This window comes from Fictibacillus sp. NPDC058756, assembly GCF_042746035.1.
In the GTDB taxonomy this organism is placed as follows: domain Bacteria; phylum Bacillota; class Bacilli; order Bacillales; family Fictibacillaceae; genus Fictibacillus.
The window spans coordinates 980,416-1,036,733 of the sequence record NZ_JBHYPU010000001.1 but is presented as its reverse complement, the minus strand read 5'-3'; the positions used below and the strand labels follow the sequence as shown (position 1 = coordinate 1,036,733).

Below are 56,318 nucleotides of genomic sequence, written 5' to 3'. Positions count from 1 at the left end.
TTCACGTACAACTTTTGGGATATCTACATAAGTAGAAGTTGTGATCTCACCAGCAACAAGTACAAGACCTGTTGTAACAGATGTTTCACATGCTACACGTGCATTAGCATCATTAGCTAAGATTTCATCTAGAATTGCATCTGAAATCTGGTCACAAATCTTATCCGGATGACCTTCTGTTACAGACTCAGATGTAAATAAACGACGACTAACTTTTTTGGACAAATTAATATCCTCCCTTAATTGCTTTCAGTATGATACGGTACTTTATTCTTATCTATTTTGCATTGTTTATGTTCTTACCTTGAAAAAGGCATAAAAAAAGCCCTTCCCTGTTTCACATATCATTCACGAGGGAAAAGGTTTAAAATAAAAATGCCTTCATCCTCTTATTGTCCAAGGTTATTTTCACCTTGCAGGTTAGCACCTTTTCATTTTAAGCAGATCCATTAATCTCCGCTTTCATGTCGGTTGCTGGGTTTCATAGGGCCTGTCCCTCCACCTACTCAGAATAAGAGTAGCCGTTCTCGAAATATAATAGCGCAATGACCTCATGATGTCAATAGAAATCCCTTTAATATCAATAGGAAGAAGCTGAATTTTGTATTTTTTTGATATCGCTTTCAATATGATGGAGATTCCTGGTGTATTTAAGCCTTTTTTTTTGGATTAAGAACTTTTCTGATGCGCTTTCATAAAATAGTATACATTATTTAAATTAATGTGTTATACTAATTTTCGAATATATCACTCTAGGATAAAGGATGGTACTGTCTGATATGAATACTTTGGAATTTACGACAACCTTAAATGAACTTGTGACCCGTGAAACAACTCACCAGAACTTGCCTGTTCCGGTTTTAGTAGAGAAATCATTAACAAGAAAAGAAGGCATTCTTACTTCTACAGGTGCACTTCGAGCAACCACGGGGAAATACACAGGTCGGTCCCCTGAGGATAAATTTATCGTTGAAGATGCATCAGTAAAAAAATCCATTGACTGGGGCAAAGTAAACAAACCATTTTCACCTGAAAACTTTGATAAATTATATAAAAAAGTACTTCAATACTTAGGCACTAAAGAAGAGTTATTCTTATTTAAGGGGTTCGCTGGGGCAGATCAAGAGTACCGTCTTCCTATTCAAGTTATTAACGAATATGCATGGCACAATTTATTTGCACATCAAATGTTTGTGCGTCCTAATGAAACTGAACTTGCTTCACATGAATCTCAATTCACAGTAGTTTCAGCTCCTGGCTTCCAAGCAAATCCTGCTGAGGATGGAACAAACTCTGAAACGTTTATTATTATTTCTTTTGAGAAACGAATCGTGTTAATCGGTGGTACTGAATACGCTGGGGAGATTAAAAAATCAGTATTCTCTGTTATGAATTACTTGCTTCCTGAAAAAGGAATCCTTTCTATGCACTGTTCAGCTAACGTTGGAAACGAAGCTGATGTAGCTCTTTTCTTCGGCTTATCCGGAACTGGGAAAACAACACTTTCCGCTGATCCTAACCGACGCTTAATCGGTGACGATGAGCACGGATGGGCTAATACTGGTGTATTTAACGTCGAAGGCGGTTGCTATGCAAAGACAATCGATCTTTCCAAAGAAAAAGAGCCGCAGATTTGGAATGCCATCCGTTTTGGAAGTGTATTAGAGAATGTAATGATCGATGATGATTCCCGTATTGCTGACTATAAGGATTCCACATTAACTGAAAATACAAGAGCGGCATATCCTGTTGATGCGATTCCAAACATCATTCAGCCAAGTGTGGCAGGTCACCCAAATACAATTATCTTTTTAACAGCTGATGCCTTCGGAGTATTGCCTCCAATCAGTAAATTAACAAAAGAACAAGCGATGTACCATTTCCTATCTGGATACACAAGCAAGCTTGCTGGAACTGAAAGAGGAGTTACTTCACCGCAAGCAACTTTCTCAACATGCTTTGGTGCTCCATTTCTTCCGTTGCCTGCAACTGTTTATGCAGAAATGCTTGGCAAGAAAATCGATCAGCATAATGTTCAAGTATTCCTTGTTAACACAGGCTGGTCCGGTGGAGAATACGGTGTCGGAAGTCGTATGAATTTATCTTACACTCGTGCTATGGTTCAAGCGGCACTTGAAGGTGAGCTGACATCTGTTGAAACTGTTTTAGATCCTGTATTCGGACTTCACATTCCAACACATTGCCCTGGTGTTCCTGATCAAGTTCTTCAGCCAAAGAAAACATGGGATAATCCGGAACAGTATGATATAAAAGCAAAAGAACTTGCTGCTAAATTTAAGGCTAACTTTGAAAAATTCAAATCCGTTTCTTCTGAAATCACGCAAGCAGGACCACTCGCGTAATCATCTTAAATCAACCCTACCGTTATCCAGCGGGAGGGTTTTTTGTTATTTATTAGAAAAAAAGAGTTGTAAAGTGACATCAGTGTCATTTATAATAACGACATGGATGTCACTTTAAAAACCGGGAGCTGATTACATGGAACAATCGGAAAAATTATTAAAAAACAAACCTTATCAATTTTTGATTTCTGCTCAACTGATTTCCAATCTTGGGGACTGGCTGTCAATTCTTGCTGTGTTCACACTGGTGGGGCTTAAATGGGAAGCAACACCACTACAAGTTTCGTTAATTATCTTGTCTCTTGCCCTCCCAATGACTTTACTGGGACCTGTAGCAGGTGTCTTGGCTGATCGTTGGGAACGCAAATACATTATGATTATTTCTGATACGGCAAGAGGTTTCATTATTTTTGGTCTCGTTTTTGCTAATGAACTTTGGCATGTGTATACTTTATTATTTGGTTTAGGTATTTTTTCGGCTCTCTTTACACCGGCCAAAAACGGAAAGCTAAAAGAAATTGTGCCTGATCACCACATGCAGCAAGCTGCCTCAATCAGTTCCATAATTGAGAGCGGCACGAAAATAATCGGACCTGCAGTAAGCGGTCTTCTTCTTGCACTATGGAGTTTCAAGATCATCTTTATTCTTGATGCAATAACCTTTTTGCTATCCGTTCTTCTCCTGCTTAAGATTCCAGCAAACCCCTCACAAATTCTAAATGAAGAACACGAAGAGAATAAGCTAAAGAAGAACTTTATCAAAGAAATGCTTGATGGCTTCTCATTTATTAAGGGTATTCCTGCTATTATGTACGGAACGCTTTTAATGGCTGTTACCATGTTCGTTATTCAGATGTCCGATTCACAGTTCGTTACTCTCTTTAGAGAATTAAAAGAAGTATCACCACGATTAATTGGTACTGTTATGACCGCTTCTGGAGCAGGATTTTTAGTTACTGGAATCATCTTGAGTAAGTTTGAAATTAAAAATGCGATTAACGCTATGGCAGGAGGAATATTCACACTCGGTTTAGGATTTGGAAGTCTAGCTATCCTTACTGATTATAGTCTTTCCAATCCTATGTTTTGGGCACCTTCTATAACATTTTTAGCTTGTGTTGGAGCTGGTTATGTTTTTATTCCCTTTCAGTCCAATGTATTAAAGCTAACTCCCGAACACATGACCAGCCGTACATTCGGTACAATTGGAAGCATCATGACGTTTTCCTCTTTAGTCGGTCCTATTGCTGGTGGATTCTTAGCAAATTTATTCGGAGTAATCCCTATCTTTATAGTTACATCTAGTGGATTGTGCTTTATAAGTATGATAGTTTTTATTTTAAGAGTACAGTCTAAAGGGAAAAAAGGAGAACCATATGTCACCGAAAGTAACGGAGAGCCACAAAGAAGAGCGGAAGCGTAGCATACTAGAGGCTGCAAAAAAGATATTTATTAAAAAAGGTTATGAAGCCTTTGTCATGCAGGATGTAATTGATGCTGTCGATTTAAGCAGGGGCGGTGTTTATTCATACTTTTCCAGTAAGGAAGACTTGTTTTTATCTATATTAGAAGATTCAAATCGTACTTACAGTAAAGAAATTAAAGATATAGCTAAACATCCATCAATCTGGAATTCATTGGTAAATGATTTTGAAGATTATAAATCTGCTGATGATACAGAAGATTTGTTTGGAGCTGTACAAATCGAATACTTCTTAATCAATAGACTGCTGCCTGAGAAAAAAATCTACATGAAAGAACGATATGAATTTGCCATTGAACATCTTATGAACTTATTTGATGAAGGCGTAAAAAAAGGTGAATTCAACCCCAAATACCCTTTAGATACAATTGCAAGGTATTTTATAACTTTTAACGATGGGATAAATATAGCCACAATCTTCCTTAATAAAAAAGATTTAAATTTTAACGCTCAAATTGATATCTTCTTGTCTCATTTAGCCAGTATGTTAGGTGTAAACCAACAAAAATAAAAGGAGCTGTTTTCATTCAGCTCCTTTTTCCCTGCTCCTTCATCCACTCACATAGCGCATATGTTATTTTTCTGTTTTCTTTTGGCGGGAAGTAATGTGTATATTCGGGATATATCCAAGTTTCACAAGTTTTTCCGAGTTCTTCTAACCTTTTTTCAATCTTAAGTGTGTGCTGTACACTCACATTTTCATCTCTCATTCCGTGAATACATAATAAAGGCGCTTGTAATTCACTACAGTAATACAAGGGTGACCGCCATTCGTATTCTTCAGGATACTTTTCTGGGGTGCCGCCGATTACCCTTTTCATCATCCGGCGCAAGTCTTCTCTTTCCTCATAAGTGACAGCCATATCTGTTACACCGCCCCAAGTAACTACAGATTTAATTTCAGGGTACTTCATAGCAGTAAACAGTGCCATCGGACCGCCTCTAGAAAAACCAAACACATGGATTTCATTGTCATCAACTTTTGGAAACTGTTTCAGTACTTCAAATGCAGCAAAGGCATCTGTCCGGTCCTTACCAGCAAAGTCTTCGTTTCCCTCTCCACCTTGGTTTCCTCTGTAATATGGAGCCATTACTGCGAATCCTTGTGATGCGAATTGAATAATCCTCGCGATACGAACCATGCCAACTGACTTAATACCGCCTCTTAAATAGAGAAATCCCGGAAAAAGGCCTTTCCCCTCAGGCAGAGCAGCCAGACCTTTTATTCTCAAACCGTCATTTAAATACGTTACAACATACAGCTTTATGGTTGGATGTGGGGAAGGAAATCGCTGCCATTCTATGATTTTTGCTCGTTTCATTCCGACACTCCTTGTTTATTTAGTGGGCAAACACACATTTTCAGTAATCACATACATTATTACATAAAAGTCATGACTTCATCCCTATTTGTTCAGGAGGATTGTAATGAAACATTTAAAAAGGAAATTCACTTTACTGTTTACTTCCCTGCTTGCCTTTTCCTTGCTTCTGGCTGGCTGTAACACTTCCAGTTCTAAACAGGAAAAAGTCCGTATAGCAGAGGTTACCCGCTCTATCTTTTACGCCCCTCAATATGTAGCCATTGAAAAGGGTTTTTTTGAAGATGAAGGAATTAACGTTGAGTTAACAACAACTTGGGGCGGAGATAAAACGATGACTGCTTTACTGTCAGACGGTGCTGATGTTGCACTTGTAGGTTCAGAAACAACGATTTATGTTCACGCTCAAGAATCTACAGACCCTGTAATCAACTTCGCACAGCTTACGCAAACGGACGGAACTTTTTTAGTGGCACGCAAAAAGCCCGATTTTTTCTCATGGGAACAGTTAAAAGGCAGTACATTCTTAGGTCAGCGTAAAGGCGGTATGCCTCAAATGGCTGGTGAATTTGGCCTAAAGAAACACGGGATCGATCCTAAAAACGATCTGACAATGATACAAAACATTGATTTTGCCAATATCGCCAATGCATTTGCTGCTGGTACAGGTGATTATGTTCAATTGTTTGAACCTCAAGCTAGTCTTTTTGAACAAGAAGGTATAGGTCACATCGTTGCTTCCTTTGGAGCAGAATCGGGGAAAATCCCTTACACGACTTTCATGGCAAAAGAAAGTTACATGAAAGAAAACAAAGAAACTCTTGAGAAATTCACAAAAGGCTTATACAAAGCTCAGTTATGGGTAGAAAACCATTCCGCTGCCGAAATTGCTGAAGTCATCGCACCATATTTTGAAGATACCCCTGTCGAATTAATTGAAACAGTAGTCGATCGTTATAAGAGCCAGCATAGCTTTGCATTAAATCCGATATTGGATGAAGAAGAGTGGAACAACCTGCAAACCATAATGGAAGAGGCTGGAGAACTTCCTAAAAAGATCGAGTATGATGTTCTCGTTGATACAACGTTAGCGAAGAAAGCTATTAAATAAAGTACAGGAGGGATCGTCGTGGCTTTTTTGCAGCTTAAATCAGTTGGTCAAACTTACTTTTCAAAAACATCCGCCACAACGGCCTTAGAAGATATTTCACTTTCAATAAATGAAGGAGAGTTCACTTCCATTCTCGGTCCAAGCGGATGCGGAAAATCCACCTTGCTATCTATTATCGCAGGTCTATTAATCCCTACCGCTGGATCTGTTATGGTTAACAATCAGCCAGTCAATCAGCCACATCCAAAGATTGGCTATATGCTTCAGCAAGATTATCTTTTTCCATGGAAGACGATCGAAGATAATATTACGCTTGGACTAAAGCTCAGAAATCAAAATACAGCCGAAAACATTATAGCTGCCTTCCGTTTATTAAAAGAAATCGGACTTGAACATACAAAAAGTAAATACCCTTCAGAACTATCAGGTGGAATGAGGCAAAGGGTGGCACTTGTTCGAACATTAGCAACCCAGCCAAAGATGCTTTTACTTGATGAGCCATTCTCAGCTTTAGATTACCAAACAAAACTGAAGCTGGAAGACTTAGTATCTTCTACTCTAAAAGAACACGGTAAAACGGCTATTCTTGTTACCCATGATATTGGTGAAGCAATTGCGATGAGTGATAATGTCATATTATTATCGAGTAATCCCGGCCGTATTTTCCGCACGTTTAAAATTTCAGAAACTCTAAAAAGCCTCCTGCCATTCGAAGCGAGACAGCACCCTGATTTTTCAGCAACATTTCAGCAAATATGGGAGGAGTTGGAACACATTGAGCAAAACGATCACGAACAAGAAACATCTTGAGTTTCTTTTATCCATAAAAAAAGAAAAACGAAACATCCGGATTGTCCAGCTGCTCATTTTTCTAAGTTTTTTTTCAATGTGGGAAATCTCTTCAAAACAAGGCTGGATCAATCCATTGCTTTTTAGTTCTCCATCTAAAATCTGGTCTCTGTTTCTCGAAAAGGCAAGTGACGGATCTCTTTATATCCATGTTGCATTTACTCTTGGCGAGACCGTTCTTGGATTTATACTTGGAACCCTTATCGGTACCTTATTAGCAGCATTGCTATGGTGGTCACCTTTTTTATCAAGAGTATTAGATCCATATCTGGTTGTTCTTAATGCTATGCCGAAAGTTGCCTTAGGTCCTATTCTGATAGTTGCGATCGGACCTAATTTTGGATCGATTATAGCAATGGGAGTTCTCATCTCGGTTATTATTACAACACTAGTCGTGTATACGGCTTTTCAAAACGTTGATGAAAACTATGTTAAAGTTGTCCGTTCATTCGGCGGGGATAAAAAACAATGTTTTAAAGAGGTCATCCTTCCAGCATGTTTCCCAAGTATTATTTCGTCTCTGAAAGTAAACGTCGGTTTATCATGGGTGGGAGTTATTGTCGGCGAGTTTCTTGTTTCAAAACAAGGGTTAGGCTACATGATCATTTACGGCTTCCAAGTGTTCAATTTCACACTTGTATTAATGAGCCTTTTAATCATTGCTGTAATGGCTACGGTAATGTATCAAGGAGTCGAGTACCTAGAGAGTAAACTTATAAAGCACCATTCATAAATTCTGATCAGACCAGGGAATGTTCGAGAGCGTACCTCATGCTTTCTGATAATACCTGGTCTTTCATCATAAAACTAAAGGCTTTGCTGGTTGCTACATCTTCAGGAAGCTGACTCATCAGGACTGGACCATTCGTTTCAAAATAACGATGTTTCAATAAAATTTTATCTACGTTGGCCACATAGATATTTTTTATGATCTTTCCGCCTTTTCCGTCTACGTAATACTGGCCAATGTATTTTAATTCAGAAACTCGTCCTCCTGTTTCTTCATAGACCTCTCGGACTGCGGCCTCATCTGCCGTTTCGCCTGGCTCTACTTTGCCGCCGGGAAATTCAATACCTCGCCTTGGATGTTCGGTTAATAACCACTGATCTTTGAATTTACAAATACACCACACATGCATTGGAGTATCAGAAAATGGGTGGTCAGAAAACGACAATTGTACGGTGTTGTTATAGAAATCTTTAAATGTAATAATATCCATCGCACTGCTCCATCTCGACTATTTCCTCTATTGTAAAGTTCACAACATTTAAAGTCCATTTGTTTTAATCGTTCATTCAGATGTTTGTTCTAATCGTGAAAAAACATGGGTAGCCCCATGCTTAATCCACTGAAGCAAATGTAATGATCCATTTGCCGTCAATATATTCATATCCAAGAGTAATTTCATAGATACCGTAAAGATCAGAACTGTTCTTTTGATAAACGCGATAAGATGTATCAGAAAGCTGCTTGATATTTACCGGTTCCTCTTCTTCTAACCAAGGAGGCAATTCAGTCGGAATGATATACAAAGAACTTTCTTTTTCTTCAAACAAACCATCTGTATAGTATGCAGCAATTTCTTCAGAAACAAAGTTAGTTAAATAAGTTATAAGTTCATCTTTTGTAGAATAATTTATTACTTTATAATTATCATCTGTTTCCTGTTTTAGAGCTTCCATGAAAAGGCTTGCATTTTTCTTTGCAAGATCCTCGTTGAATTCAGGAATTTTTTTCTCTCCAGTCTTTTTCTCTTCAGCATTTACTGGCTGTGAGATTGCTTTATCCTTCGTACTGGAATTCTCTTGAACTCGATCTGGGATGTTAGGGACAAATAGAAAGGACAACATAACAGCAAAACATAGTGCTATAAAAGCCTTCACGAAATCCACCACCCGTCATTATTTTATTACTATAATCTATTCACTGTCTTACAAATTCTAAACATTTAGTATAAATACTTGTATTTCTTAGCATGTTCTTTTTGATTTTTTACTTTTCTTCCCTATTTCATACAATCCAGTTGCTGCCAAGCCAGCTATTCCTCCAGACCATAGCCTTAGCTCTACATCCATTTCGGTAAAAGGGGAAGCAAGAATTCCAACTATTAAACCAACAAAAAAGCTGCTAATAGGGATATATTTCTTAGGAATCGGGAAAGTACGTTTTAACAGCTCCATAAGTGCAGTAACTAATGGGGCTAGAAGCGATGAAAACATGAGTACCTGCTCCAACCGGACCACCTCCTCTTTTTCACAGCACGTTCTTCCATCCTTTATGTATTTTAAAGATTCAAGCTGCATAACTTAAATCCTGCCTAACTAAAAAATTACTTTTTGTCCTAATCATAATGCACCTTTTTGCATAAACTGAAGTGCCATGATTTTTTTCGGTTATTTTTATTAAATCTGTCCATACTATGGGTAATGAAAGGCAAGACAGGAGTGAGTTTTATGGTAAAAGGTGACGATCTTTTTCTTATACGTCTAGAAGCAAATGAAATCTCTTGGTGGGAATATGCGAGGAATGTGTCTCCTGTTTCAAGACCGCCACAGTATTTAACATATTGGTCTTTCTTGAAAAATAGAGGAAAACTGCCTAGAAGATTAGTAAAAGAAGCTGAATGGCGGATGGAAGCTAGAAGGAAAGGGTTACTAGATACTTAATTTAGAATTATGGACGATATCTAAAAGGTTTAAATAATAGGCTAATTTCTAAAAGATTGTTGCATTTGGACTTTTTTGTTGAGTACGCTTCTTTGAATCAACATCTTCAAATAGCAACAATGTTTACGAAAACAGCCAAAAAAAAGAGGTTTGACTTCAAAAGTTTTTATTTTGAGTCAACCTCTTTATTTTTTTAGCTATGTAATTTTTTTAATAATACGTTCAATTTTCTCATTTTAGATTCATAACCCGGTTTCAGCTCATATTCAAGATCTTTTAACTCAGAATCTACAACCTCATATGCATAACCCTGGCTAAGTAACGCTTCGACTAGTAATTCCTTATCTTCTTCAGAGAGATTAAGTCTATCTTTATATTTCAATGTTAAAGCCCCCCTTCCATGTATGCATTCATTATAACGCGGGGGTTTAGAGTATATCCTTACTAAAAATTTGGAAATTTCCAATCTCATGCTAACTCGTGATAACCACCCATGCAATCGCACCTATAATTATCAATACATTAGTAAAATAATCAATAATCCGAGTATCTTTTTTTACCATTGTCGCTGTAAAATACAGAAGCAATCCAAAACAAAAGAATATGGCTAAATAATAACCGATCACAGACCAGGATAAGAACAAAATTTGATTTTCCATATACATATCCTCCCTCTTTTACTTCATAAATCGAGGATAATGATTCGTAAGGTAGCTGGCTGGCATATTGTAAGAAATGAAGCCCCTTTAGCTTTGCGTCCCCACTTTTCAGTGAATTTGCCTTTATCAAACGATTTATGGTATTTCTTCTGTTATTTTGTCGTAAAAATAAACCCTTTTCCCTACCCATAGGGATATTATACCAAAAAGAAAGTTAAAAAGTATTTATTTTTTAAATATTTAAAAAATATTTAACTGATATGATCCTCTCTTCCTATAAGCTGAGCATTTTTCCACTCAGATTCTAATTCTGTTAATGTGAATTCTGTTAAGTGTCTATGGTCTTCATAGCCATATAGCCCTTTATGAATAAGATGCTGAATCAAACGCTGTTTTCTTCCTTCTACAGCTCTTCTCAATTGACCCTTTTTATGATTCATTCCTCAATCTCCTTTTTTTTAACCATTTTAACCACCTTAAAGAAGATTCAAGCATTCAAGGAAAATAAAAAAGTCCCTTCCATCAGAAAGGAACTTCAAAAGTACTTCGTTTAATGTAAGACAGATTTACTCCATTGTTCATAAACAGAGTTAGGCGCATTCCAGCAAAGCCATGAAACCATAGTTTTTACTCCTTGCTGGCTCACTTCCCAGTATTCCCAGCGTCTTTTGGAGAGATTCTGATAAATTCCTGTTTCATTAACCCAACCATCCACATTAAACGCCTCCTATTTATTTGCTTTATAAAAACTTCTTTCTAAACTTATGATTTCCTTTTTTTTACGTTTGTAAAACTCCGACAAAAGGTAACATAATAATACAAATTCTATAGGTTATTTTACTAATATCATGCTCATGTCATACATAATAGGAGAAAAATATGGATTTATGGAATCTGCCAACATTAGACCTGGCAAAAAGACTTCTTGGGATGGAACTTATTCATAAAAATCGAGATGGTTTAACTTCTGGCATAATTGTCGAAACGGAAGCTTATTTAGGGCCTGAAGACCGGGCCGCCCATTCTTTTGGAAACCGGAGAACCCCAAGAACTGAAGTCATGTTCCATGAAGCAGGAACAATTTATACCTATTTCATATATGGCATGCATGTTTGCTTCAATATTGTGACCGGTCCGCTAGACAAACCCGAAGCAATCTTAATTAGAGCTATTCAGCCTGTCAAAGGAATAGAAATCATGAAGGAAAGAAGAGACGGAGTGAAAAAAGAGGTTCAGCTCACAAATGGTCCTGGCAAGCTTTCAAAAAGTATGGGGTTTTCGCTGGAGCATTCCGGTCAAAAAATTGATACGTGCGGAATAAGAATTAAAGAAAAAATTGAGATCCAGCCACATGAAATAGAGTCCGGACCAAGGATAGGCATTCAATATGCGGAAGAGGCTGTATATTTCCCCTATCGTTTTTGGATAAAAAACAACCCTTACGTATCGCGTTAATACGTAGGGTTGCTTTCATTGATAGATACAGCTGCATCATCCTGAATTAAGTCAACAGCTGCAGTCCTGTTCGTCTCTTGAATCCATGCAAGATGGTAATAGGTCTGCTTTTTCATGGAAACATATTTTGATTGCATGATAAAAAGCCACGCAAGTAAGAATAAGACAGTTTTTAAAACACTTTCTCCCGTAAAACTTACAGAATTGATAGGGAGTACATTTGCTGCAACACTCGAAAGAAATCCTGTAAAAAGAGCTGCCAATAAAAATAAAGGCTGATTATTTCTTAGGAATCTCATTCGCTGCTGCAAGTTAGTCTGAATAAAAAGTCGCTCTTGTAAATTAAACTGTAAATATCGGCTTTTAGCCGCTTTCGCATTTGCTACTAACCCTTTAGATCGGTCTGTTTGCCAAAGAGTCTTTATAAAGAGACTAAATTCGATATCACGGGCAGGTTCCCTGACCATCTTACGGTGAATGAAATTATGAGCCTGATAAAAAGTAATAGCTTTATATAATATCTCCAAGATTATGTAACCTGTTATTACAGTTAAAGCAAACACGAACCAAAAAGAATTCATACTGCTTTCCACTAACTCAACAATGGGATTAATGAAGGTTTGCAGCTGCACCAAAATAACTTTTCCAGCAAGTACTATTAATTCAAGCCATTTTTCCAAAAATATCACTCCGAAACATCATTATGTATTATTCTATTTTAACATGAAGTTCTGTTTATGCTTACATTTATTTACTCATTTTTACTAAACTAGGGATTTTGGCATAAATAAAAAGCCGCAGGAAATTCCTCCGGCTCGTAAATATTTTTATTAAGCAGTTGCTTCTTCTTTTCTTTCCCCAACATGCTTATCTTCACCTTTGTCAACGATAACTGCACAAGCAGCATCTCCAGTGATATTAACTGCTGTTCTAAGCATATCCAATAGACGTTCTACTCCTAAAATCAATGCGATACCTTCTACTGAGTGGGGTACACTGCAACACATAGACTTAGCCCATGTATATAAGCTCTCTCTCCAAAAACGCTTACGAGGTTTGCTGTCGATTAGGGAATTGAGAGTTATCCCTTCTGCTTTTAACAAATTCATCCCAAGGCTTTAGTGCCAAAGTGTGGTTCCCCCGCTTCTTTTAAATTCAGAATAGAACAAAAGAATTCAGCAAATCATATTAACATGCTTTAATCTTTTCAACATACATAAAAATTTGTCAGGATTTCTGAACATGCATATTTATTCCATTTAAATGTTTCATCATGAAGGTTTTTCCAAAACTTCTTTTCTACCCCATAAGCATGAACAAATAAGCGAATTATGTAAAAGGTTCTATTTTTCAGGGAGGTATTGTAAATGAAGATCGTATTTTATGAAAAAGGTGATTTAAGCATTATCGTTGGTGCTTCAAAATTAAAAGGTGAATTAACAATTGAGCAGATAAAAAATGAAAGTGAAAAAAAGGCTAAAGAACTTGGTGAGTTATTAGGCCGAGAAATTGGATTCCTAATTGACATGAACGGCAAATTGGATGCTCAATTTAAAAAATAGCATGAAGAAAGCTGACCAAATTGGTCAGCTTTTTATTATGGCTTCCACTGATTATAAACCCAGTTCCCCATTTTATAATAACCTCTTCGATTCGGATGCAAAGTATCTGCAAAATACATGTCTTTCTCGATATTTTCATAAAGTTCATACGTAGAGATGTATTTCGTTAATGTGCTTTCTTTGCTCGCTTCAATAATTGCTTCATTCCACGAACGTATACTTTCAGGAGCTTTTGTATCATACTCTTCGCCAAAATATGGATTATATAAACCCAAAACATATACTTGTGCAAAAGAGTTGTTTTCCCTAATGACAGCAAGTGTTTTACTTAAATTGTTGCGCAGCTTTTCCTTTCCAAGCAGAAGCGGCTGCTGCGGAAGCTGGCGGAAGTTCCAGCCAGCGGCATGTCTAAAATCATTTGTACCTATAAATACAAACACATATTCAGCCTGTTTAAGGGCTTTTATTACGACACCATTGTCCAATTGACGTAAAAGCTGGTCTGATCTTTGTCCGCTGATCCCAAAATTATTAACAATTACATTTCTCCCAGTTTGCTTTTGGATATTTTGACGTACAACGCCAATATATCCTGTCTTTGAAGGATCCCCTACCCCATACGTTAATGAATCACCCAGAGCGACTATTTTTATTGTCTTTGTCTTATTAGCACCTTCTGTTTTTCCTACTTGAAATATGGCAAATAGAAGGATGGCAAGAATCGCCCCTCCAATTAACCACTTTTTTGACACTTTCCTCACATTACGTCCTCAATTCTAGTTATGGTTTTATTACTTTTTACCATATTGAAGGAAAATATCAAGTAATGAATGTGCTATTTAATACGATAATCTTCTGAAGTTTGCGGTGCATCTTCCCAAAGATGATCTTTATCATAATGATAGGTGTCCTTTTTCACGAATGAATGTATGAGCAAAGCCACTCCTCCGCATAATAGTCCTGCCGGTAATAAGGCAATCAGAAAGCCTGTCATCTTAATCCCCTCCTGTACAAAACTATATGTGAAGCATCAAATTTTTATGAAAGGGCAAAAAAAAGGGATATCAAATAATTATATATAGATTTTTAGGGTATATAGCTATAGAAAGTATAAGTCGGAGGTGCCTTCGTGGGTTTTGTGTTTACTTTACTTTATTTTGCAATTATTGCAGTCGTAATTGAAATTAATGTACTTTTATTTACACTTACAGGATTAAAAAAAGAAATAGCCCGTTTCCAGGTAATCTCTATGTTCACTGCAACAGGGTTCACTACAGGAGAATCAGAACTAATATTAGAACATCCAATCAGAAGAAGACTGAGCACTTTTCTTATTCTTTTCGGTGTTTTCTCTCTTGCTGTAATCATTTCTGCGATTAGCAATATATTATCTGATGAGTTTCGCTCTATTGAACTTGGGATGATTACATTGGTTCTTATAGGACTCTACCTCATTCTGAGTATTCCGAAGTTTAAACGTTATTTGGTGAAATCGTTTGAAGGACATCTTGAAAAACAATACAATCTAGCTGATCTGCCTCTGCGTGATGTGATGTATTTTGATGAAGATGACGTCGTGATTGAACTGCCAATCCATAAAAACTCATCAGTCATCGGCAAGAAATTAAAAGACGTTATTGAAATGGAAGATGACATGCTGGTGTTATTTATTAAACGCGGTGATGTTACATTAAGAAAAGATAGCTATACAACTGAAATCCAAGAAGGAGATATGATTTTCCTGTACGGAAATCAAAACTCCCTTACAAAAAGGTTTAAAAAAGAAATGGAAGAACTAAAAGAAAAAACAGAAAAAGAAAAGAAAAGGTAAAAAAGGAGCTATAAAGCCCCTTTTTTCATTTAAACTGTAATAGGTTTGTTTGCTTTTACCTCAGTCATATGATTGATAATCAACAACTCAATTTTTTTAGCTTCCATCGGCCGGCAAGTATAAAATCCTTGTATTTCATTGCAGTTCTTCTCTTTTAAATAATTATATTGTTCTTCCGTTTCAACGCCTTCTGCTACAACGTTCATTTTTAATGAGTGAGCTAAAGTGATGATGGCAGTAGCAATGGCAGAATCATCTGTTTCCGTGCCAATACCTCTAATAAATGATTGATCGATCTTTAATGTATCAATATGAAATTTCTTTAAATACCCCATTGAGGAATAGCCCGTCCCGAAATCATCCAGCGCAAAATGCACACCCATTTTTTTTAATTGCTCGATGGAGTAAAGTATAGTTTCTTCATACTTCATTAATGTACTTTCAGTAATCTCAAGCTCTACAAATTCCGGAGGCAAACCCGTTTCCTTCAGAACCGATTGAATAGATGAAACAAGATCTCTTTGCAAAAATTGCCTAGCAGACAGATTTATCGCGATTCTAACTGGAGGATATCCACTATCCATCCACTCTTTTGTTTGTCTGCATGCTGTGCGAATAACCCATGCTCCTATTTTAGTAATCAGCCCTGTTTCTTCGGCTAAAGGAATAAATTCCCCTGGAGAGATCATCCCCCAGCGCGGATGATTCCATCGTATTAAGGCTTCCAAAGCAATGATAGATGTTCGATCAATTGAAAACCTTGGCTGATAATGAAGCAGCAGTTCATCATTATCAATGGCTCCGTGCAGTTCATTCTCCATAAGCAGTCTTTCATAACTGTTGCTGTCAAGTGTACTTTTATAATATTGATACGTATTTTTACCATCTTCCTTAGCACGGTACATGGCTAGATCTGCATTCTTCAATAATGCTTTCGGATCGTGACCATCAAGGGGAAATATAGAAACTCCTATACTCGCTGTAATATGTATCATTTCGTCCTTAATAAAAATAGGTTCCGAAAATATTTCTAGAAGGTTAGTCATTTTCTGCTTAAGCTTCTCTTCGTTTATATCTTCAAGAATGATTGTAAATTCATCTCCGCTCATACGGTACACTCTGCCAAAACCTCTAGTAAACATTTTTAATCTTAAAGAAACTTCTTTTAAGACGAGGTCGCCAAAAGAGTGCCCGAGTGAATCATTAATAAATTTAAAACGATCCAAGTCTAAAAACAGGACTCCCAGCTGCTGGCTCTTATTTTCCGCGTTTCGTATATGACCTTCAAATTCTTCTGTAAATGACCTTCGATTTGACAAGCCTGTAAGCTGGTCCTGATAAGCCATCTTTTTAATAAGTTCTTCGTGTTTATTTCTTTCAGTAATATCTCTTGCCACAACAACAATGTTCTCAATATCACCTGATTCTTTCAAGACTGGCATGGCCCTGGCTTCAATCGTTATGTAATGCCCATTTGCGTGAAGATAACGGAACTGAACTTCTGACGGCTTTTTAACTTTTAAAAGAACTCTAAATTTATCAGATACCGCGGGAATATCTTCCGGATGTGTATAGGTCAGAAAAGAGTTTCCCAAATTGGCTTCTTCTCCAAAAATAAGCTTGTAAGAAGGTGACGTATACTTAACCTTTCCGCTCGTATCAAGTGTGACGATTAGGTCTGTTACATTTTCAGTCATCGCTCTGAATTTAGCTTCACTTTTTCGAAGCGCCTCTTCTTTTTGCTTTTGTTCAATCGCTAAACCTGCGAGATGCGTAAACGCTTCCATTGTTCCCCATTCTTTTTCGTCAGGAGAAGTAGGTGCTTTAAAGTAAACGGCTAAGATTCCAAGCAGCTGATTTGAAGAAGAAAGAATCGGATTGCTCCAGCAGGCTCTTACTCCATGCTGCAAAGCCATTCGTTTCTTTTTATCATTTTTCAATTCCTTCTCTATGTCAATTAAAATAACTGGCTGGTATGTAAACGCCGCTCTGCCGCAGCTCTCTTCAGCAGAGCTTATTTCAATCTGATGTATATCTTGAATGAATGATTCAGACAGATTTGCAGAATAGACGTACTCAAGTCTTTTATCCCGCTCATTAGCCAAATGGATACAAACTTCTGATTGTGGCATCGCTGCTTCGAAATTTAAAGAAATGGCTTTAAACACATCCTGCAAGCTGCTTCCTTTCGCAATCATTTCTAATATTAATTTTTGGCCGATAAGCAAAGATTCAGCATTTTTTTGTTCTGCATATAGGATACGATATTGTTCTTCAGATCTTTCTAGTTTTTCTGCGATGTTTTTGGTTTCAGTAACGTCTTTAACAGATGCTAATAAATGTGTGCACTCGCCATGTTGATTATGTATAGGGGTTAAGCATGTCACGGCTGTTTGCCGCATACCCTTATGGAACGTTTCTGTCTCAAACTGAATCGATTCTTCGGAGAATACAGTTTGTTCATAGACCGCTTGCAGTTCTTCAGCTAGTTTCCTATCAAGTACCTCGTCCATAAACTTGCCAATAACATCTCTCTTGATCCCAGCATATTTAAGAGCTGAATCATTTGCTGCTGCATATTGAAATCTCTTTCCTTCATCCAATACTTTCATTAAAAACATCATATCGAGAAATCCATTAAATAATGTGTTGATCTCTGTTTGATCTTCTATCCGAAACATACTTTAGTCTCCCCGATAATTAAGTTGACAACTTTCAAAAAATTCTAATTTCTACTATAAGTATATAAAATTGTTAATTTTTTTACCATAAAAATTAAAACAACCCCCAAAGCCAATAGAAGATCTTCGAAAAAGTAGAAAGTAAATAAAAAAAGAACCTCTTCGGGGAGGTCCTTTTGGTGTTGCCGTCTTAAATTTTCATCCTACTTCTTTAACAGTCATTGGAACAAATGATAATAACAAAGAAATGATGTTATTAATTTGTTCTGGAGTAATATGTATTCCATCGTTAGCTAATAATTCTTCTTTAAGACGTATGATCCTATCCACTTCTTCTAGCCGCGCATCACTCAAGCAATAATCAATTGTATTTAATAACTCCAGCAACTGATTATTTTTATTGGTAATGTAATATGTAGTGTTCACCAATAAACACCCCCCACTATCATTATTATCGAAACTAAGGTCATTTTCCTACAAAAACAATTCGTCAAATGACGACATATCTTACTTTATATGGATTTTAACCCATTATACCTAATGCTTTTTGTCGAAACGAGTCGTATTTTCAGGAACAAAGTCCTATTATCAAATCTTTTGTTAACTTACATTTTTTAGAAGTTTACACATCTTCGTGTAATTACTTTAGTTAAATAACTTTGATAATGAAGCAAATGGAGAAATTTCCTCTTCAGCTTTTGTTTTATATACTAGTTTTTCAGGTTCAAAGAGTTTAGATTCCATGTAGGAAGCCGGATTCATTGTAAACTCTACATTATTGAAAATCTTTTGAAGGATTTTAGCTGTATTAATTGCGTCATCTAACGCCCGATGCTTAGATCCCACATATGATAGTTCCAATGCTTGAAGTGCACGTGATAATCCGTAGCGAAAACCTTTTCCACTATCATGCAGCATACTGAAATGGAATTGCAGATCATTGTGATTTATAATCCATTCAATATCTGTCTGATGAAAAGTAGAATCTGTTATGAGAGCCCATTTATCCTCAGGTCCCCAGGAGCATAAATAATAGTCTTCTAAGCCTATCCATGCTCGAAAGCTTTCAATGGCTTCAGTGTAAGAAGGAGCAGAAATTAAATCTTTTTTTGTTATACCTGTAAGGTTTGTGATGCGTGTATTTAATTTATCCATTTTCGGCTGAACAAAGGATTGAAACGTATCAAGATGCATAAGTTCTCCATTTACTACCTTCATACGTATTGCACCAATCTCAATAATTTCAGACAAACGGTTAGTCATTTCTAAATCATAGACAATATATTGCATCCTCCACCACACCTGCCTTTCATCATATCGCCCTTTTGGTGAATGTCTACTATTATTGTAGATGATTTGTTAACAAAATGAAATATTTCCATGGTTTTTATTAATTGCAAGCTGATATAATTGCTATGTCTTCTTATTTAGCTTCTTCGTTAACATTATTTTATGATTATGATCAGCTTACATGTCACCTATTCTCCATTCGTAAATGTTTATTAATCTGCCAAACTTTTCATTTTCAATTTACTTTTTCTTTTGTTAACATTATTGTTGTCTATTTTATGAAAAGGCCGTTTTCTTGAACTTTGTTGCTCTTGGAAGTGTTGATTTCCGTTCCAGGTGCTCGCTTTCCGGGGGGTGTGCGGTGAGCCTCCTCTGCGCTTTGCGCATTTAGGAGTCTCACCTGTCCCACTAATCCCCCAGGAGTCTCGCGCCTTTCACTCCTATCAACTTATCAATGAAGTGGAAGAACGAACTCATAAGTAACATTCTTTTTGAAAAGAACCAAAAAATCGAAATACATAATGAGGGATCTATAATGAAAAAACTAATAATACTATTAATATGTGCTGTGCTTTTAACCCTCTCAGCTTGTTCTAAGGATGATAAACCGAAAGATCAACCAACTGCAGAGACGAAAGCAGAAAATAATAAAGATGAATCTTCTCCGCCTGCCGCTTCAGGCGATGAAGAAGCAGAAGAAACTGCAGCAGCTGATGATTCAGAAAATACTTCAGAAGAAGATGCAACGAACGAAAATCAGGATGAAGAAGAAAAAGATTACTTAACAAGCCATCACCAATTTGTTGCAAGTGAAGTGACAAACCTCTCGGAAAAAGAAGTCAGCAACATGTGGGGAGAACCCGTACGAACTGAAAAAATTCAATTTCGTTATTCTGGAACATCGAACTTCATTCCAGCTGCTGTTAACTATTATCAAAATGAAAAGTTTGCTGTTACTTTTGTTGAAGGAAAAGCCGCTCGTCTTGTTTTTTCGGTAATTGATGAAGAAATCTTATTTGATGATGATAAAACAAAGGCACTAGAATTAGCTGGTCTGCCAACAGATGTTGAAGAAACAACAGATACCGATACAGCTTTTGTATGGAACGATATTGGCGGTGTACATGAGGTAACGATGTTCTCTAAAGGTGAATTTGCAGATTATCTATATATCATTCTAGATGAAGCATATAAGTAAACTACTAAACTGACATTTGGTTTCTATAAATCCGCACCTATCACGTTTCTATGCTTATCCTGTCTGCATAAAATGGGATGAGGAGAGAAATCGGCTTCTCATTGTGCAAGAAGAGGAGTGAAACCATGTCGTCGAGAAAGTACTGTTCTGATAGCTTTACGCTTTATGTGGTACTATTCGTGCTGCTCATTATTGTCGGAGCCGTTTCGTACAACGGGAATTGCTGCGTATATTCGTATCCATGTCCTTACCCATACTCATATGCTGCAAATGTACCGGTAAGCGGTTATTGGAACGCTTAATTGAGAAAAAACACCATTCCTTTGGGAACGGTGTTTTCTTTTATTACAGCTTATCTCTCATACTGTCTGCAATTGGCTCAACTTCTGCTCCCACTACTACTTGGATGTTTTGATTATTAAGTTTTATTAAACCTTTTGATCCAGCTTTTTTGAGAGCTTCTTCATCTACTTTACTAATATCCTTGATTTGCAGACGTAATCTAGTAATACAGTTATCAAGCTGAACGATGTTCTCATTGCCGCCCAGTGCTGCAAGATATGCTTCCGCGGCCGTATCATATTTGGAATCGGCTGCTGTACCCGTTGCTGCTGCTTCGGCCACGATTGTTTCTTCATCTTCTCTTCCTGGTGTTTTAAGATCTAATTTTACGATCAAATAACGGAAGATTACATAATACACTGCAAAGTACACTGCACCGATCGGAAGTAATAACCAGCCATTTTGAGCTTTTCCGATATTTAAGAAATAGTCGATCGCTCCCGCAGAAAACGTGAATCCATGATGGATGTCAAACAATACGGCTACTGACATTGATACAGCTGTTAATACAGCATGGATAACATATAGAAGCGGTGATAAAAACATAAAAGCAAATTCAATCGGCTCAGTAATACCCGTAACAAAGGATGTAAGAGCCATACTTCCCAACATTCCCGCAACTGCTTTTTTACGGTGTTTTTTTGCTGCACTTATCATTGCAAAACAAGCAGCTGGCAATCCGAACATCATTACAGGGAAGAATCCTGCCATATAGAAACCTGCTTTTGGATCATCTGCAAAGAATCTCGCCAAGTCACCTGTAACTGCTTTTCCGTTTTCACCAGTAAACTCACCGAAAACAAACCATAAGAAACTATTTAAAACATGATGAAGCCCGAGCGGTATTAATAAACGGTTAAAGAACCCGAAAATTCCTGCCCCAATGGCTCCAGCACTTGTAATCCATGTACCGACATTTTCTAATCCCATTTGGATATAAGGCCAGATGAAACCGAAAACTAACGCGAGAACGACCATCGTACCTGCTGTAACAATCGGTACAAACCGTTTTCCGCCAAAGAAAGATAACCATTCTGGGAGCTTCGTATTAGAAAATTTATTATATAAGAGCCCTGCTACAACCCCTGCCAGAATACCTCCGAGAACGGACATGTCAAACTTGCCTTCAAAGCCAAGGTTAACTTCGGCAAACTTTACTGCTCCTTCTGTTAAAACAAAATAACCGATGGCACCAGCAAGCCCTGCTGCACCGTTTCCGTCTTTTGCAAGTCCTACTGCAACCCCGATCGCAAATATTAATGCCAAATGACCAAAAATCGCATTACCAGCTGCAGCTAAAAAAGGTATACCTAATAAATCATCCTGGCCAAAACGCAAAATCAAACCCGCTGCCGGAAGAACGGCAATCGGCAGCATAAGTGCACGGCCAATACGCTGTAAAAATCCTAACATCACAACCTACCCCTTTCACTTTTGAGTGTAGTTTTTGATCGCTTCTTTTAATCTTCCATTATGCTGTTCCAGATGTGTTTTTGCTTCATCTGGTGAAACTCCAGTTACTAGCTGAAGGATAGATGCCTTCGTGTTTCCATTCTGTTCTTTTAAAGCTTGTTCTGCTTCCTTTTCTGATACTCCGGCTGCCTCCATAATGATATTTCTGGCACGCTGTTTCAGCTTTGCGTTAGTAGGCTGAACATCAACCATTAGATTGCTGTACACTTTTCCCCATTTGATCATACTTGTTGTACTGATCATATTAAGGACAAGTTTCTGTGCAGTACCTGCCTTCATGCGAGTTGAACCTGTAACCACTTCAGGTCCTGTAACAACCGTAATGCTCGTATCTGCAACATTTTCCATAGGAGAATTAAGGGAACAAACCACTGCAGCTGTAAAGGCTCCTTGATTCTTTGCATATTCCATTGCGCCAAGGCAATAAGGAGTTCTTCCTGATGCGGCAATTGCTACAACAACATCTATTTTAGTTACATTTACTTTTTGTAAATCTTTCTTACCAAGCTCGGAATCGTCTTCTGCTCCTTCAATAGCATGCTGAAGGGCATAATCTCCTCCTGCGATAAGACCAACTACCAAATTTGGATCAGTTCCATATGTCGGCGGACATTCTGATGCATCTAATACACCAAGTCTTCCGCTCGTACCTGCGCCTATATAGATCAGCCTGCCGCCATTTTCAAAAGCCTCGACCACTTTTTCTGCTACCGTGCCAATTTCAGATAATACCGGGGTGATACAGCTGGCTACGCCAAGATCTGCTTCGTGTATTTTTTTGACCACTTCTAAAGTTGAAAGTTCATCAATATTTATTGTGTCTAGGTTTCTTTTTTCTGTAGCCAATTTTGTTAAATCCATCACGTTCTCCCTTCGGTGTTTGTTCATAACTTTTAATCTGCTAATCTAAGAAAATATACTTTTGTCCGCTTCCGATCCATTTCAAAAGTGACTCGCTTTTCTTTCTTACTTTTCCAGCTATATTCACTTTTGGACTGGCCGGAAGAGTCTCTAAACAAATTTGAAGTTCGCCTGAATATCTTCCATACAGCTTATTATCCACCGTAATCCAGCCTCTCTCGAACAAATCAGCGGATGAAGGATCTGGCTCATAGACAGCATCCATTCCCCTCGATTCTACAGATCGTATAACATATTGCGCAGCATCCATCCTATTCGTGTGGATGCTGTTCCAAAAATGCTCATACCCTTTATTAAAAGAAGCATAAATGGGAACTGTACCATCAGCTAAATAGCTAAATCCTTTTGCAGTCCCTTCTGAAAGATTAGGGTCACCGATGCAAATCTTATCCGTGCCAAGTGCACGAAGTTCTAAAGCTGCATCTAAAGGTGGGATATGTCTATGATCCTCAATCGTTGGAAGACCTTCGTGTAAAGGTCCTCTTAATCGATCGTCTCCTGGAACAAATCCCATCGTTCTTATTCCAAAACGATGAAACAATGCATTTCGATCTTTTAATGCTTGTTTAGAAATGCCGGTGAACGGTTTCGGATAAAAGTTATGCCATGCTTCTGATTGATTTGGCATAAGCCCTTCATCCAGAAGTACTGACAGCTGAACTTCATCCATAGTACTGGCGTTCAATCCGATTTTTAAAGAATGGGACAGCCAAGCAATCTGCTTAGCTGTAAACCCATAGTCCATCCTCACTCCAGAAATACCCCAATCTTTTAACAGCGGAAGCTCCTCAAACTTAAGACCGAGCCGCTGAAGTGAAGCTGGCGAAACATCAGCCATAACTTCCATATGAACATCCTGTGCTGTTTCGCCCAGCCATTTAACTTTTTCAACAAAAGAGAATCCTTCTTCTTCTGGAATATGAAGAGAGGTGAAAATGTACTGAAATCCATTTTTAGCCGCCTTCTGAATCCAGTCTTTATTAATAGAATCAGGTTCACTTAAATAAATGGATATACCATAACACAAAAGTCATTCACTCCTGGTTAGATGTCTTTTGCCATGCTTTCTTTAAATCCAAACGTCCATGTGAACAAGAATCCAAAGACGTAAGCAATGACTAATCCTACTAAATAGAGCACCATTTCATTTGGATTCACTAAGAACACAAGCGGTATTCCAGATACACCGATTGCAATTGTTGCCACCTCATAGAATGCCTGGAAAGCTCCGCCTACTGCAGCCCCTAAACATGCTGTTAAGAACGGACGTCCAAGCGGCAGTGTTACACCGAAGATTAATGGCTCACCGATGCCTAGCATACCAACTGGCAGACCGCCTTTAATTACTTTCCGAAGTCGTTGGTTCTTCGTTTTAAAGTAAATGGCAAACGCAGCACCTACTTGACCGGCACCGCCCATTGCAAGGATCGGCAATAACGGGTCATCTCCAATTGTGTTGATAAGCTCCATGTGTACAGGTGTTAAACCTTGGTGAAGTCCTGTTACAACTAATGGCAAGAATGTACCTGCTAAAATAAGTCCAGAGAAAATACCGCCAATATCAATTAAATTCAGCAATCCTTTAGTGATTAGGTCTGACAAGAAGCCTCCTACAGGCTGAAGAACAAAAAGTGTCGCAAAACCAGTAATTAATAACGCAAGTGTAGGTGTAACAATGATATCAATTGATGGATGAACAAACTTTCTGATACGTTTTTCTAAAAATGCAATAAATACAGCTGCAAGCATTACTCCGATTAAACCGCCGCGTCCAGCTACAAGCGGATCTCCAAAAAGGGTAATGTTTGCAAGACCAGGGTTGATGATTAATATCCCAGCTGCACCACCTAATGCAGGTGTTCCTCCAAATTCTTTGGCCGTGTTAATCCCTACAAAAACGGCTAGATAACTAAAAACACCCCAGCCAATCAAACCTAACATTTGTATAAATGCAGATTCTGGATCTGCACCCATTCTTATCGCTACATTTGTAATTCCGGCAATTAAACCTGAAGCGACGATAGCAGGAATTAACGGAATGAAGATACTTGCAATCTTTCTTAAAAATTGTTTAAAAGGCGTAGCATTTTTCTTATTAATGGCATCTTTGTTCATTCGAGCCATCTGCTCTAAGTCCATTGGGTTTGTTTCGTCTACTGAATGAATATTCATACCTGTTTCTTCACTCATAGCAAGTGTGACACGGTTGACGATTCCAGGACCGACAATGATTTGCAATGTATCATCTTCTACGACACCTAAAACCCCATCCACGTCTTTTAAACCTGCTAGGTCTGCTTTTGACGGGTCATGTAAATTCACCCTGATTCTTGTCATACAATGCATCAATGTCTGGATATTGGATGCGCCACCCAGCTTTTCAATGATGCTGTGAGCCATTTGCTGCTCTTTCCCCATTTTTTCCTTCCCCCTTCACGTAAACGCTTTCATTTTTTTATATAAAACGCTTTAGCGCTTCATATCGATCATAAATTTGTATCGGTCCCCGCGATAAACTGAATGGACCACTTCAAGTGGTTTCCCTGTAGTTAAATAGGTCTGCCTTTGAATCAGCAGCACGGGTGCGCCCTTGGCAATCTCCAGAATCTCACTTTCTGCCTCTCGGGCAATGGAAGCTTCTAAACTCTGATTTGCATAATCTATATGGAAGCCTGCATTCTCGACCTGTGAATACAAGGAGCCTTCTTTAATATGAATCTCATTTAAATGAATAAGCTGTACAGGCACAAAAGTTGTTTCGATCGCCATCGGAATATCGTTCGCAAGACGAACACGCTTAATCTCGTAAACTTCTTCGTTTTGTGAAATTTCCAGTGCCTTTGCTAGCTTGTGATTTGCTTCAACCGTTTGAAAGGATACTAGCTTTGATGCAGGTTTATAACCTCTAGCTTTCATATCTTCTGTAAAACTCGTAAGCCCTAATAATTTTTGTTCAATTTTTTTTCCGGAAACGAAAGTTCCTTTACCTTTGCGCCTTGTTAAATATCCGTCATTGACTAGATTGTTGATGGCTTGACGAACAGTCATTCGGCTTACTTCATAATTCTCAGCAAATTCTCTTTCAGAGGAGATCATGCTGCCAGACTCCCATTCTCCTTTATCGATTTTCTGCTTAATCGCCTCTTCTATCTGAAAATAAAGTGGCAGGGGTGATGTTTTATCAATCATAAAAATGGGTCAACTCTCCTTATCTAAAAGCTTTCTAGCACCTTTGTCCGCAAGCACTGTAACATTTGGATGGTTTATTAATGCTGTTGCAGGTATATTTTCATTTAATGATCCTTTAAAAAGCTCTTTTACAGCATTCGCTTTCCTCTCACCGATCGCGAGAAGAAGGACCTCTTTACTCTCAAGTATCGTTCCAATCCCCATGGTAATCGCTTGTTTAGGCTGTTCACTGTCAACAAAATATTTAGCATTCGCTTTAAGCGTAGAATCTGTAAGCTGTACAATATGTGTTCTTGCATCAAAACTGGTACCCGGTTCATTAAAACCGATATGGCCATTTTCTCCAATTCCTAAAACTTGCAGATCTATGCCGCCAAGCTCTTTAATCATCTGTTCATATCTGCTGCACTCTTCTATTAAACTAGCTGCCTCACCATCTGGAATATGAGTTTGGTCTCTGGGAATATCAATATGTCGGAATAAGTGCTCCTCCATGTAAGCGTGGTATGTTGCAGATCCCACGTATTCATCCAAATTAACAGTGTGTATATGCTGAAAAGTTTGCTTACATTCTTTACTATATTTTGAAAGATAGCGGTACATGCCTTGTGGCGTTCTACCGGTTGCGAGGCCAAGAACTAATCTTTTAGCAGACTTTACTTTTGTAAATAATATCTCTGCCGCTATTCTGCTGAGTTCTTCTTCATCTGAAACCGATATTAGTTTCAAACTTTCTCCTCCTTTCTCCGATAGGCAAGTTCTCCTCGGCAAAAAGTCATGCACACATTATAATCTTCTGTTAATACTGTTATATCAGCGTCTTTTCCTTTTGACAGGCTACCCTTTTTGTCATAAATGTTTAATTCCTTCGCAGCATTCACGCTTGTCATTTTTACGATATCGGCAATGGAACAGTTCGTAAATTTCATCATGTTTTTCACTGCATCATTCATGCTCAAAATACTGCCTGCAAGTGTACCATCTTCTAAATAAGCTCTTCCATTTTTCACAGTTACTTGCTGCCCGCCTAAAGTATAAGTACCTTCACCTAACCCTTTAGCTCGCATGGAATCTGTAATGAGAACTGTACGGTCTGGTCCTGTTGAATGGTATGCAAGATTCATCATTTCCGGGCTGGCATGCACACCGTCAACAATCATCTCCACGTTTAATTCCTTCTGAATAAGTGCCGCACCGGCAACTCCTGGGTCTCGATGATGCATACCTCTCATTCCATTAAATAGATGTGTAACGTGAGAGATGCCCGATTTAATTCCTTCTTTAACTTCTTCAAAAGTACTGTCGCTATGGCCAATTGAAGCTATAATGCCATTGCTCGATAGATAAGAAGCTAAATCAAGACCTCCCTCCATCTCTGGAGCAAGTGTCACTAACTTGATCTGGTTTCGGGCTTTTTCCTGCCATTGTTTAAACCGTTCTACATTTGGCATTTCTATAAAACCTTTTGGCTGAGCACCCGCCCGCTTTGGAGAAATAAATGGCCCTTCCAGGTGAATTCCAGCAATCTCAGCTGATCCAGGTTTTTGGTTTTCAATAAAGGATGCTGTCTGAGCTAATGCTTCTTCAATATGAAGAGTGTTTTCCGTCATCGTTGTCGCCAAGAATGAAGTTGTTCCTTCTGCAGGCAAGACTTCAGCCATAATTGACAAAGCTTCCTCTGTTCCATCCATGACATCTGCACCTGACGCTCCATGAATATGAAGGTCAATCATACCCGGAACCATAATCGAACCTGAAGGCATCTCATAAGTTTCTGCTTCTTCATCATCTGTTAGTGGATTCAATCCGCCAACGTATTCAATTTTTCCGTTTTTTATAAAAAGATAGCCATTTTTAACAAGAGATCCGTTCTCATCTATATAATCACCATGCAATAATACTCCCGGCTTCATGTCCACTCCCCTTTATAACTTTATGCCAAGCGTATCATTGTTATGACTAGTTGTCTATACCAGTCAGAAAATTCAAATAAAAAAGCTAAGGCCAAGTGTTCAGCCTTAGCTCCAGTACATTAATAAAGCAAATAGTTCTTTCTTGTTTCTTTAAATTTATTCAATTCATCTTGATAGCGGTTTACGATCTCCTCTACAGAACTTCCAGATTCAATAGCGTCTCTTACCCATCCATTTCCGATTAATAAATCAAAGAAAGATTTACCTGCACTGTCTTCAGCACGGAAAGCAAAATCTTGAGGATACATGTCATGAATCGTTTTCACTAATGTAATACCAGTAAGCACTGGCTGGAATAATTTTTCATCAGTTACGTGTATTTCAACCCCATGCGATAGTTTGCTTACATGCTTTGAAAATGATGGTATGAAAGATGCGGAACGGAACTTCACTCCTGGAAGTGCTTGTTCGTTTAATGCTTCAGCAAGATCATCCCCATTTATAAAAGGAGCTCCGATCAACTCAAAAGGTTTCGTAGTTCCTCTTCCTTCTGAAACATTAGTCCCTTCAATTAAGGCTGCACCAGGATAAGTGATAGCTGTATCCTTTGTAGGCATATTTGGAGAAGGAAGCACCCATTCGAGTCCACTGTCCTCATATGTCCAAGATCTCTTCCAGCCTTTCATTTCAACAACTTCCAAATCAGCACCGATATTGAATTCTTCATTAAAGAGTTTCGCAAGTTCACCAACCGTCATCCCGTGTCTTAATGGGATCGGGTAGAGACCAACAAACGATGAATAAGATGGATCCAATACTGGCCCTTCTACTTGTTCTCCGCCAAGCGGATTAGGTCTGTCTAATACAACAAATGGAATATTGTTTTCCTTAGCGGCTTCCATCGCATAGGCCATCGTATAGATGTATGTGTAGAATCGAGTCCCTACATCCTGAATATCAAAGACCAATACATCAATGCCTTCAAGCATTTCAGGAGTTGGCTTTTTTGTTTTCCCATATAAGCTATATACAGGAAGTCCTGTTTTAGGATCTGTATAAAACTCAACGTACTGACCCGCCTGGGCACTTCCTCTTACTCCATGTTCGGGACCGTATAATGCCTTTAATTCGATGTCCGGGTGATTGTACAGCACATCAACTATACTGTTCAATTCACGGTCAACACCTGTTGGATTTGTGATCAAGCCCACATTTTTACCTTCTAATAAAGAAACCTGATCACTCATCAGCATCTCTAGACCAGTCTTGAAATTTTGTCTATGCTGAAAGCTTTCACCCTTTGTTGCGTTCAAAATTTGTGTACCAGGGAGCATAATTAAAACCAGAGCCAAAACTGTTAAAAATAATCCCCATTTTTTCATCTCGACATTCCTCCTCTATTAATAACTTAAACCGTGTCCAAATGGATAAAGTACAGTATCAGCATCTCTATAAATCGTTACTGGAAGCTTTCCTGATGGGTTATTTAGACCAAAGATCGTTTCTGCCGCAGCTTTGAAACTTGCATCTCTAAAACCGTACTGAGTGATATAAGCAGTAACTTCCGGAAAAGCCATAATGTCATATGGATTTCTAATTCCTACAGCAACAGTCTTATCAGGCGCAGCCTGAATAACTTGATTTACCATCTGCATTTGAGGAGACGATGGCGAACGACCAGATACATTGAATGTGTACGTTCCGAGCACTACTAGATCTGCATTTCTTACCTTAGTTAATTGCGCTTCACTTAGAGGCTGTGTTGATTTAATCAATTCAACTGACGAGTGATGAGCAGCTAGAGCTTTCTGCAGATTTTCACTATATGTGTTTCCAATAACTACAACAGAGTCTAGGTTATTTTTATCAGTAGGCAACAAGCCATTGTTTTGTACTAAAGTAATCGATTTGCGGGCAACTTCTAGTTCTGTTTCTTTATGAGTGATGTTTCCAACCACTTCTTCTGCATGTTCAATCTTTTCCTCCACTGGAGTCTCAGTTACTTGTTTGAAAATTCCGCGCTTAGCTTTTAATGTCAGCAGCCGTTCAACAGACTGATTTAACCTTTCTTCAGTAATTTCACCTTTTTCAACTGCTTCATATAATCCGTTAGCCACTTCTTCTAAGCCTACCGGCATTAAAATAATATCTGTACCAGCATTGACCGCTCGTATTACAGCATCTACAGGACCAAAGTGATCGGCAATTGCTTTCATATTTAGTGCATCAGTAGATATGACACCATCAAATCCCATTTCATTTCTCATTAAGTTTGTTAGCACTTCGTATGACAATGTTGCAGGCAGCGCTATTTCTGTACCGTCCTTTTTTGAAATAACTGTTGTCGGATCAATCTTAGGGAAAGTGACATGTGCAGTCATTATTGCATCTATCCCTTCATCCATTGCCTGCTGAAAAGGATAAAGTTCTACTTCTAAAAGACGCTCTTTATCATGCGGGACAGAAGGAAGTCCTAAATGTGAATCAGTTGCAGTATCTCCGTGACCTGGAAAGTGCTTAGCAGTTGCAGCCATGCCTGAATTTTGCAGTCCTTTTGTGTAAGCTGTTCCTAAGTCAGCAACTAGCTGTGGATCTTCACCAAACGAACGAACTCCAATAACTGGGTTATCAGGATTGTTATTCACATCTAAGACAGGCGCTAAATTCATGTTTATTCCTAAAGAATGAAGCTCTGATCCGATTGCATGTCCGACAGATTCTGCCAGTTCTGTTGATCTTGTTGCACCAAGCGCCATATTTCCTGGGAAATCGGTACCACTCTGCAAACGTGTCACAATTCCTCCTTCTTGGTCGATTGAAAGGAGTAAGCCATAATCTTCATTTGCCTTTTTATATTCATCAACAAGTCTTACTGTTTGTTCAGTTGTTACAACATTTTCACGAAACAGGATGACTCCGCCAAGATTATATTTCTTAACTAGCTCTTTAATTTCATCATTCATTTCTGTAACAGGCTGTCCATTCCAGTTACGGAAATCTGGCATTAACATCTGGCCAACTTTTTCTTTCACTGACATGGAACTTACAGCATTTGAAATGATGTCATATTTATGCCCTTTTTGTTTGTCAAAATTTGCTTCACCATGTTTAACATGTATACCGATTCTGTCGTATGATTTTCCATTTGTAACAAAAATAAATGTTTTTCCGCTCTGGCCGCTTAATGTAACGACACCTTCATTTGAAACGGATGCGACATTTTTATTCAAGGATCCCCATTTAAGATTGTCTTTCACTTCAACATATTTACCATTCTCATAAGCTAATAAAGCTGAAAGATCAAAGGTTTCCCCCTTGATTTCATCATTTAGCTGTGGAATATTCTGTGCAATGATTAAATGCCCGTCAGTACCTTGTTCCGCAGAAACAGAATCACTCTTTCCCATTCCACTGAATAATGGAATGATCAATACAGCAACTAAAATTAAAAAACGGATCATTTTAAATGCATTCAATTTTCTAGCCTCCTCTTTTTTGGTAACGCTTTCTTTCTTTGACACTTTTCGGTAGAAAAAAGGAGGTTCCTGTCACATGATGTTAAAACAGAACTTAAGTCCTCTGCAGTACTAGGACTAGTTGTCTATACCAATTTTAATTACTGTTTTTTACAGGTAAGAAAGCCTCATGTAAAAAAGCTTTATCCTTTTTGGACAAAGCTTATTGATCATATCTTTAATTTATTGTTAGAAAAGAGAATATATTTATGCAAAATTAGCCAAAAAAGCTTGCGGCTTATTTTCTAAGAATATATAATTCAATTTGTCAGGACAGAAATGGGGGCTTAGCTCAGCTGGGAGAGCGTTTGGCTGGCAGCCAAAAGGTCAGCGGTTCGATCCCGCTAGTCTCCACCATACATAACGATAAAAACCCTTGAGTAATCAAGGGTTTTGTTTTTTTATAAATGGCAAATTTTTATCAAATAAAATTGATTAAACGTAAAGGTTCACATTTGGTTCACCTTTAGTTAACTAAAGGGGAAAATAGGATGCTTATTATATGAAAATCGTCTTGTCTTTCATACAGGGTATATTTGCAGTAATTCCGGTTATAAATTGTAAAAAGCACCTCAATTATCTGCTCTGGCTTGCGAATAATCGAGGTGCTTTTTTGTATTCTTTATTTACATTACTTTACTACACTTCGTGAGATAGCTGCACAAGGATAATTATGGTTGGTGTTATAATATGTTCCATCCAGGTTTATTTTAAACAAGAATAAATAATTTCATTTTTTACTTAGAGTTAACAATAAGTAACCATGCTCTTTTTTCCACAAACGCACCCGATTGTCGAATAGTTGTAAATCCGAGGGGAATTTATTTTGAACCTTTTTCTCTTAGAAATAAAGCTACCTGGTCATTTCCGTATTGCTCTGCATACGAAAGAGCAGTATTTCCTTCATCTTCCTCAATATTGACGTCTGCACCATTTTCCACTAAATACTTTACTGTTTCTAAGTGCCCGTAAATGCTAGCTATTATCAATGGAGTAGTTCCATAGTTTGACTTAATATCAATTTCAGCACCATTATTTATTAAAAATTCCACTAGATCTTTATGCCCCTCAGAAGCTGCTTGATACAAAGGGGAAAAACCGTTATTATCCCTAGCATTAATGTTAGCTCTCATTGATAAAAGAAATTGAATAATCTCTATATGGCATTCTTGTGTTGCCCAATGGAGTGGAGTCCACCCCTCATCGTCATTGGTATTTGCATCCGATTCACTTCGTATTAACTGATTCACTTTTCTAAATTGACCTTCGTAAATGGCTCTGACCCATTCTTCTCTATATCTCTTTTTTAGTTTGTTTCTAATTCTCTTTTTCACAGATTATCCCCTTAATTGGATTTAATAAGATCTGATTCAACAATTATTGTTCAATAAAAAAGTGCACTTCTCCTTCTTGAAGAATTGCACGCTTTTGTTGAAGAAAATAACTACCTAAAAAAATACTTGGTTAAAGTCTTATTTTGTTTGCTTGTCTCATATATATCTAAAGAAATCTTATAAGGATATATTTTATGGAAAACTTATTTTTTACACGATTATTGCAATAGACCATCATACAGGAGGGCATTCCATTGGTTAGCAAATTAAAATTTAGTTTAATATTGATCTATGCATTATTCGTTACTGCAATTTCATCAGGGTTTTGGCAATTTCTAATTCAATATGAACTTGCTCCAATATATTTAACAACTAATTGATGCAATTCGATTTGCAGTGCTTTAATCAATCTTGCTGTTCAGATTTTTTTATTGGCATTTTAGTTATTACTATTGGCTTATCAAGCTCTGCATTCGGCAATGGCTGTGGTTCACGTTTATTTGGCATAGTTTGAACATTTTTTGCAGTCGGCGGCAATGGCTCTTCAATAGAATCTCTTATAATGACTTGACGTTGAGGAATATTTGCTTTGGTAATCTCCCTTTTTAAACCAGTATTACTATTGGGCAGGTAACATATTAAGCCGATTATTGAAGTTACACTTAGTGCTAATCCGACAATTACTTTAGTATTAAATTTCATTATCAGACCTCCTTAATACAAATATCACCACGTTTTTAAATATCTATGCTTATTCCACAAGCCTGTCCATTTGTTCATAAGTTCTTTAACAAAATGCACTCCTCCTTTTTGAAGAAATGCACCCTTTATTTGTACAATTAAGATTGCTTAGTTTTTTTTGTGTTATAAGCAAGAGTAAAAGGAATCAATGGCAAGAGGACAAGTATTCTAAACCAATTCTCAGCACCACCAAAATATAAAGATGGTAATAAAAGTGCAATTCCACTAATTAATAGTGCTATCCAAGTTTTTTTCCAGAGCCCCCAAATCAATAGAAGCAATGCAACTCCAATTAATAGCCAAAAAATGAGACCCACCCAATAAAAGCCCACTTGTTCCATTTGTTCCATTTATTCACCCCATTTAACTATTTACTGTATATCAATAAATTATATGTACTTATTCAACAATCCTGCACGTTTGTTCAATAAGTTCCATAAAAAAGTGCACTCTCCTTCCGAAGAAATGCATCCTTTTGTGGAAGATACTAAAAATGATATCTTTACGAGAGGTTTACTGATTCAAAATGTTCTACTATTGGAAATGGATCATAAAAATGATGAAGCTGTTCTTTCCACGTTTGGTATTCTACTGATTGTCTAAAACCTACTGTATGATCTTCTAAACTTTCCCATTTAACTAAAAGTAAATACTTCCCTTTTACCTCCATACATCGTTGTAATTCGTGAGATATGTAGCCTTTCATTGATGAAATAATCTTTGAAGCATTATAAAAGGCTTCTTCATATTCCCCTTCCATTCCTTGTTTAACTTGTAGCATAACAGCTTCCAATATCATGTAATCACTCCTTATTTAAAGTATAACAACAATAAATTCGAATATTGCAAGTATAATTACATTAACTTGCCCCAACATAAAAAAGGCATATTTCTTACAGAAAAGCACCCGATTGTGGAATAACTCATTAGCTCCTATTAGCTAGTTTAGGTGAAGAAATCGCTTTTACAAGTACCCTGTACAATGGCTAGTGTTTCGAGAATAGATACTAGAATTATTAGAATTCCTAAGGCAAATGCTCCTCCTTCAATTGAAAAAAGTGAAATTAACTTTGAGAAAAATGACTCCTCTTTTGTATTTAAATATAAAAAATAACCTCCCAACACTATAAAAAACACCCCTATAAAGAAACCAACAAAGTTACACATTGATAAACCTCCAAAAATCACTCATATTTTGTCTTAGTAAGAATACTAGAACCTGTTTATCCCACATACACCTGCCCTTTAATTCAATAAGAAAAAGCCATTCTCCTTCCTGGAGAATAGCACCCGATTGCTTAATAAGGAGTTCAATTGATATTAGATTATTTTATGTAAGGTTAGCCACTTCTCAAATCGTTTAACTCCGATATCATAATTAAGTTCCTTGTCGTGGATTGAAAAAATTCTTGTTCCATTTCCCAATAATGTTAATTCATTTTCTTGGGTAGTATTTTTGATCCCATAATGTTTAAAATCAAAGAAGATATCCCATATATCCTCTGATAGTCTCTTGTAAGCAATAGACTCATAATCGCAATTATTTTCATAATAACCTAAATGCAGATGATATTTATCGTCATACAATTTATCCATTTTGTACCCCTTTAATTAAATTATTTGTCCTACTAAAGCTCCTGATTGCTGAAAAAGAACTATTCATTTATTCTCCGTTACTGACTCATGAAAGAGAATCTTTAGTTTTTGATGGCTTTTAATTTTTCAATATGCTGTTGATTTTTCCCATGTGTAATCTATATATACCAGCCAGCATCAATGTAGACATTCCATTGATTCAATGATCATCTTCTTAAGAAAAAGCACATTCCATGATAGGAATGTGCTCGATACTCTTATTTTGGTATTTTTTTATACTCCACCCATTCTGTTCATGTTGGGACCGCCGGTTTTTTGTAAAACCTTTAAGCCAGATCCGATATCAGATGCCAAGATATAGTTCTGGTCCACAAAAACTCCCCATATGTTTGCTTTGCTTGGGATATACATACCTGTCTGTTGTGGTGAAGATGGGTCGGTGATATCGACCGTTCTGACTCCGCCAGAATAATGTGAAAGGTATAATGTATTCCCGTGCACTTTTGGATCATGGACAGTAGCCCCATTAGGGATCGTTTCGGTAAATTCTGTCCTAAATGTACTTAGTAGCTCAGGATTAGTTTTATCTTTAATATCATAGATCATCGTATAGCCATAAGCAGATTCGAATCCCTCTCTTGTTGGGCCGAATACTTCTCTTGTCTCAACCAGTACAGTTCCGCCTTTTGCAAGATCCATGGAATGTGCCGCTCCTTGGACATCTGAAGCAAAGTCTGTTCTTCCGAGATATACAGGATTTTTCGCATCACTTATATCTAACATGATGGTCCCTAAATCCCAGTAAGAAAGGAAAGCCGTTTTTCCTGTTCCATCTGTTTTTACACTATGAGCAAACGCAGCACGCTGTATGCCTTCCTCATCTGTCCAATTGTAACCATCATAATTTTCATCGCTGACTTCAGGTATGTAGGCACGAGGATTAAACTCATAAATGGTGTTCGGATTCGTAGGGTTGGATACATCCACAATGGAAACATCCATTTTTTTGCCATGCGAGTAATAGTCAGCATAGCAATCCGCAGTCAGAACATAAACATTATCTCCTTGTACGGTCAAATACAGCTCATGTGTACCCCTTGCTCCAGAAGAAGAGGATTCCCAGAAACCGAGCTTTTTAGGTTCACGAGGATTCGTAACATCATATAATACAAAACCGCCCTGTGAATTTGGATCTTTCTGATCCATCTTTTGGACACTTACTGCCGCTAGGTCACCTTTAAAATGTTTCGTGTTTACCGTTTTGACGATTACTTTTTCTTGCCAGGTACCTTGAATAGCAGCAAATACTGAAACTTCAACTGGGTTGGAAGGATCTTTCATATCAAAAACTCTGACACCTCCCCCTCCGCCATTCGCTCGGTGTGTTCCTAAATAGGCAAACCCTTTATGGGCATAAACATCTCCTGTTGAGTTTTTTACACCGTCTCGGATTTCTTTCAATGGAACAGCAGCCACTTCCTTAAGATTGCCAGTATTCTTACTACCCTCAAGCAATGGAACAGTTAATTCGACACCGGCAAGGTTATCGCCTTTTTCCTCTCCTCCCCCAATCTCATCATGGGCTAAAACAGAAGTTCCTCCTGCTGAAAATACTAATGCACCTACCAATGCAGTTTTCACTAAAATTTCACTTTTCATTTTTTTCACCCCTATCAAATAATTAAAACAACCAATTATGTACGAACATACTGCCGCGACTAAACGTTTTAAAAAAAACATTAGCTAGTAGATATGTTATATAAATAATAATGAATATTCTGTCATTTTTATATGAACTATATTTCCTAATCTTTCTACATAAAGAGACATTCCTATCTTCATTCTTCTTGACTAGAAAATTTTTAATATATGAGGTTTATACTAAGTATTGTTTGTTACTCACTAGGTCTTTTAACTCTAATCCAGCCAATTGCACTAGATTTCCAAAGAAGGGTACATTACTTATTACAGGAAACGCACCCTTTAGTTTAAGAACGGGCTTCTCATTTTTTTATTATTGGTATCTTGATAGGCATAAACTTCTCCCAAAATCAGATACACTACCTTAGTGCCAATTCACTAAAAATATCTAATGTATTTCCTACGTAATTTAACATCGTCTGCAAAAAAAATTGTATCCAGGTGCACCGATGTATTGGGCTGTCGCAAACATAAGTTTACTGTCGTTGGTGTTTATTTTCTTCGCTTTGACGGATGATCTCATTAACGACGTGATCGATCGGTGCGGTGGCGTCGATTATAATCCCGTTTTTGGGAACGCCTTCTTTCGTTTGATGCAAGCGCGAAATGATTTCCCGTTCCTCTGGTCTGCCACCCCAGTCAGTTGGGTCCAGTGCCACTCGCTCATCAATCCGCCGAAGACAGGTTTCCAGGTCGATCTCAAGGACAAACACGCCGTCGAAGAGATCGATGAATTTGGGGAAATTCCGTGAACCACCGCAGAAAAATGTTACCGCCTCATCCTGATTGGCGACCAAAGCTTTTACTTTATCTACATGCCAAATGTGGTGTTCGGGTTTAGAGCCATTCGTCGGGGTACCAGTTTCCGGATCGCCTTGATAAGCCAATTCACGGTCACCATGAATGGCCTGGTAGCCGCGCCGCTGTAATTCGTTGCAGACCGTAGTTTTGCCTGTGCCGGAAACACCTTCAATCAGATAATTTCTAATGCCCATGATTAGACCCTCCATTTAACTAGATAAGCACATTATATTAGGTATCTCTTTTGTCACTAAACTGAACCGTTACTTCAATAGTGTTTAACCAAAAAAGCGTTACTCCTTCTTCGTCAACGCACCCTTTAATTGAATAAAGATGGATGTTAATACATTTATTTATAGTGATGGAGGGCTATCAGGAAGAGAATTAGAAAGAATTAAATAGATAATTAAATTAGCAGGTAAAAATATAAATAACAGTCTTACCATAAAAGAAGATATACCAAAATACTCAGCTATTCCTCCACAGACCCCAGAAATCGACTTATCTGTTGATGATTTTCTTAATTTCTTATCCAGTGCAATTGCACCCTTTCCATAAAGAACCTTTGTTCCACAATCCTGCACGTTTGTTGAATAAATTCCATAAAAAAAGGCGTTAATCCTTCCTGGATCAACGCACCCGATAGTTTAAGTGCATTTCACAAACTGGTCAAAAAGGAACCATTAATAACGATTTCTCAACTCACGATTTTAGTAGAAAATGATTTATGAGTTTAAAAAAGATCCTATATTCTATAATAATTCGTGGTGTAAACTTCTTCATCGCAATACACACAATAACCTTTTCCATTAGTAATAGGTATTGGAGAAATACAAAGTGAACAAAGGATAACTTCTCTTTGACTGTATTTTTGAGCTTCCTCTTCTTGTAGCTTTTTTTGAGCTTCTTTTTTTGATGTATAAGAACCAATTTCTACTGTCACATTTCTGACATTTTGATGCTGAATTACTGCATAAAGTTTTACATTCTACACATTGCTTCATTTTAATTGGCATTGTACTCACTCTCCAAATTCAATTATAGGTAGTATCTTATCTTTAGTTTGGCTCCCCGACCTTTTGGTGGTTTCAAAACTACCATATCACCATTATGAACATCCATTGAATCATACATTGCGTCACAACAAGAAGCCATCCTATGGTTTGGACCAGGGTAGTACCCTAACGTTCTATGTAAGTCAGCAGATAATATCTCTATATACTTTAATCCATATTTTCTAGACTCTGTTTTTAACTGTTTAATGGTCGCAATAAAATCGTTTTTAGTAGGTACTGACATCATTAGTACTCCTTTATAAGTGTAGATAAAAATTTTCTCTTTTTTTCAACTAAACTGCTACGTTTGTTCAATAAGTTCAATAAAATAGAGCACTTCTCCTTCTTGAAGAAAAGCACCCGATTCCGGAATAAGCAAGCTACTATATATCAAAACTCAGACTAGTTATTTTCCATTCATTATTGTGGAATTTAAATGTTAAATTAAGAAACGTTGGAGGGTTTCTTAACTCTCCTTCTACATTCTTATAAAATTCTCTTATATGCACTCTGTATGTATTACTTTCGTTATGATATTCAAAACCTTGTATTAACCAATCATCCAATTGCTGACCGTTATAAGGAAATAGCAGCCATTGATCATTAGCGTGATTGTTTATGTATAGTTTATTATCCTTATCTTCGAGGAAAAGATCACCTGAGATCATTGATTTAAGTTTTTCTTTATTACCTGAGGTATGAGCATTCACGAAATCTCTAGACAAATTACTTATAACGCTGAACAATTCTTTTTCTTTTTCCTTGATCTCAATTTGTTTTTTTAGTTCCATTATTTTTTGATTTAGTTGATCTTGGTACTTTTCACTTTCATTAATACTAGTCGTTAATATATCTTTATCTTCTTTTAGGTGATTAGTGTTCTCTTTTGTGTTTGAACAGGATGTAATCAGTGAAATGCTACAAACAATTAGCAGAAGGAATATCCTTTTCATTTTTGTCCCCCAATGATATAAATTAACAAAATTATTTATTTGTATAATTCTACCAACTAATTCAAAATCCTTTTAAAACAATCCTGATACGTTTGTTCATAAGTTCCATAAAAAAGCGTTAATCCTTCTTGTGCAAGCCACCTGTTAGTGAGATATCATTTATCTAATTTTCATATTTATAAATGCAACTATCATGGTTAATGGTACACTTAAAACAAATGAGTAAATTAGGATTGTTCTCAAACTAAATTTATAAAAAGGGTTGTATGGATGCTGCACCAAACTAAGTAGCTTAAAGAAGGTACATAAACACAATAAAACAATTAATAAAGTAACCAAAGTGTTAATATCACTCAATTATAACCCTCCAAAGAAACTATTTATTTTATGCACCTGATTACTGAACAAAGATTAGTCTTTTTCCCATCGTAAAAAAGCCCAAAATTCTAATATATCCATTAAAGGGTATGAATGATTCAAATATTCCTCATTAACACCTTAACCATTGGAAAGTCAGCTATTAATAGAAACGGGATATTCATCTATTAAATTATTAATTTCATCTTCTATTTCTTCTTCAACTTCATCTAATTCAGGATTTTCATCTAATCGTTCGTGTTTACTATTTTCAATTTGTTTTACTTATAATTTATAGATAATGATCTACGTAATGATAACCTGCCATAAAAGATAATATTAAATTGGAATTCTTATTGAAAATATTAGTGATTTTTTCTACCACAGACGATCTTCTACTTTCAATTTCCTTGATTAAAACAGTATAGATAAAATGGTATGTAATGTCTCGTTCTATATTTTTTTCTCTTTAGATTTATTTGTACTTTTAGTATGGTAATTATCTAAAGAGAAATCATCATTCAAAAGGTACTCATATATTTTCACTTTTAAAAATTCAGCAACTTTATGTTCCCAATTATCTATACTTCTAAAAAAATAATTAAAGTCCTTTGGACTTACTTCAATTACTTCATAACCTGAATCTGTTAATCTCTCATATTGACTATAACCACTTTCTTGGTCAATTTTCACCTGATAATCATAAAACAAATCATATAGTCCTATTAACCATTACAAGGTATCCACTTCTTCAAAATCAGTTAATTCTTTAGGTATGATATTTTGTTCAGGAATTGGTTTTTCAAACATTAATAAATTCCATGCATCCTCTGCCCAATTGATCATATGCTGTAATTACAAAAAATTTCTGACGCAACTCCCCTTACATCTACCCAGTTATATCTCTGAAAATAGTTCATATCCTCTCTAAACCCAATGAAATCTCTATCATTGTTCTTAAATAAAAACTCACCCTTTTTATATCGAACCATAATTTCATCTTAATCTTCTTCCTTAACGACAACCTAAAACAAAAGAGATAAAATTCCTTTTATTTCCTTTATGATATCAAAACTCTTCATGTTTTTGCATGAAATGTTCCAGTGAAAGAAGATGATTTTGTAAGAGAGCGATTTCCAAACAGTCATGCTACGGAAGTGGTAAAGGAATTAGACGAACCTTATACAACAGATGAAGAGGTTGAAGCGTAAGTACGAGCTCTTTTAGGTATATAAAATAGGCGGTGTTTCCCCACTAAATAGGCTCGTGTTGGTGAAAATACTGATGAAACTTCAATTTCGAATGAAATAATACTAATAAAAAAAGGAATTTTTAGTAAAGTACAGAATAAGAGAAAACATTATAGTTCTTTCTTGGAGGTGCTCATGAAATTAAAATATCTTATAATATTTTGTTTGGCTCTATACCTTATTGGATGTTCATCTGATAACAAGGTCAAAGATTTCACATTACCTAATGATATTCCTAATTTTGTAAAAGAGAATGACTTAAAAGGAATTGATTGGGAACAAAAAGCTACTTTTTTTTCTACTGAAACTGGAACTAAGATTTTAGGGAATAAAATGAAACTAGGTCTATTGGGTCCTGAATTTAAGGTAAATACAGAAGGAAAATGGATGTGGCATTTCTGGGGTGTTCAGAACGGTGATGTAACTGTTGTTGGATACAATAAAGACAACTCTATTAAGCCTGTATTTTATGATGTAGAATCAAAAGATTTCTTTTGGACTAAGGATGGAATAATGGGAGAGGTAAACGGCGCTGATGCTCACTTACCATCTAATATGCTCTTTGAAAAATCCGGTAAATGGGCCTTATTAGTTTATATTAATAATGAACTTTTTGATACTTTGATTCTGGAATTAAAATAAACGTTAAAAAGCTACTTATTTTAAATAAATAGCTTTTTTTTCTTTTGCATGCTTTTCATATAATTCCATACCAAGGAGTTCAAAGAAGAATAATGACCTTTTGTAGTTATTTGCGATCTCTTCATGGTTATCTTTTTCTAATATTTCATAACAAGAACCTTTTTGATAATATAGTTGACCAATTAAAGACATATTTTTCAATTCCAAAGAAAGCTTTATTCCTTTATTAACTAATTCTAGTGCTTTTTTAATATCTCCATTTGAAAAATGAGTTTTAGAATAATTATATAAAACTTTAATCTTATAAATATTAAATGCTTTTGAGGAAATTTGTTCAGAGATAATTTCTTCATAATATCTGTAACTATCTTCAAAACAATTGTTTTCTGCATAAATATTTGCGATCACATTCTTTATTCTTAAGTCTTGAAAATTATGACGTTCATAAACAAAATTATTGGATAAAATATTTTTAAGCTCTTGAATACAATCTAAATAGTGACTAGCTTTCACATAATAACTAGCCATATGGAAGTTCCATTTTAAAAATATGTAAAATGAAATACTTTTTATGTTTGAACCGTTTTTTAGCTCATTAGAAGATAACTCATATATCTCTTGATAATTTTTTCTCTCTGATAATGCTTCGATATAATTTATGGTTTCAATAATATAATCATCCCTATCATATAAAAGCTTTAATAATAAGTAGGGAATACTAACTCTAAGTTTTAGTGATATTTGAAATAAAGTATCAAGATTGGGAAAAACTGTACCTGCCTCTATTCGACTTATTTCAGACTGATTACAAATCCCCTCAGCGAGTTCTTTTTGTGAAATTCCTGCTACTCTCCTAATATTTTTAATTTCTTCTCCAAGTTTTTTACAATTCACAGGCATTCAGCCTTCCCCTTTTTTATAAATTGTAGCAAAAAAAGAAGAAATATTCATAAAAATAAAAAAATTAGTTTATGCATTATTGCATATTTTTTTCAAATTAACTAATAAATGACATTTTAATACATAAAAAACCATTTTTATACTTATTTATAGCAAATTCATCATATTATTTATTATTATAGAATATTCCTAAGAACTATTTTAGGAGGTGTTATTTAATGAAAAATCTTTTGAAAAAGTTAGTTTTAATAGGGTTATTAACTTTACCGCTATTTTCTGAATTTAATAATACTTTAGAGCTCTCTAATGAAGGAACAAAAAGAGATGGAAATGATTTACCTTATGAAAATTGAACTTTCTAATAGCAGATTGTAGGTGTAGTGATCCTATTGAAGACTCACTTAATATTCATTAGTAATACCCACTACAGCAAAGGAGAAGGAATGGATATTAATAAAATTATTGAGTTTAAAATGGCTGCTGCTGTGAAAGAAGAAGGGAGCAATCAACTTCCCTTTTTAGAACATTTACACGAACTTAGAAACAGAATGCTATTTACGGTGGTTGGTTTTATCATCCTGTTTTTTATATCATATATTACAGCTCCTTACTTCATTTTCTACATAAAAAATTCAGCAAAAAATTATGATATTGCATTAAATCTATTTAAAATCACTGAATCAATAACCATGTATATTAAAATCATGTTTATTCAAGCTCTGTGTTTTACTACCCCAATTTTGACTTGTCAAATTTACCTCTTTGCAAAACCAGCACTCAGTAAAAGTACAAGAAAAAAAGTCATTTTCTTAATACCCATAATATCTGGCTTATTTATTTTAGGGTCATTGTTAGGCTTGAGACTTCTTGTACCTTTACTTATGAATTTCTTTATAAATTTTTCTAAAGCCTTAGACATTAATACTATTTATAGCTTTTCTGATTACTTTAACCTAGTTATCGCTATAAGTTTCATCATAGGTTTAGTTTTAGAATTACCTGCTATTTTGATGTTTTTAACATTAATTAAATTGTTGAACCCTTCTAAACTAAGAAAATCCCGAAAATGGGTTTATCCAGTTCTATGCTTTATCGCCTTAATGATTACACCACCTGATCTCATCTCAGATATTATAGTAACCGTATTTTTGTTTGTTCTTTATGAAATAAGTATTATTGGCTCTTCAATAATCTATAAAAGGAGTTTTAAACAGTGAGGATAAAGGAGGTGAGTATGTGTTTAATCAAATTGGTCTACCAGGGATCATCATCTTGATAACGGTTTGTATTTTTGTATTTGGATCTAAAAATTTACCGACAATTGGACGTTCAGTTGGTCAATCACTAAAAGAATTTAAAAATGCGGTTTCAGGTAAACCCTCGACAGCTATTACAGAAACCGAGAAGGGTACTCCTATTAATAGTACAAGAAGGGGAGAAGAGAATGACACAAGCGTATGACATAATCCTTTTGTTTATTTTTACTACTTTTTTAATATCAGCAATACCAAAATTAATAAATCTCAAATACTTTATAACCCTGGTCCATTCGTACGAAGTTCTTCCTAGATTTATTGGAACTATTTATGGTGTGTTATTACCATTTATAGAATTAGGCGGAACGTTACTTTTACTTTCAAAGACTTATTACATTTATGGTTCATTATTTTTGTTATTCGTTTTACTGAGCTTTACTATTGCTGTTACTTTTGTGATTAGAGCAAAAAGAGATATTAAATGTGGATGCTATGGTAAATTCCTTGATTCAAAAGTAGATAGTTTTACCATAATTAAAATCATAATTCTAGTGATAAGTAACTTATTTATTATCTCGAATGCACAAGGATATTCTGATATGAACTTAACAAACTTGCTTTTAGGTCTGTTCTTTACTATCACCTTGTTGCTTTTACAAAAGATTTGGTCAACATATAGGGTTGCTGTAGAGCAATTAAAATTATCAGAATAAAGGGGTTAATTTTGTGGAAATGTATTTTTTAGTTTCAAATATTGTTTTATCTCTCCTAATGTTAATAGTAATTTTTTCATTGGTGTTAATCTTTAGACAATTCGGAGAAGTTTATTTGAGTACAGGAGCATCCATTGCAAGAGATGGTTTGCCTATAGGGACAAAATTACCAGAATTCAACGCCTTAAATTACAAAAACGGAAATATAATTTTTAGCCAAGAGATTTACAATTCACCAAAACCAACTTTAGTTGCATTTGTAACTCCGAATTGTCCTGCATGTAAAGATTTATTAAAAGATATAAATAAGATGGTAAATAAATATAACGGAAGACTGAATTTTGTTCTTTTTGGGATAGGTTATCAACCATTACAGTTCGATAAAATATTTAAAGATGTTCCATCTGATGTAAAGCTTTTTGTTGAGGACTTAGAGAAACCTGTTTTCAAAAATTTAAATCTTAGAGTAACTCCATTTGCTTTCTTACTTGATCAAGAAGGAATCATTCAAGAAAAAGGACTTTGTAATACTATTGATCATGTTGATAGTTTTTATAAATCTTACGAAAGTTCAAAAAGCACAAAAATTAACCAAAAAGGAGTGAAAGTAAGTGTTTAAATTATTCGAAATCATTGAGAATTATTCTAAGCTGATTGCAGAAAATCTTGCACGTTCAATTAATAGAAAGCAATTTATTGGAACTTTAGTGGGTGGATTATTTTTATCCATTCTTTCAATAACTACAAATCCTTTTAGAGCTTTTGCTGCTAACACAGGTTGGTGTGAAGTATCAGCACATACATCAGGAACATGTGGACCGCCTGGAGCTGGGTTTTGTAGCAATCTAAACGCAACATGTCCAAGTTCTACAAGTACTGCGAAATGTCCAACAGGTTTTTCAGTAAATTATAAATATTATCCAAAAACAGCTTGTTGGTGCTATTTTACACCGGGATGGGCTAAAGTTTGTTGTGATTGTAAAAGAAATTCAGATGGCAAAGAATGTGGTTGTGAATTTAACTTTAGAACTGCATAACGATTAATTGTAATTTAGATCATTATGGGGGGTGTTGATGTTGAATTATGATGTTTTTTCATTTTTTGTACCTATTGTATTAGCTTTTACAGCAGGTTTTACAAAAATAGGGACAGCTTGAGGAGTTAACTCGACATTAGCATTGTCACCTCTCGGTGAGAGGACTAACTCAAAAAAATTTATCAAAAATTCCTTAGTATGGTTGTTATCCCTAACATTTACAGGTGCATTCACCGGATTTTTGTATACAGCTTTAATATTTTCAATTACATTTTGGATTCCAAGTAAAATTAAATTAATAATTTTTATTGTGTTATTAGTTTTATATTTGTGTAAGGAACTCCATCTTATTAAGTTGTTTATTCCCCAGAGAAAGTGGCAAATTCCTGTAGAATGGGTAAATAAAAACGACTTAAAAAATATGATGATCTGGGGATTAATACTAGGTGCGGGGATTTTCACTTATATACCACATATAACTTTTTATTTGTTGTATATATATACTGGATTTTTTTATAGTGTCACCTATGGTTTTATATTTGGTGCAATTTATGGATTTAGCCGTGCTCTTCCAGCATTATTTATTGGAATTTACAGAAACTATTTTAACAATAACGATTCTTTTGAAATTAGTAGATTCCAGATGATTAAACGAACAAGCAACTATATGACAATACTTGTTATGATAGTAGTTTTGTCTAAAATTTTCATAGGGTAAATGTACTGTACTTATGGCAAGGTTGTGCTGATTTGATAAAGATTAATTTTCAGAAATACATTTTATTGGGATTAGTGCTGGTAGCTTTTGTTGTAATTGTTGATTTTTATAATGACGAAAAAAGTGCATCAAAGCAAAATGAAATAAAGATTGATAGTTGGGATGTAAGCTCAATACTTAAAAGGGAAATAACTGCAACAGACACTGGGATAAAAGATGATTTTGTGTTCCATCTCGGTAATAATGGTAAGCTGGGATTCCAGTCAGAAAATGGTATAATGGTAGCTGAAAAGCCGCAACGATACCTTTGGTTTTTTTGGATAGATCAGAAAATCTTTGAGAAACCATTAGAAATTATAGGAATTCACAAAAAAACAGGTGATGAATTTACAGTTTTTAATGATTCTGAAGGTCGATATTTATCAGGAAAAGGATTAGAGTATGCTATTCCTACATTAATCACTTTGCCTGAAAAGGGAATTTGGCGTTTAGAAGTATATTTTGGGAAAGACCTGTTAGGAAGTGTAGTCGTTAAAGTAAATTAATAGACGTAGAGTCGCTTATCATTGATAAGCGACTCAGAATGTGGACAAACCCCTTCTAAATTTTAGAAGGGGTTTGTCCATTTTTTTGTGTTTTATAACAAATTCTAACTTATCTTACACTGGATATGGCTTGTCATGTCCAGTGTGCCAGTTTTTTAGATTATTGGCATCAAAAAGTAAGTATTAGCCCTCTCAGCTTCTTCTATCACATGCTATGATTATGTATGTATTACTGTACCAGAAAAATGATCAATTCCATATTATCAGGGCCAATGAAACCATCTGTAAATGATAAGAAATAGAACAAAAAACCGAAAGATATATATATATGCTATTATATATTCCACAAACGCACCCGATTGTTGAAGAACGAATCATAGTTTTTCAATAGAAAATATTAAATCATTAAATTCATTATCGAATCCATATGCAATGCATTTATAAACTAATGAACCGTCTTTTTCGCTTATCAACATTCCTGAGGAGTATGATTGAGATTCTCTACCGTCACCTTCATCCCAAATATTATAAATACTCAATTTGCCATCGTTTGTATGACATTTAATAATGACTTCTTCTAGAGATGTGTCTTCCCACAAATTTTTGCTCTTATAGATTTCACTTTTCAATGCAGAAATTTCAATACCTTTTCAGTTATTTACCAAACTCCTTGTCTATGAGGCGACGTTTTAGAAATAAAAGTAATTTTAACTAACTGACCATCTTGTATATTTTGAACGTCCCATAAAACCACATTTTCCAATCCCATTTTCATAATAGGCTTTATTAAAGATTATTTCCTTTCCGGGGTAGTGTCAGGAAAATGCGGATTTACAACGATAAGGAAATTCCAAATTAAAAACCCAACTTCTCTACAAATCAAAATAGAGAAATTGAGCTTTTCAGTTACTTCATTTATTTATTGAATTCATTAACTGGAAGAAGTATTCAGGTTTATGAGTCTTATTTAGGTTATACCATGAATGTAATGCATCTGGTGTAAATACATCTATTTTTTTCAGTACCTCCATGGCAAATTCCAGAGGAGCTATTCCTGATGCGGTGACTAAATTCGCATCAGATACGGCAGATCCCAACTCATAAAACTTTTCTCCTTTGTAGTTAGGACATACCATTTTGGTATATTCCAAGTTATTACTTGTGTGCTTTCTAGTATCTAAGTATCCCCTATTCGCGAGGGCCTCAATTGCGCCACAAATTGCAGCAACAATGGTGCCAAGCTTTAAAGCCTGGCCGATTCTTTCCAATATAGGCTGATGAATGTCTTCACTCCAAGTAGTTCCTCCCGGTAAAATTAAAAGATCTTTATTTTCAAAAGTACATTCATCAAGGGACATATCTGGTTTTATGCTCAGCCCTCCCATAGTCGTAATCATTTCTTTATCAGCTCCTACTGTCATTACTTTTAAAGGTGCTAAATCTTTTTTGAAATACCTTCCTGAGTTTAGTTCAGCTATTAAATATCCATATTCCCAGTCTGACATTGTATTCAATACATATAAAAAAACTTTTTTTGTTTGCATCCAATAACACTCCAATCACAATTGATATAACCAGTATAATAAAACTTCCCTGACAGTTAGCGTCAGGGAAGTGATCATACTTCATGAAATTTTATTAATTCCGACAGAACTTCAACAAGTCTTTTCTTCAGACTGATCGGCTCAATCACTTTAATAGATTGATTGTACGGTAAAAGTAAATAAGGTACATATGTATGGATCACATCTTTTTCAAGAAGAAAAACGGCTTGATTTGAAGTCCGTTCTTGTAAATAATGTCCTATAAACCAATGTTGGCAAATATCATCCAATACACTTTTGTCCCCAGAAATAACCAAAGTAATAATCCCTTCCTTATCTTCTATAGCTGGAAGAAGATTTCTTGTAAAAAAGTCACGTGCTGAAAAATTTTCCGGCCGGTTAAACGTATTTTCGGTCAGCATTAGACTTTCAATTCGATCTACTCTAAAACTACGGATATCATTTCTAAGATGACAAAATCCAATCACATACCACTTATTATTCCAATAGATCATTCTGTACGGATCGACCAATCTATCATTTAATTGCTTTTCTCCACTTTTATGGTAAACAATTTTTACTGAGTACCCGTCAGCTACGGCCTGCTCTAACTCCTTCAAAAAAGGTTCCATAGAAAGTGAACGTAATCGACTGATTACTTCAAGACTCGTTAAATGTTGGTTTACCTTTGTTTCCTGTTCTTGATTTGAGTAGTTACTTAGTTTTGAAATGGCCCTATTTAGTGCCTCACCACCATAATATCCGGCTTCTTCTGCAAAAACAGCAGCGTGAAATAATGAAGTTTGCTCCTCAAAATCAAAAAATAGAGGAGCCTCAATAAAATTGTCCAATAAAGTGTATCCACCGTTATGTCCTGGTTCTGAAATTATAGGTACGCCACTTGTTGAAATTGTATCAATATAACGATACACAGTCCTTATATTCATCTCTAATTTTTCTGAAATTTGTTTTGCAGTAATTTTTTCACCTGAACGAAGCATCCATAGAATTGCTAACATATTGTCAATTTTAGGTATATAATTTCACCTCTATATCCCTCTATATATAATTAATAACCATCTTACAATACCAATTATTTCAAATATTATAATATTGAGCAATCCCCTTATTCCATTCAATGGCCAGTTTCATAAAAAAGAGTACATTTCTTATTACAGAAATGCACCCGATTGTTGATTATCAAATTTCTATGAAAATCTTTCTAATTAATAGAAGGTTAATTAAAATCGTACTATGTTACAATTTAATTTTCTTTGCTTATAATGTTATTGATAATTATCGGTAGGTAAATCTCAACTTCTTCTCCTTCCTCAACTTGATGATACATCTCGATAAAATACGATTTCTGTGTTGGGTAATATCCTTGTTCATTAGACCATTTTTGTAACGAAGTGTAAAGATCGGATACATCTGTCATACTCCCTCTTGTTGAAACATATTCACCTGATATTTCTATATACTCCATGCCAGCTGGCACTTCATCTATCTTATCCTTCACTAGGACCCCAACAAAATAATGTCCTTCTTTATGATCGTCACCTTTTTTCGGTTCGAAAAGCGAAACCTCTACTCCTAAGTGGTTCTTTATTTCATCAATTCTACTCATGAATCTTTGTGCATTTATTGGCACCTCACTTCCAAAGTTGCTGTAAAGACCTTTGTTCTTCATCCCCACTACTTGAAACACTTTGTTTATTCTTCTATTCATAATATATTAACCACCTTTTTAAAAAAAATATATAATACTCCATTTCATCTTGCATTATTTATGGTGCAATCATGTGTAACTTTTTATATTTCGGACTTAACTCACTCCATATATCAAACAAATTTCCATTAGGATCTTGAAATACAAAGTTCCTTCCAGCATGACCTCTGTTTTCTATTTTTCCAACATTAATTTCTTGTTTAATAAATTCACGATGCATTGTCTCTAACGCTTCAATCCCATTCACTTCAAACGTTAATGAGAAACGTACTCCTCCGTTGAAATCCTTAAAGTTAGAGGTTTGTCCCTGGTGCGACCTTACTAAAAAAATGCTTTGATCTGCAAGGTTAAGAATCGCCTTATCTTCATCTAGGTAACTCAATTCTGCACCTAGTTTATTAACATACCAATCTTTGGAGTTAATAATGTCTGTAACTGGAATATAGGTTGTACCCACTCTTTGTAATTTTTCTTTCATTTTCATATACCCTCTTTGTAATTAGAATTATTTGATCGTATCTAGCAGTTCCACCTTAAGGTTATTAGAGTCTTCCCAAGACTGAAAAATCTCAATGTGCCATGTATTTTTTAGCCTTTTATGGCCGTTTTCCTCAGCCCATTGATGCAGTTCATCATATGCTTCAAATATTTGTTGATTTGATCCTTGAAAGTTTGCTGCCGCATACCTTTGACGTGGGATTATTATCGTCACCATATCCTTTGGAATATCTTCAAACTTCTCCACTTCCACACAGACCCAATAACCTTCTTCTTCTTCTTTTTTTGAGTCAACGAAAAAAGCTCCAAACTGAATATCCTTGTTCAACAGGTGTTTAATCTCTATCAATCGATTGTCCAGGGAATGTGCGGATTTAGGAATCTCGTTTTTGTATTCGTCGTTTGCACACAACACTCTAAATCCAACAAGCTTGAGTTCTCTAACTTCTTTTACAGATAAGTTCTGTATCAACTGAACCTTCATATTATTATTCCTCCTTAGTTAATTGACCCATTTCTCTGCATAGTAGTTCTTCATAAAGTTATGTAACGTCTCTAAACACTTCACACCTTCTGTCTCAGCATCTTTTGCTTTATTTAAGAGTTGGACAGCAATACTTGCATTCTCTTCATTTGAGGGATCACCACCGTGTGGAAAAGGAAACAACTCACGAAGTTCAACAAGCGCATCGACGACTATAGCGTATTGTTTTAGTGCATCAGATGCTAACTTTCTGACACCTCGCTCTACTATGTTCGCCCCGTCCCATTTGATTGTAAGATCGTGCAAGTACTTCATCGCAAACTCCCTTGCATCAGATACCACAAGAGTATTAAATGCGTTACCGTGCGGGTCGGCATTTCCTTCTTCCAACACATTTATCCATGCATCATACGCTTTTAATCCTATAATGTACTTACCTTCTAAAACATGCTGCCACTCTCTGCCATGAGCATGATCTAAAATTGTATCTAGACTCATCCGAAGCATCTCATATTTAGAATGAGGAAGACTCTCGCCAATTGTCGTTGTATATAGAACACCGTTTACATCTGCAAAATCTTCATAAGTTACTTCTCCGTCTTTTGAACAATCCTTCGCATAAAATACTTTTTTATCGTCGTCATACCCATAGATTAACCCGAACTCTGGTATGAACATATCGAATACAATAGCCGGTATCCCTCTATCCACAGATTCTTGAATTAACTCGATGGTTTCTTCTAATTTTTTCGGTTGCACCGGTGTTAGAGAGTCTGCGAGGTTGCTCGTAAAGCCTAGGTTACATAAGTTTTTTCGTAAGAGGTATCCTCCAGGTATTGCAGTCGGTCCGGCAACGTTGATTTCTTTTGGATCGATGTTAATGCGAAAAGCATGACCCGAGATTCCCATGACATCTACAAGATTCAGATGTTTCTTATCGGTGTATTTGATGGCTCCATGAAGCGCAGCGGCCGCTGAAGTTTTCGTTCTTAACCAACACTCTTCTTTGTTTTTATCCTTGCGTTCCAACGTTATTCCTCCTAAATATCCGGCTTCAACAAGACCTTTCGTTTACAAACTCCTCGCTCTTCCTTTCTCTGAACGTACTGATGAATCGTGATACGAAGTCTTTCCTTTTGTACTTTTATTCTAGAGCGTGAGATGGTATTATACACATTTGCTTTGGTAGTATTAAAAAGCTTAGCAATTTCAAGTGGTGGAAGATCTTCAAAGAAGTATGCTTCAAAGAACGCTTTTTCACGTTTGGTCAAACACTTTAATAAGGTACAAATCCCCTCCACCACGCTTAACCGCATTAAATGTTCTTCAGGATTATCCTCTTGCGATCTTTTAGAAGCGGAAGAAGAAATAAAATATAAGATCTGGTCAATATCTCCCCAATCCACCATGGACGGCGAAAGCTGATTTTCTCTTCCTGCAGCTAATGAAGTTATTGAGCTTTCCATACGATAGCCGGCACTACGTACACTCATGTAAGCTTGATTGCGCACAATCTGTTTAAGCCAAGGAGTAAACCTATTCGTGTCTATAAGTGTGCCAATCTTAATAAAAGCTCTGTATAACGCTTCTTGAACAATGTCTTCAGCTAAAAAGGTATCCTTAGTGACAGAAAATGCCCAACCATGAGCTTTTGCCCGATGCAACCTCACTAGTTCATTGAAAGCTTCTTGATTCCCCTTTCTGGCCAGGTGGACCAACTTTTCTTTTTTCATCTCTTGAATCCTGGACTCGGATTCCTCATTATGCTTATTACTTAAGGCTTGCTCACTACCATCAGCGAGAATAACATTCATAAGAAATAGACTCCTTTCAACACCTCCACTACTAGAGATGCATTTGAAAACAAAAATCTATCAAAAATTTTAAATTTTTTTCTCTCTCTCACTCTTGATTAAAAGCTAAGATTTATTAATTGAATACATTTGGTAACTACAAGTGATTTTTCATGTTACAAACTTCGACAAAAAAATGGAAATCCATTTTAAAAAAATAGATAAAAGAATTTTTTAGCAACAAAAAGAGTGCATTTCTTATTAAAGAAATGCACTCTTTTTGTTGAATATCGCTTATCTATTGAACAGTAAAATTGTACTGTTCAGCAAGTCCATCTATCATAGTCCCTGTGTAATTATTGATAAAAACTAATGTATGAATACTTTACCAATGGGTTTGAAGCTTATTACCATTTGGGTCATAAAAGTTGAAATAAGCATGTCCTTTATCTTCTAGTATTTCCTCCACTTTAACACCATGATTAATTAGGTGTTGATGAAACTGAGATAACTCTGGACTGGTAAAGCCAATGCTAAAGGTAGGTTTATTATGAATTGTAAAATGTGCAAATGTTTCATCTTCAGTAGGGACTAAAATAATTAAAAAAGGTCCTTCATTAATTTTAAGAATTGCAAATGGATCATCCGTAATGGTTAATAATTCAAGCCCTAAAACATTTCCGTACCATTGTGCAGATTTCTCTAAATCTCTAACCGGGATTCTAATATAATGTACTTGTTCAATGAATGATTTACTCATCATTTACCTCTCCTTTATTTAATGGGATATAAAATATCAAAATCAAATGCCTGAATTTCACGAGCTGGCACTTCAAAAGGATTAAATGTGTCAAGACGATTCGGTTCAAGAGAAAAAGCACCGGTATCATGATTAATCTGATATCCTTCTTCTTTAATCCATTCACTTAAATAATGATATCTACGGTCCATCTCTGCTTTACTGAAACAACAGCATTCAATTTTCGCATACCTTCTTTCAGGTATGGTGAATCCTCTACACTCCTCAGTTGTATGAGTAATGTCACTCACTTTAACTCCTACCCAAAGGTCAATTGTTCCGTCTGATTTCACCATATTTCCCTGATCATAAAAGACAATTCCTTCATTTTCTTCGATTGCCATTGAATCATAAGAAGATAATAAATGGCTTAGTTTTTTCCAGCCTTTACGGACTTCCTGCCCTGCCTCAAAGTTTTCCATACGACCGTTTACTTTTATAGCTATCATTTTAAACTGTTCAATAATAACTGTTTTAACTTCTAGTTTTCTGCTTTTTTGATGCTTCTCTCGTTGCCCTAATAGAACTTGCAACGATTGTGGAGTTCGTTGAGGATGATAATCTTCTAAAGGAAACAGGTTTCTTACAGCTCTGTCACCCATACAATTTGCCCCTTTCTATAATAGGAATATAGATTCGCACACTCATGTTATTGTTAGTTGAACTTACTTGATATTGAGCAAACCACTGTTTAGAATCATCTAGAATATATTTTTCTCCACTTACGATCCACCGGTGCATAATTTCTAAAATACCCGTAAGTGTTCCGTATGCCCTAGTTTCAATAACAGCAAATAATCCACCACCCAATACCTTTTGATTAATACTTTGAGTGTTCATATCTTCATGATTTAGATAATTGGTAATACCATATTCACCCCAATGCTCTAAGTCATTTTCAGAATCATAGTTGTATGACAAGTAAAGCTTAGCATTGAAATAGTCTATTGATGGCGTAGATCTTAGCCATTCAGATAAAGTTTTATCCGCCTTCACTAGGCAACCATGTCCGTAACTCCTACTATATGACACCCTAAAAGATTCTGTTTCCTCTACTGTAATCAGCTCGGGTCTTATCTGGCGGTCTATTGGCAAATATAGTTTCATTCGAACAAGTTTTTCATTAAAGGTAATATACTCTTCCAAATACGTATGTTTGCCTTCTTTAAACGAACTTTTAGGCAACCACTCTGAATACATTTGATTCCATAATGATAGAATACTGGCATCACTAGTTGATGGTGTTACCCCCACTGCAAACATGCCACCCTGAATAGTTTTAATAGGCATTCCGGCTATTGAATAAACAATAGGATCTTCAATAGATATCATGACTTCATATTCATATAATTGAGATTTCTTATCCAAAGCTTCATCGTATCCTATATTTCGTCCGAAAATCCTTATTTTTTTTTCATTTAAATCAGATGCTTGAACTAGGTATTGAACTACCGTAAGCGCTTCCTTTTCAATTCCATCTAAACGGTCTGCTCTATGTATATAACTTAATACCACCATGTCTTTTACTTGAATGACCTTTATGTCTGGGTATCTATCGAATAATTCACGTCCCTCTAAGTAATTAATCTTTTCATATAAATCAATTCGGTCAAAACAAAAAAACATACCCGAATCTTTATATACTTTTGGAGTAATTCCAACTACTTTCTTAAATGTCTTTGTAAAAGATGCCTGTGATTCAAAACCAACATGAATAGCAATATCCAAGATTGTACGATTAGAGTATTTTAGATGGTCTGAAGCGATGCTAATTCTTCTTTTACGCATGTAGTCTTTTACTGGATAACCAGTAAGAGAGTAAAACATGCGGTATAAATGTGGGAGTGACATGGAGGCTATTTTTGCAACATCTTCTAACTCTATTTTCTCTTCAATATTTTCTTCTAAAAAATCTATTGCTGCTTGAACACTAACTAAGTAATTCATTATTCACCACCTTTCATAAAAGAAAATTCGACGAAGATTGTGAAAGAATAGTTCTTTGATTGTAACTATAACAAAGATTCAGATTTTATTTTTGTCCTTTT

General features: G+C 36.0%; 68 protein-coding genes, 1 tRNA gene, 1 pseudogene and 3 riboswitches (1 of these 73 running past the window's edge). Of the genes and pseudogenes, 21 read left to right on the top strand and 49 right to left on the bottom strand.

Annotated features, from left to right (window positions below):
- On the bottom strand, positions 1-225 hold the 5' portion of the coding sequence (metK, locus tag ACFW35_RS05205) for a methionine adenosyltransferase (protein WP_379844258.1). Its footprint begins 981 nt before the window's first position; only the first 225 of its 1,206 coding nucleotides appear in the window; its start codon is at positions 223-225; its stop codon lies off the left edge, out of view.
- Positions 226-386: 161 nt separating this feature from the next.
- Positions 387-518, bottom strand: a riboswitch (SAM riboswitch).
- Between the two features lie 261 nt (positions 519-779).
- Between metK and pckA the strand changes: the two genes are divergently transcribed.
- The 3 genes from pckA to ACFW35_RS05190 all read left to right on the top strand — a co-directional run bounded on the left by pckA (position 780) and on the right by ACFW35_RS05190 (position 4,357).
- Positions 780-2,363: a phosphoenolpyruvate carboxykinase (ATP) gene (pckA, locus tag ACFW35_RS05200; RefSeq protein WP_379844256.1), complete on the top strand. Its 1,584-nt coding sequence runs from the start codon at positions 780-782 to the stop codon at positions 2,361-2,363.
- Positions 2,364-2,499: 136 nt separating this feature from the next.
- A complete protein-coding gene (locus tag ACFW35_RS05195) occupies positions 2,500-3,786 on the top strand; it encodes an MFS transporter (protein ID WP_379844255.1) in 1,287 nt (428 codons plus the stop codon).
- Positions 3,740-4,357, top strand: a complete 618-nt coding sequence (locus tag ACFW35_RS05190) for a TetR/AcrR family transcriptional regulator (RefSeq protein ID WP_379844253.1) — start codon at positions 3,740-3,742, stop codon at positions 4,355-4,357. Before ACFW35_RS05195 ends, ACFW35_RS05190 begins: the two co-directional genes overlap by 47 nt.
- Before the next feature lie 16 nt (positions 4,358-4,373).
- Here ACFW35_RS05190 and ACFW35_RS05185 read toward each other — a convergent pair whose 3' ends face one another.
- A complete protein-coding gene (locus ACFW35_RS05185; RefSeq protein WP_379844252.1) occupies positions 4,374-5,168 on the bottom strand; it encodes an alpha/beta hydrolase family protein in 795 nt (264 codons plus the stop codon).
- A gap of 106 nt (positions 5,169-5,274) precedes the next feature.
- Here ACFW35_RS05185 and ACFW35_RS05180 point away from each other — a divergent pair, with 106 nt between their 5' ends.
- Genes ACFW35_RS05180 through ACFW35_RS05170 form a run of 3 tightly spaced genes read left to right on the top strand, consistent with a single transcriptional unit; the run spans position 5,275 to position 7,861 of the window.
- A complete protein-coding gene (locus ACFW35_RS05180; RefSeq protein ID WP_379844250.1) occupies positions 5,275-6,279 on the top strand; it encodes an ABC transporter substrate-binding protein in 1,005 nt (334 codons plus the stop codon).
- Positions 6,280-6,297: 18 nt separating this feature from the next.
- On the top strand, positions 6,298-7,089 hold the full coding sequence (locus ACFW35_RS05175; RefSeq protein ID WP_379844248.1) for an ABC transporter ATP-binding protein: 792 nt from the start codon (positions 6,298-6,300) through the stop codon (positions 7,087-7,089).
- The gene (locus ACFW35_RS05170; RefSeq protein WP_379844247.1) at positions 7,055-7,861 is read left to right on the top strand and encodes an ABC transporter permease; all 807 of its coding nucleotides are present in this window, start codon (positions 7,055-7,057) and stop codon (positions 7,859-7,861) included. Before ACFW35_RS05175 ends, ACFW35_RS05170 begins: the two co-directional genes overlap by 35 nt.
- Before the next feature lie 7 nt (positions 7,862-7,868).
- Here the strand turns inward: ACFW35_RS05170 and ytkD are convergent, their stop codons facing one another.
- The 3 genes from ytkD to ACFW35_RS05155 all read right to left on the bottom strand — a co-directional run bounded on the left by ytkD (position 7,869) and on the right by ACFW35_RS05155 (position 9,363).
- Positions 7,869-8,348, bottom strand: a complete 480-nt coding sequence (gene ytkD / locus ACFW35_RS05165; RefSeq protein ID WP_066291893.1) for an RNA deprotection pyrophosphohydrolase — start codon at positions 8,346-8,348, stop codon at positions 7,869-7,871.
- Positions 8,349-8,469: 121 nt separating this feature from the next.
- Positions 8,470-9,012, bottom strand: a complete 543-nt coding sequence (locus ACFW35_RS05160; protein ID WP_379844245.1) for a hypothetical protein — start codon at positions 9,010-9,012, stop codon at positions 8,470-8,472.
- Positions 9,013-9,099: 87 nt separating this feature from the next.
- Entirely contained in the window at positions 9,100-9,363 is a 264-nt protein-coding gene (locus tag ACFW35_RS05155) for a holin (protein ID WP_379844244.1), read from the bottom strand.
- Between the two features lie 219 nt (positions 9,364-9,582).
- On the opposite strand from ACFW35_RS05155, the gene ACFW35_RS05150 reads away from it, so the two are divergent.
- A complete protein-coding gene (locus tag ACFW35_RS05150; protein WP_066291901.1) occupies positions 9,583-9,795 on the top strand; it encodes a hypothetical protein in 213 nt (70 codons plus the stop codon).
- Positions 9,796-9,988: 193 nt separating this feature from the next.
- Here ACFW35_RS05150 and abbA read toward each other — a convergent pair whose 3' ends face one another.
- The 4 genes from abbA to ACFW35_RS05130 all read right to left on the bottom strand — a co-directional run bounded on the left by abbA (position 9,989) and on the right by ACFW35_RS05130 (position 11,169).
- A complete protein-coding gene (gene abbA, locus ACFW35_RS05145; protein ID WP_379844242.1) occupies positions 9,989-10,177 on the bottom strand; it encodes an antirepressor AbbA in 189 nt (62 codons plus the stop codon).
- Between the two features lie 91 nt (positions 10,178-10,268).
- Positions 10,269-10,454, bottom strand: coding sequence for a hypothetical protein (locus ACFW35_RS05140; RefSeq protein ID WP_077359410.1), 186 nt, complete (start codon positions 10,452-10,454; stop codon positions 10,269-10,271).
- A gap of 47 nt (positions 10,455-10,501) precedes the next feature.
- A riboswitch (cyclic di-GMP riboswitch) is annotated at positions 10,502-10,586 on the bottom strand.
- 119 nt (positions 10,587-10,705) lie between these two features.
- Positions 10,706-10,894, bottom strand: coding sequence for a Fur-regulated basic protein FbpA (locus ACFW35_RS05135; RefSeq protein ID WP_379844240.1), 189 nt, complete (start codon positions 10,892-10,894; stop codon positions 10,706-10,708).
- Positions 10,895-11,004: 110 nt separating this feature from the next.
- A complete protein-coding gene (locus tag ACFW35_RS05130) occupies positions 11,005-11,169 on the bottom strand; it encodes a hypothetical protein (protein ID WP_165389363.1) in 165 nt (54 codons plus the stop codon).
- Between the two features lie 164 nt (positions 11,170-11,333).
- Here ACFW35_RS05130 and ACFW35_RS05125 point away from each other — a divergent pair, with 164 nt between their 5' ends.
- Positions 11,334-11,909, top strand: coding sequence for a DNA-3-methyladenine glycosylase (locus tag ACFW35_RS05125; RefSeq protein WP_379844239.1), 576 nt, complete (start codon positions 11,334-11,336; stop codon positions 11,907-11,909).
- Here the strand turns inward: ACFW35_RS05125 and ACFW35_RS05120 are convergent.
- A complete protein-coding gene (locus ACFW35_RS05120) occupies positions 11,906-12,589 on the bottom strand; it encodes a hypothetical protein (RefSeq protein WP_379844237.1) in 684 nt (227 codons plus the stop codon). The two genes, ACFW35_RS05125 and ACFW35_RS05120, sit on opposite strands and share 4 nt — an antisense overlap.
- A gap of 150 nt (positions 12,590-12,739) precedes the next feature.
- Positions 12,740-12,907: pseudogene (locus ACFW35_RS05115) on the bottom strand (cation:dicarboxylate symporter family transporter); the annotation flags it as partial.
- Positions 12,908-12,938: 31 nt separating this feature from the next.
- Positions 12,939-13,100: riboswitch (cyclic di-AMP (ydaO/yuaA leader) on the bottom strand.
- A 176-nt stretch (positions 13,101-13,276) separates the two neighbouring features.
- On the opposite strand from ACFW35_RS05115, the gene ACFW35_RS05110 reads away from it, so the two are divergent.
- Positions 13,277-13,471 (top strand): hypothetical protein, encoded by a 195-nt coding sequence (locus tag ACFW35_RS05110; protein WP_077359415.1) that lies wholly within the window; start codon positions 13,277-13,279, stop codon positions 13,469-13,471.
- 35 nt (positions 13,472-13,506) lie between these two features.
- Here the strand turns inward: ACFW35_RS05110 and ACFW35_RS05105 are convergent, their stop codons facing one another.
- Positions 13,507-14,232: a GDSL-type esterase/lipase family protein gene (locus tag ACFW35_RS05105; RefSeq protein WP_379844236.1), complete on the bottom strand. Its 726-nt coding sequence runs from the start codon at positions 14,230-14,232 to the stop codon at positions 13,507-13,509.
- Positions 14,233-14,306: 74 nt separating this feature from the next.
- Positions 14,307-14,465, bottom strand: coding sequence for a hypothetical protein (locus ACFW35_RS05100; protein WP_165389362.1), 159 nt, complete (start codon positions 14,463-14,465; stop codon positions 14,307-14,309).
- A gap of 135 nt (positions 14,466-14,600) precedes the next feature.
- Between ACFW35_RS05100 and ACFW35_RS05095 the strand changes: the two genes are divergently transcribed.
- Entirely contained in the window at positions 14,601-15,302 is a 702-nt protein-coding gene (locus ACFW35_RS05095; RefSeq protein WP_379844234.1) for a TrkA C-terminal domain-containing protein, read from the top strand.
- A 29-nt stretch (positions 15,303-15,331) separates the two neighbouring features.
- Here ACFW35_RS05095 and ACFW35_RS05090 read toward each other — a convergent pair whose 3' ends face one another.
- From ACFW35_RS05090 to ACFW35_RS05080, 3 genes are all read right to left on the bottom strand, one after another.
- On the bottom strand, positions 15,332-17,983 hold the full coding sequence (locus tag ACFW35_RS05090) for an EAL domain-containing protein (RefSeq protein WP_379844232.1): 2,652 nt from the start codon (positions 17,981-17,983) through the stop codon (positions 15,332-15,334).
- A 198-nt stretch (positions 17,984-18,181) separates the two neighbouring features.
- Entirely contained in the window at positions 18,182-18,409 is a 228-nt protein-coding gene (locus tag ACFW35_RS05085) for a hypothetical protein (RefSeq protein WP_156774284.1), read from the bottom strand.
- 219 nt (positions 18,410-18,628) lie between these two features.
- The gene (locus ACFW35_RS05080) at positions 18,629-19,273 is read right to left on the bottom strand and encodes an exonuclease domain-containing protein (protein WP_379844230.1); all 645 of its coding nucleotides are present in this window, start codon (positions 19,271-19,273) and stop codon (positions 18,629-18,631) included.
- Positions 19,274-19,808: 535 nt separating this feature from the next.
- Here ACFW35_RS05080 and ACFW35_RS05075 point away from each other — a divergent pair.
- Positions 19,809-20,471, top strand: a complete 663-nt coding sequence (locus tag ACFW35_RS05075) for a hypothetical protein (protein WP_379844228.1) — start codon at positions 19,809-19,811, stop codon at positions 20,469-20,471.
- 125 nt (positions 20,472-20,596) lie between these two features.
- Positions 20,597-20,773 (top strand): YjcZ family sporulation protein, encoded by a 177-nt coding sequence (locus ACFW35_RS05070; protein WP_379844227.1) that lies wholly within the window; start codon positions 20,597-20,599, stop codon positions 20,771-20,773.
- Positions 20,774-20,816: 43 nt separating this feature from the next.
- Here the strand turns inward: ACFW35_RS05070 and nagE are convergent, their stop codons facing one another.
- The 9 genes from nagE to nagZ all read right to left on the bottom strand — a co-directional run bounded on the left by nagE (position 20,817) and on the right by nagZ (position 31,770).
- On the bottom strand, positions 20,817-22,226 hold the full coding sequence (gene nagE, locus ACFW35_RS05065; RefSeq protein WP_379844225.1) for an N-acetylglucosamine-specific PTS transporter subunit IIBC: 1,410 nt from the start codon (positions 22,224-22,226) through the stop codon (positions 20,817-20,819).
- A 15-nt stretch (positions 22,227-22,241) separates the two neighbouring features.
- Positions 22,242-23,147: an N-acetylmuramic acid 6-phosphate etherase gene (gene murQ, locus ACFW35_RS05060; protein ID WP_379844223.1), complete on the bottom strand. Its 906-nt coding sequence runs from the start codon at positions 23,145-23,147 to the stop codon at positions 22,242-22,244.
- A 40-nt stretch (positions 23,148-23,187) separates the two neighbouring features.
- Positions 23,188-24,234, bottom strand: a complete 1,047-nt coding sequence (locus ACFW35_RS05055; RefSeq protein WP_379844221.1) for a DUF871 domain-containing protein — start codon at positions 24,232-24,234, stop codon at positions 23,188-23,190.
- 17 nt (positions 24,235-24,251) lie between these two features.
- A complete protein-coding gene (locus ACFW35_RS05050) occupies positions 24,252-25,625 on the bottom strand; it encodes a PTS transporter subunit EIIC (RefSeq protein ID WP_379844220.1) in 1,374 nt (457 codons plus the stop codon).
- A gap of 51 nt (positions 25,626-25,676) precedes the next feature.
- Positions 25,677-26,396 (bottom strand): GntR family transcriptional regulator, encoded by a 720-nt coding sequence (locus ACFW35_RS05045; RefSeq protein WP_379844218.1) that lies wholly within the window; start codon positions 26,394-26,396, stop codon positions 25,677-25,679.
- 9 nt (positions 26,397-26,405) lie between these two features.
- On the bottom strand, positions 26,406-27,125 hold the full coding sequence (nagB, locus tag ACFW35_RS05040; RefSeq protein ID WP_379844217.1) for a glucosamine-6-phosphate deaminase: 720 nt from the start codon (positions 27,123-27,125) through the stop codon (positions 26,406-26,408).
- On the bottom strand, positions 27,122-28,309 hold the full coding sequence (nagA, locus tag ACFW35_RS05035) for an N-acetylglucosamine-6-phosphate deacetylase (protein WP_379844215.1): 1,188 nt from the start codon (positions 28,307-28,309) through the stop codon (positions 27,122-27,124). The genes nagB and nagA overlap by 4 nt, the downstream gene beginning before the upstream one ends.
- Positions 28,310-28,428: 119 nt before the next feature.
- Positions 28,429-29,691: an exo-beta-N-acetylmuramidase NamZ family protein gene (locus tag ACFW35_RS05030; protein WP_379844214.1), complete on the bottom strand. Its 1,263-nt coding sequence runs from the start codon at positions 29,689-29,691 to the stop codon at positions 28,429-28,431.
- Between the two features lie 18 nt (positions 29,692-29,709).
- Complete coding sequence (gene nagZ, locus ACFW35_RS05025) at positions 29,710-31,770, bottom strand: beta-N-acetylhexosaminidase (protein WP_379847392.1); 2,061 nt, start codon at positions 31,768-31,770, stop codon at positions 29,710-29,712.
- A gap of 335 nt (positions 31,771-32,105) precedes the next feature.
- Between nagZ and ACFW35_RS05020 the strand changes: the two genes are divergently transcribed.
- Positions 32,106-32,181, top strand: a tRNA-Ala gene (locus tag ACFW35_RS05020).
- Positions 32,182-32,645: 464 nt separating this feature from the next.
- On the opposite strand, the gene ACFW35_RS05015 is transcribed toward ACFW35_RS05020, so the two are convergent.
- The 11 genes from ACFW35_RS05015 to ACFW35_RS04965 form a co-directional block, all read right to left on the bottom strand.
- Positions 32,646-33,158: an ankyrin repeat domain-containing protein gene (locus ACFW35_RS05015; protein ID WP_379844212.1), complete on the bottom strand. Its 513-nt coding sequence runs from the start codon at positions 33,156-33,158 to the stop codon at positions 32,646-32,648.
- Between the two features lie 405 nt (positions 33,159-33,563).
- Positions 33,564-33,860 carry a hypothetical protein gene (locus ACFW35_RS05010; RefSeq protein WP_379844211.1) on the bottom strand — a complete coding sequence of 99 codons (297 nt, stop codon included), beginning with the start codon at positions 33,858-33,860 and terminating at the stop codon, positions 33,564-33,566.
- 137 nt (positions 33,861-33,997) lie between these two features.
- A complete protein-coding gene (locus tag ACFW35_RS05005; protein ID WP_379844209.1) occupies positions 33,998-34,249 on the bottom strand; it encodes a hypothetical protein in 252 nt (83 codons plus the stop codon).
- A gap of 152 nt (positions 34,250-34,401) precedes the next feature.
- Positions 34,402-34,698 (bottom strand): antibiotic biosynthesis monooxygenase family protein, encoded by a 297-nt coding sequence (locus ACFW35_RS05000; RefSeq protein WP_379844208.1) that lies wholly within the window; start codon positions 34,696-34,698, stop codon positions 34,402-34,404.
- 521 nt (positions 34,699-35,219) lie between these two features.
- On the bottom strand, positions 35,220-35,495 hold the full coding sequence (locus tag ACFW35_RS04995; RefSeq protein ID WP_379844206.1) for a DUF3986 family protein: 276 nt from the start codon (positions 35,493-35,495) through the stop codon (positions 35,220-35,222).
- Positions 35,496-35,768: 273 nt separating this feature from the next.
- Positions 35,769-37,154: an LVIVD repeat-containing protein gene (locus ACFW35_RS04990; protein WP_379844205.1), complete on the bottom strand. Its 1,386-nt coding sequence runs from the start codon at positions 37,152-37,154 to the stop codon at positions 35,769-35,771.
- Positions 37,155-37,672: 518 nt separating this feature from the next.
- Positions 37,673-38,191, bottom strand: a complete 519-nt coding sequence (locus ACFW35_RS04985) for an AAA family ATPase (protein ID WP_379844203.1) — start codon at positions 38,189-38,191, stop codon at positions 37,673-37,675.
- Between the two features lie 159 nt (positions 38,192-38,350).
- Positions 38,351-38,533: a PspC domain-containing protein gene (locus tag ACFW35_RS04980; protein WP_379847391.1), complete on the bottom strand. Its 183-nt coding sequence runs from the start codon at positions 38,531-38,533 to the stop codon at positions 38,351-38,353.
- Between the two features lie 502 nt (positions 38,534-39,035).
- Positions 39,036-39,296, bottom strand: a complete 261-nt coding sequence (locus ACFW35_RS04975) for a hypothetical protein (RefSeq protein WP_379844202.1) — start codon at positions 39,294-39,296, stop codon at positions 39,036-39,038.
- Positions 39,297-39,435: 139 nt separating this feature from the next.
- Positions 39,436-40,005 (bottom strand): hypothetical protein, encoded by a 570-nt coding sequence (locus ACFW35_RS04970; RefSeq protein WP_379844200.1) that lies wholly within the window; start codon positions 40,003-40,005, stop codon positions 39,436-39,438.
- A gap of 810 nt (positions 40,006-40,815) precedes the next feature.
- Entirely contained in the window at positions 40,816-41,073 is a 258-nt protein-coding gene (locus ACFW35_RS04965; protein WP_379844199.1) for a hypothetical protein, read from the bottom strand.
- Positions 41,074-41,747: 674 nt separating this feature from the next.
- Here ACFW35_RS04965 and ACFW35_RS04960 point away from each other — a divergent pair.
- A complete protein-coding gene (locus ACFW35_RS04960; protein ID WP_379844197.1) occupies positions 41,748-42,254 on the top strand; it encodes a DUF4871 domain-containing protein in 507 nt (168 codons plus the stop codon).
- Between the two features lie 15 nt (positions 42,255-42,269).
- Here the strand turns inward: ACFW35_RS04960 and ACFW35_RS04955 are convergent, their stop codons facing one another.
- The gene (locus ACFW35_RS04955; RefSeq protein WP_379844196.1) at positions 42,270-43,154 is read right to left on the bottom strand and encodes a helix-turn-helix domain-containing protein; all 885 of its coding nucleotides are present in this window, start codon (positions 43,152-43,154) and stop codon (positions 42,270-42,272) included.
- Between the two features lie 218 nt (positions 43,155-43,372).
- On the opposite strand from ACFW35_RS04955, the gene ACFW35_RS04950 reads away from it, so the two are divergent.
- From ACFW35_RS04950 to ACFW35_RS04925, 6 genes are all read left to right on the top strand, one after another.
- Positions 43,373-43,507 carry a hypothetical protein gene (locus ACFW35_RS04950; RefSeq protein WP_379844194.1) on the top strand — a complete coding sequence of 45 codons (135 nt, stop codon included), beginning with the start codon at positions 43,373-43,375 and terminating at the stop codon, positions 43,505-43,507.
- 90 nt (positions 43,508-43,597) lie between these two features.
- On the top strand, positions 43,598-44,371 hold the full coding sequence (tatC, locus tag ACFW35_RS04945; protein ID WP_379844193.1) for a twin-arginine translocase subunit TatC: 774 nt from the start codon (positions 43,598-43,600) through the stop codon (positions 44,369-44,371).
- A 19-nt stretch (positions 44,372-44,390) separates the two neighbouring features.
- A complete protein-coding gene (locus ACFW35_RS04940) occupies positions 44,391-44,615 on the top strand; it encodes a twin-arginine translocase TatA/TatE family subunit (RefSeq protein ID WP_379844191.1) in 225 nt (74 codons plus the stop codon).
- Complete coding sequence (locus ACFW35_RS04935; protein ID WP_379844189.1) at positions 44,599-45,123, top strand: MauE/DoxX family redox-associated membrane protein; 525 nt, start codon at positions 44,599-44,601, stop codon at positions 45,121-45,123. The genes ACFW35_RS04940 and ACFW35_RS04935 overlap by 17 nt, the downstream gene beginning before the upstream one ends.
- A gap of 19 nt (positions 45,124-45,142) precedes the next feature.
- On the top strand, positions 45,143-45,742 hold the full coding sequence (locus ACFW35_RS04930) for a thioredoxin-like domain-containing protein (protein WP_379847389.1): 600 nt from the start codon (positions 45,143-45,145) through the stop codon (positions 45,740-45,742).
- The gene (locus tag ACFW35_RS04925; protein WP_379844188.1) at positions 45,735-46,160 is read left to right on the top strand and encodes a hypothetical protein; all 426 of its coding nucleotides are present in this window, start codon (positions 45,735-45,737) and stop codon (positions 46,158-46,160) included. The genes ACFW35_RS04930 and ACFW35_RS04925 overlap by 8 nt, the downstream gene beginning before the upstream one ends.
- 45 nt (positions 46,161-46,205) lie before the next feature.
- Here ACFW35_RS04925 and ACFW35_RS04920 read toward each other — a convergent pair whose 3' ends face one another.
- Positions 46,206-46,622, bottom strand: coding sequence for a hypothetical protein (locus ACFW35_RS04920; protein ID WP_379844186.1), 417 nt, complete (start codon positions 46,620-46,622; stop codon positions 46,206-46,208).
- 288 nt (positions 46,623-46,910) lie between these two features.
- Between ACFW35_RS04920 and ACFW35_RS04915 the strand changes: the two genes are divergently transcribed.
- Complete coding sequence (locus ACFW35_RS04915; protein WP_379844185.1) at positions 46,911-47,423, top strand: hypothetical protein; 513 nt, start codon at positions 46,911-46,913, stop codon at positions 47,421-47,423.
- Between the two features lie 374 nt (positions 47,424-47,797).
- Here ACFW35_RS04915 and ACFW35_RS04910 read toward each other — a convergent pair whose 3' ends face one another.
- The 11 genes from ACFW35_RS04910 to ACFW35_RS04860 all read right to left on the bottom strand — a co-directional run bounded on the left by ACFW35_RS04910 (position 47,798) and on the right by ACFW35_RS04860 (position 56,217).
- Entirely contained in the window at positions 47,798-48,022 is a 225-nt protein-coding gene (locus ACFW35_RS04910; RefSeq protein ID WP_379844183.1) for a hypothetical protein, read from the bottom strand.
- Between the two features lie 312 nt (positions 48,023-48,334).
- Complete coding sequence (locus ACFW35_RS04905) at positions 48,335-48,967, bottom strand: type 1 glutamine amidotransferase family protein (protein WP_379844182.1); 633 nt, start codon at positions 48,965-48,967, stop codon at positions 48,335-48,337.
- A gap of 74 nt (positions 48,968-49,041) precedes the next feature.
- Complete coding sequence (locus ACFW35_RS04900; protein WP_379847388.1) at positions 49,042-50,004, bottom strand: helix-turn-helix transcriptional regulator; 963 nt, start codon at positions 50,002-50,004, stop codon at positions 49,042-49,044.
- A gap of 227 nt (positions 50,005-50,231) precedes the next feature.
- Entirely contained in the window at positions 50,232-50,696 is a 465-nt protein-coding gene (locus ACFW35_RS04895) for a GyrI-like domain-containing protein (RefSeq protein WP_379844180.1), read from the bottom strand.
- Positions 50,697-50,754: 58 nt separating this feature from the next.
- Positions 50,755-51,174 carry a VOC family protein gene (locus ACFW35_RS04890; protein ID WP_379844179.1) on the bottom strand — a complete coding sequence of 140 codons (420 nt, stop codon included), beginning with the start codon at positions 51,172-51,174 and terminating at the stop codon, positions 50,755-50,757.
- A 27-nt stretch (positions 51,175-51,201) separates the two neighbouring features.
- The gene (locus ACFW35_RS04885; protein WP_379844178.1) at positions 51,202-51,678 is read right to left on the bottom strand and encodes a GyrI-like domain-containing protein; all 477 of its coding nucleotides are present in this window, start codon (positions 51,676-51,678) and stop codon (positions 51,202-51,204) included.
- 18 nt (positions 51,679-51,696) lie between these two features.
- On the bottom strand, positions 51,697-52,707 hold the full coding sequence (locus tag ACFW35_RS04880) for a hypothetical protein (protein WP_379844176.1): 1,011 nt from the start codon (positions 52,705-52,707) through the stop codon (positions 51,697-51,699).
- Between the two features lie 11 nt (positions 52,708-52,718).
- A complete protein-coding gene (locus tag ACFW35_RS04875; protein ID WP_379844174.1) occupies positions 52,719-53,492 on the bottom strand; it encodes an RNA polymerase sigma factor in 774 nt (257 codons plus the stop codon).
- A gap of 364 nt (positions 53,493-53,856) precedes the next feature.
- Positions 53,857-54,231 carry a VOC family protein gene (locus ACFW35_RS04870; RefSeq protein WP_379844173.1) on the bottom strand — a complete coding sequence of 125 codons (375 nt, stop codon included), beginning with the start codon at positions 54,229-54,231 and terminating at the stop codon, positions 53,857-53,859.
- 14 nt (positions 54,232-54,245) lie between these two features.
- On the bottom strand, positions 54,246-54,872 hold the full coding sequence (locus ACFW35_RS04865) for a GyrI-like domain-containing protein (RefSeq protein WP_066292010.1): 627 nt from the start codon (positions 54,870-54,872) through the stop codon (positions 54,246-54,248).
- Positions 54,865-56,217, bottom strand: a complete 1,353-nt coding sequence (locus ACFW35_RS04860) for a helix-turn-helix domain-containing protein (protein ID WP_379844171.1) — start codon at positions 56,215-56,217, stop codon at positions 54,865-54,867. The genes ACFW35_RS04865 and ACFW35_RS04860 overlap by 8 nt, the downstream gene beginning before the upstream one ends.
- Positions 56,218-56,318 lie beyond the last annotated feature (101 nt).

What these genes read in the sequence shown, in the direction of transcription:
- ACFW35_RS04890 (WP_379844179.1), bottom strand. Translation starts at nt 51,174, where the DNA reads ATGAAAGAAAAATTACAAAGAGTGGGTACAACCTATATTCCAGTTACA.
- ACFW35_RS05080 (WP_379844230.1), bottom strand. Translation starts at nt 19,273, where the DNA reads ATGCAATATATTGTCTATGATTTAGAAATGACTAACCGTTTGTCTGAA.
- ACFW35_RS04975 (WP_379844202.1), bottom strand. Translation starts at nt 39,296, where the DNA reads ATGTCAGTACCTACTAAAAACGATTTTATTGCGACCATTAAACAGTTA.
- ACFW35_RS04870 (WP_379844173.1), bottom strand. Translation starts at nt 54,231, where the DNA reads ATGAGTAAATCATTCATTGAACAAGTACATTATATTAGAATCCCGGTT.
- ACFW35_RS04955 (WP_379844196.1), bottom strand. Translation starts at nt 43,154, where the DNA reads ATGCCTGTGAATTGTAAAAAACTTGGAGAAGAAATTAAAAATATTAGG.
- ACFW35_RS05110 (WP_077359415.1), top strand. Translation starts at nt 13,277, where the DNA reads ATGAAGATCGTATTTTATGAAAAAGGTGATTTAAGCATTATCGTTGGT.
- ACFW35_RS04875 (WP_379844174.1), bottom strand. Translation starts at nt 53,492, where the DNA reads ATGAATGTTATTCTCGCTGATGGTAGTGAGCAAGCCTTAAGTAATAAG.
- ACFW35_RS05010 (WP_379844211.1), bottom strand. Translation starts at nt 33,860, where the DNA reads ATGAAATTTAATACTAAAGTAATTGTCGGATTAGCACTAAGTGTAACT.
- ACFW35_RS04905 (WP_379844182.1), bottom strand. Translation starts at nt 48,967, where the DNA reads ATGCAAACAAAAAAAGTTTTTTTATATGTATTGAATACAATGTCAGAC.
- ACFW35_RS05190 (WP_379844253.1), top strand. Translation starts at nt 3,740, where the DNA reads ATGTCACCGAAAGTAACGGAGAGCCACAAAGAAGAGCGGAAGCGTAGC.
- ACFW35_RS04985 (WP_379844203.1), bottom strand. Translation starts at nt 38,191, where the DNA reads ATGGGCATTAGAAATTATCTGATTGAAGGTGTTTCCGGCACAGGCAAA.
- ACFW35_RS05005 (WP_379844209.1), bottom strand. Translation starts at nt 34,249, where the DNA reads ATGGAACAAATGGAACAAGTGGGCTTTTATTGGGTGGGTCTCATTTTT.
- ACFW35_RS05075 (WP_379844228.1), top strand. Translation starts at nt 19,809, where the DNA reads ATGAAAAAACTAATAATACTATTAATATGTGCTGTGCTTTTAACCCTC.
- ACFW35_RS04935 (WP_379844189.1), top strand. Translation starts at nt 44,599, where the DNA reads ATGACACAAGCGTATGACATAATCCTTTTGTTTATTTTTACTACTTTT.
- pckA (WP_379844256.1), top strand. Translation starts at nt 780, where the DNA reads ATGAATACTTTGGAATTTACGACAACCTTAAATGAACTTGTGACCCGT.
- ACFW35_RS04970 (WP_379844200.1), bottom strand. Translation starts at nt 40,005, where the DNA reads ATGAAAAGGATATTCCTTCTGCTAATTGTTTGTAGCATTTCACTGATT.
- ACFW35_RS04860 (WP_379844171.1), bottom strand. Translation starts at nt 56,217, where the DNA reads ATGAATTACTTAGTTAGTGTTCAAGCAGCAATAGATTTTTTAGAAGAA.
- ytkD (WP_066291893.1), bottom strand. Translation starts at nt 8,348, where the DNA reads ATGGATATTATTACATTTAAAGATTTCTATAACAACACCGTACAATTG.
- nagZ (WP_379847392.1), bottom strand. Translation starts at nt 31,770, where the DNA reads ATGATCCGTTTTTTAATTTTAGTTGCTGTATTGATCATTCCATTATTC.
- ACFW35_RS04885 (WP_379844178.1), bottom strand. Translation starts at nt 51,678, where the DNA reads ATGAAGGTTCAGTTGATACAGAACTTATCTGTAAAAGAAGTTAGAGAA.
- ACFW35_RS04960 (WP_379844197.1), top strand. Translation starts at nt 41,748, where the DNA reads ATGAAATTAAAATATCTTATAATATTTTGTTTGGCTCTATACCTTATT.
- nagE (WP_379844225.1), bottom strand. Translation starts at nt 22,226, where the DNA reads ATGTTAGGATTTTTACAGCGTATTGGCCGTGCACTTATGCTGCCGATT.
- ACFW35_RS05180 (WP_379844250.1), top strand. Translation starts at nt 5,275, where the DNA reads ATGAAACATTTAAAAAGGAAATTCACTTTACTGTTTACTTCCCTGCTT.
- ACFW35_RS05050 (WP_379844220.1), bottom strand. Translation starts at nt 25,625, where the DNA reads ATGGGGAAAGAGCAGCAAATGGCTCACAGCATCATTGAAAAGCTGGGT.
- ACFW35_RS04930 (WP_379847389.1), top strand. Translation starts at nt 45,143, where the DNA reads ATGTATTTTTTAGTTTCAAATATTGTTTTATCTCTCCTAATGTTAATA.
- ACFW35_RS05100 (WP_165389362.1), bottom strand. Translation starts at nt 14,465, where the DNA reads ATGACAGGCTTTCTGATTGCCTTATTACCGGCAGGACTATTATGCGGA.
- ACFW35_RS05140 (WP_077359410.1), bottom strand. Translation starts at nt 10,454, where the DNA reads ATGGAAAATCAAATTTTGTTCTTATCCTGGTCTGTGATCGGTTATTAT.
- ACFW35_RS05135 (WP_379844240.1), bottom strand. Translation starts at nt 10,894, where the DNA reads ATGAATCATAAAAAGGGTCAATTGAGAAGAGCTGTAGAAGGAAGAAAA.
- ACFW35_RS05185 (WP_379844252.1), bottom strand. Translation starts at nt 5,168, where the DNA reads ATGAAACGAGCAAAAATCATAGAATGGCAGCGATTTCCTTCCCCACAT.
- ACFW35_RS05195 (WP_379844255.1), top strand. Translation starts at nt 2,500, where the DNA reads ATGGAACAATCGGAAAAATTATTAAAAAACAAACCTTATCAATTTTTG.
- murQ (WP_379844223.1), bottom strand. Translation starts at nt 23,147, where the DNA reads ATGGATTTAACAAAATTGGCTACAGAAAAAAGAAACCTAGACACAATA.
- ACFW35_RS04950 (WP_379844194.1), top strand. Translation starts at nt 43,373, where the DNA reads ATGAAAAATCTTTTGAAAAAGTTAGTTTTAATAGGGTTATTAACTTTA.
- tatC (WP_379844193.1), top strand. Translation starts at nt 43,598, where the DNA reads ATGGATATTAATAAAATTATTGAGTTTAAAATGGCTGCTGCTGTGAAA.
- ACFW35_RS05070 (WP_379844227.1), top strand. Translation starts at nt 20,597, where the DNA reads ATGTCGTCGAGAAAGTACTGTTCTGATAGCTTTACGCTTTATGTGGTA.
- ACFW35_RS05030 (WP_379844214.1), bottom strand. Translation starts at nt 29,691, where the DNA reads ATGAAAAAATGGGGATTATTTTTAACAGTTTTGGCTCTGGTTTTAATT.
- ACFW35_RS05045 (WP_379844218.1), bottom strand. Translation starts at nt 26,396, where the DNA reads ATGATTGATAAAACATCACCCCTGCCACTTTATTTTCAGATAGAAGAG.
- ACFW35_RS05125 (WP_379844239.1), top strand. Translation starts at nt 11,334, where the DNA reads ATGGATTTATGGAATCTGCCAACATTAGACCTGGCAAAAAGACTTCTT.
- ACFW35_RS04990 (WP_379844205.1), bottom strand. Translation starts at nt 37,154, where the DNA reads ATGAAAAGTGAAATTTTAGTGAAAACTGCATTGGTAGGTGCATTAGTA.
- ACFW35_RS04865 (WP_066292010.1), bottom strand. Translation starts at nt 54,872, where the DNA reads ATGGGTGACAGAGCTGTAAGAAACCTGTTTCCTTTAGAAGATTATCAT.
- ACFW35_RS05150 (WP_066291901.1), top strand. Translation starts at nt 9,583, where the DNA reads ATGGTAAAAGGTGACGATCTTTTTCTTATACGTCTAGAAGCAAATGAA.
- nagA (WP_379844215.1), bottom strand. Translation starts at nt 28,309, where the DNA reads ATGAAGCCGGGAGTATTATTGCATGGTGATTATATAGATGAGAACGGA.
- ACFW35_RS05000 (WP_379844208.1), bottom strand. Translation starts at nt 34,698, where the DNA reads ATGATATTGGAAGCTGTTATGCTACAAGTTAAACAAGGAATGGAAGGG.
- ACFW35_RS05090 (WP_379844232.1), bottom strand. Translation starts at nt 17,983, where the DNA reads ATGTTTCGGATAGAAGATCAAACAGAGATCAACACATTATTTAATGGA.
- ACFW35_RS04895 (WP_379844180.1), bottom strand. Translation starts at nt 50,696, where the DNA reads ATGAATAGAAGAATAAACAAAGTGTTTCAAGTAGTGGGGATGAAGAAC.
- ACFW35_RS04995 (WP_379844206.1), bottom strand. Translation starts at nt 35,495, where the DNA reads ATGGATAAATTGTATGACGATAAATATCATCTGCATTTAGGTTATTAT.